This is a genomic window from Yersinia alsatica (genome assembly GCF_025133195.1).
Lineage (GTDB): Bacteria > Pseudomonadota > Gammaproteobacteria > Enterobacterales > Enterobacteriaceae > Yersinia > Yersinia alsatica.
The window spans coordinates 3978113-4035783 of sequence record NZ_CP104006.1 but is presented as its reverse complement, the minus strand read 5'-3'; the positions used below and the strand labels follow the sequence as shown (position 1 = coordinate 4035783).

The following is a 57671-nucleotide window of genomic DNA, read 5'->3' as shown; positions in this document are numbered from 1 at the left end:
ACTGGATCTGGCTGCGGGCATGTTAGCGCATGCTCAGCAGCAACAGGCCGCTGATGATTATCTGCTGGGTGATATTGAATCTATCCCGCTGGCGGATCACTCCGTTGATATCTGTTTTAGTAATTTAGCAGTGCAGTGGTGTGCTGATTTACCGCTGGCGCTGGCTGAGTTGCATCGGATTACGCGCCCGGGGGGCGTGGTTTTGTTTTCTACTCTGGCAAGCGGATCTCTGGATGAGTTGGGGCAGGCGTGGCAGCAGATTGATGGTAAGCGGCATGTGAACGATTTTCTTTCATTTCAGCATATTAGCGCTGCTTGCCAAGGGTATCGACACACTCTGACACCGCAGTTACATCAGCAGCAGTTTCCTGATGTCATTGCACTTATGCGCTCATTACAGGGGATTGGTGCCACGCATTTGCATCAGGGGCGTGCGGCAGGGTTAAGTGGTCGCCAACGTCTGATGGCGCTGCAACGAGCTTATAGCACGCAATCTGGCTACTATCCGCTGAGTTACCATTTGGTTTATGGGGTTATTTATCGTGACTAAACGTTGGTTTATCACCGGCACAGATACTGATGTCGGTAAAACTGTTGCCAGTTGTGCATTACTGCAAGCCGCAGCTCTGATGGGCTACCGCACTGCAGGGTATAAGCCGGTGGCATCAGGTAGCCAGATAACGGCTGATGGTTTACGCAACAGTGATGCTCTGGCATTACTGGCCAATAGCAGCGAAGTGTTGAGCTATTCGCAGGTCAATCCGCTGACATTGTTAGAGGCTACCTCGCCACATATTGCCAGCCTAAGTGAAGGGTGCGAGATTCATTTGCCTACCTTATCGCAAGGTTTGCGGCAACTTGAGCAAGTAGCGGATTGGGTGTTGGTTGAAGGGGCCGGGGGCTGGTTTACACCGCTTTCGCCACAAGCGACTTTTGCCGATTGGGTACAGCAGGAGCAATTACCGGTCATTATGGTTGTTGGGGTAAAGTTGGGGTGCATCAATCATGCATTACTGACGGCTTTGGCTATCCAGCAGGCCGGGTTGAATTTGGCCGGGTGGGTGGCAAATGAGGTTATCCCGGCAGGAGCGCGGCAACCTGAATATATGGCAACATTGATACAGATGATAAACGCGCCATTACTGGGGGTAATCCCTCATCTGGCTGACCTTGCGACATCTCCTGCAACAGAGCGCCGTGACCTCGGGAATTATTTGGATTTGAGTTTATTGGTGAACACAAAGAAAAGTCCGGCGCATTAAAGACAATATGAATTAAGGGCTAATTGAGATGATTAGCCCAGTTAATGCCGGAACTGACCCTCCAGTGCAAAGAGCGCGTTGAGCCATATCAACTGGCCAAATGCTCAATAATCATATTCTCATCCAATTGATCTAATGTCCCTTGCGCCACATTCCTCCCTCCGGCCATTAAACAGAATCTGTCGGCAACGTGTTGAATAAAAGGTAAACGGTGCTCAACCAGCAATATTGTCATACCCAAGCTTCGGCTGAGTTGGTGCAAGATATTGCCGATATCTTCACTTAGCGGCGGCAATGTGCCGCTTCCCGGTTCATCAAGGATCAGCAACTCCGGCTCGGCAACCAGTGCTCTGGCGATAGCCAACTGCTGCTGCTGATTGCGGGTGAGTTCTCCGCCACGCTGGCTGCGTTTGTCATATAACAGGGGGAATAAGTCAAACACCCAACCCGGAATATGACGCGACTTATGCCGACCGGCTAACACGGCGATCAACATATTTTCCTCAACACTCAATTGAGAGAAAATTTGCTGACCTTGTGGCACATAGCCAATTCCCAGCGCATTGCGCCCCTCCACGGGCTGTTGAAGCAAGTTCTGTGGCGGCTCATGGTTAGGCTGCCAGGTCATGGTGCCACTCTTAATTGGTAGATGCCCCATGATGCAATTAATTAACGTGGTTTTGCCTACGCCGTTGCGGCCAATCAGGCAAGTACATTGGCCACGGGGAAGCTCCAGATTGATATCCCATAAGATATGATTCTGACCATAGTATTGATTTACAGCGGTTAAACTCAGCATCAGTGCTTCTCCTCAGTCGATCTCAGTAGTTCACAGGTATCCCGGTGTTCTGTAACGGCTAGTGAAGGATTAACCAGCAAATCTGCATACTTGATAGCGGCAGCACAGCATAAAACACCACGTCTCTAGCGGGCGGTTGTTAGTGTAAATTGAGGTAAAGTTGGCTAATAGCGGCACAAAATGGCTTCAACGGGCTATTTTTACCCTTTATCATCCCGCTTACGGGTGATTATCAGCCAATTGACGTTCTGCACTGCTTTAGCGCATTTCCCCTTTCATTACTCTGTTTCCCAGAGATATAAAGCAACTCTTGGGCCAAGTTGCCTTGGTGCCGGTCAAAATTCGCATGTTAACGGACTGTAAATGGTTTCAATGCAATAGTGAGTCATAAAATGGCAAGGGTGATGGCAGGAAACAGCGGTGAGCGGTACTTCGTTGCACTTAAGCAGTGCCATAACGAAAATAATGGTGCAGCAGAAATAGCGCCGTCAAAAGTGGTTGAGTGTGAGAACTTGGAGACTAACATTATAGAATTAGCAAATAGTATGCTTAGCACTTATTGAAATATGCGGTGAAATAAAAATGTAAAAAAAACACTAAAAAAGCCAGTTTGTTTCTATTTCATCGCTAAGCTTTGCTTTTCGCCAACACGCGGCCTCTATGGGGTTGCAGGAGTTATCCACCATTCCTGTGGATAACCTTGTGCATTAGCGATAGAAAACTGATGGCAAGCGAGAGCGGACGCGGCTTCGGCTCCAGTTGTCCGGATTCTCGACTTTTTGAAAATTTTATTTACTATCAATGAGTTAATTAAAATCAAGCACTCAAAAATTATAGCCTTGATGGATGGATGATCTTTAATCAATTAACCATCAATAATGTGTTTATGTTAATGCTTGGGGATAAAAACGCTTTTAGAGTGCAAATGTGAACGTCATGTCACTGTAACGATGCATGCAATGTTGCTGTTGAGCAAATTAAGACATTTTGGTGTTTGAAGCTGGTTTTATATCCAGTATCATAGCAGTGGCAAAAATCTATGGGGCTTTCATAATTAGCCTCCTGACAGTGTGCATTTCTCCGGCGGGTAGCAAATTCATGAGTAAACCATTCAAACTACATTCTGAGTTTAAACCAGCAGGCGATCAGCCTGAGGCCATCCGTAAACTGGAAGAAGGGCTAGAAAATGGTTTGGCCCACCAGACACTGTTGGGGGTTACGGGGTCGGGCAAAACCTTTACGGTGGCGAATGTGATTGCCGATTTGAACCGCCCAACGATGGTATTAGCGCCGAATAAAACATTGGCGGCCCAGCTTTATGGCGAGATGAAAGAGTTCTTTCCCGAGAATGCGGTGGAATATTTTGTCTCCTACTATGATTACTATCAGCCCGAAGCCTATGTCCCAAGTTCTGATACCTTCATCGAGAAGGACGCCTCTGTAAACGAGCATATCGAGCAAATGCGGCTATCTGCGACCAAAGCATTACTGGAGCGGCGGGATGTGGTGGTAGTGGCCTCGGTCTCGGCTATCTATGGCTTGGGTGACCCTGATTTATACCTGAAAATGATGCTGCACCTGACCAAGGGGATGATTATTGACCAACGCTCAATTTTACGCCGCTTATCAGAGCTGCAATACAGCCGTAATGATCAGGTATTTCAGCGCGGTACTTTCCGTGTGCGCGGTGAAGTTATCGATATCTTCCCCGCAGAGTCCGATGAGTGGGCGCTGCGGGTTGAATTGTTTGATGAAGAGGTCGAACGGCTCTCAATATTTGATCCGTTAACGGGCCAATTACAGCACGAAGTTCCACGTTTTACTGTCTATCCTAAAACTCACTACGTTACCCCGCGAGAGCGTATCTTGCAGGCAATGGAAGAGATCAAAGTTGAGCTGGCGGAGCGGCGCAAAGTGCTGCTTGCCAATAATAAATTGTTGGAAGAACAGCGTCTTACCCAGCGCACCCAGTTTGACCTTGAAATGATGAATGAGCTGGGCTATTGCTCCGGTATTGAAAACTATTCGCGCTATCTGTCTGGCCGTGGGCCGGGTGAAGCGCCACCAACATTATTCGACTATCTACCCGCCGACGGTTTGCTGATTGTTGATGAGTCCCACGTGACTATTCCGCAAATCGGCGGGATGTACAAAGGCGACCGCTCGCGTAAAGAAACCTTGGTGGAATATGGCTTCCGGCTGCCATCAGCGCTGGACAACCGCCCAATGCGCTTTGAAGAATTTGAAGCATTGGCACCTCAGACTATCTATGTCTCAGCGACTCCGGGTAAGTACGAGTTAGAGAAATCCGGTGGCGAGGTTGTTGATCAAGTGGTGCGCCCGACAGGCTTACTTGATCCACTGATTGAAGTGCGTCCTGTTGCAACACAGGTGGATGACTTGCTATCTGAAATTCGTATTCGCGCCGCGATCAACGAGCGAGTATTGGTCACCACGCTGACCAAACGTATGGCCGAAGATTTGACGGAGTATCTGGGGGAGCATGGTGCTCGTGTCCGTTATCTGCATTCCGATATTGATACTGTTGAGCGGGTAGAGATTATTCGTGACCTGCGCTTGGGTGAATTTGATGTGCTGGTGGGCATCAACTTGCTGCGAGAAGGGCTGGATATGCCAGAGGTTTCACTGGTCGCCATTTTGGATGCCGATAAAGAAGGTTTCCTGCGCTCTGAGCGTTCTCTCATTCAGACCATTGGCCGCGCGGCACGTAACCTCAATGGTAAAGCCATTCTCTACGGCGACAGAATCACCGCCTCGATGGAAAAAGCGATTGGCGAAACCGAGCGGCGTCGGGCGAAGCAGCAAGCTTACAATGAAGAGCGCGGTATCATTCCACAGGGGCTCAACAAGAAGATTGGCGATATTCTGCAATTGGGCCAGCCTTCTACTCGGGGTAAAGGGAAAGGGCGCGGCGGCAAAGTGGCCGACACCAATAACTACCAATCACTGCCACCTAAAGCGCTTGATCAGAAAATCCGCGAGCTTGAAGCGAAGATGTATACCCACGCACAGAACCTTGAGTTCGAACAAGCAGCAGAATTGCGTGATCAAGTCCACCAACTGCGCCAGCAATTTATTGCAATATCTTGATAGTCAGCGGCTCACTTGGTGGGCCGCAGAATGATGGGTATGAAAAATTGGGAATTTCTGCTTGTCGCATCGGCCGAACCTGATTAAGGTGTGCGGCTGATAAAATCGTCATCGAATAATGCGCGAGATAAATAATGAGCGACCACTTATCCAAAGATCCATTGCACGGTATTACATTGGAACAGTTACTGACCAAGCTGGTGGAGCACTATGGTTGGGAAGAACTGGCGTACCGCATCCAGATCAACTGTTTCATTAGTGATCCCAGCATTAAATCTAGCCTGAAGTTTTTACGCCGTACGCCATGGGCGCGGGCTAAAGTAGAAGCGCTTTACATCCACATGAATAACAACGCTGCTTTGCAAGAACAAGCTAAAAAGTAACTCTTTTAGCTCACCGATGCTGTGCTTGCACCACCTAATTGTTGCAGCGTCGTTTCCAAAGCTTGGCGCAGCAATTCGCGGTCATGACGGTAAGGAATATCCTTAGCTTCCAAGGGTTGTTGGACAATAATTCTGTCTGTGACACCGCTGATATCAATACGTGGGCTTACGATTGCTGCATCAATAATTTTTCGGCCAATCTTACTTTCCATGATTGCCAATTTTTCGTGTAACGACAGTTCGGCTGCCGCCACACTGAGCTCTCGCCCCAGATTACCAATATAAATCATGCTGGCAGAGCTGCGCCGCAAAGCTTGGGTTAAATCATCCAGTAGTAACAGAGGCATCAGACTGGTTAAAAAGCTGCCCGGCCCAATTAAAATCACATCGGCCTGACTGATAGCTTCAACCGCTTCCTTGGTTGCATGAACATGAGGTGACAGCAGCATTTCTTGTGGCATTTGCGCCAGTTGGTCAATATTCACTTCACCGTAAACCGGGTGCCCTTCATGATCGATTGCCAGTAAGTCCACCGGCTGCTCTGACATCGGGATCAACCAGGCATCCACTTTCAGCAAGCTGCGCACCAGATTGATTGCTTCAATAGGTCGAATGCTAAGATGGTCCAGTGCTTTGAGCATTAAATTGCCCAGATTATGACCGGCTAATTCGCCATTACCGGTAAAACGGTATTCAAACATGGCAGAGGCTACGCTGGGTTCTGTTATCAATTGATTCAAGCAGTTGCGAGTATCTCCCCAGGCAATTCCACCCTCTGAGCGGCGTATACGGCCAGTCGAACCGCCATTATCGGTGGTGGTAACAATACCGGTCAGACGTGAACCTAAAGGAGAAAGAGCAGACATTACCCTTCCCAGACCATGGCCCCCGCCTAATGCAACCACTCGATCGAGATCCGCTAATGTGCGATTTCGCATATTTTTCCTGCCTAAATAGTATCGCCTGGCTCTAATAGCGTAGCTAATGGTGAAATTGCTGCATAAGTTAACGGATTTGTTGTTAAAACGCGATAAAAGCCATTATTTTCGTGATTTTAAACAAAGTATTAGGCGCGGATTGAAATAAGCTCAATAACAGTATGTTTTGTTATATAAGTCGTTGTATATAAAAATATATAGCGAAAAACAGCGATTGGCTATCCAGTCGTTTTAGCGTTAGAATCTGTTAGGAAAAGTGAGGTTTTTAGCGATTAAGTGTCGCAATGAGTTTTACTTTTTTAACCATGGTTCAGTAAGCTGTTGGAAAGACAGTTACTGAACATAAACTCCTAGCCTTAGTGTCTACGTTGTTTAACACAATATGATGCTCTGGCCGTGGCTTTAAGCCACCAGGGTGCGAGGTAGAAATGCCTGCATCTCCCGTATTTGGAAAGGTGTTATGGTACAACTGACTGACGCATTTGCGCGCAAATTCTATTATTTGCGCCTATCAATTACCGATGTGTGCAATTTTCGTTGCACCTATTGCCTGCCCGATGGCTATCGCCCGGACGGATTAAAAAGTTTTCTGAGCCTTGACGAGATAAGTCGCGTTAGCCGCGCTTTTGCGTTGTTGGGTACAGAGAAGATCCGTCTGACCGGTGGTGAACCCTCTATGCGGCGCGACTTCACCGATATTATTGCCACTATCCGGCAAAATCCTGCGATTCGCACTTTGGCAGTGACTACTAATGGCTACCGTTTAGCGCGTGATGCGGCCCAATGGCGTGAGGCGGGATTGACGGCAATTAATGTCAGTGTTGATAGCCTTGACCCTCGGCAGTTTCATGCCATCACCGGGCAAGATAAATTTCATCAGGTTATGCAAGGTATCGATGCTGCTTTTGATGCCGGTTTTGAGAAAGTCAAAATCAATGCTGTGCTGATGCGGGATGTCAATGATCGCAATCTGAGCGCCTTCCTTAACTGGATAAAATCCAGACCAATCCAACTGCGATTTATCGAACTGATGGAAACCGGCGAGGGTGGTAATCTATTTCGTAAACACCATGTTTCCGGAGACATCATTCGCCAGCAATTACTCCAGCAAGGTTGGCAACAGCAAGAGCGCGCACGTAGCGATGGCCCGGCTCAAGTATTCCATCATCCAGACTATCTGGGGGAAGTGGGGCTGATCATGCCTTATGAGAAAGACTTCTGTGCCAGTTGTAACCGTCTGCGTGTTTCAGCATTGGGAAATCTGCATTTATGCCTATTTGGCGAGCAAGGCATTACATTGCGCGACCTGTTAAGCAGTGATGACCAGCAATATGAGCTGATGGCGCGAATTCAGAGCGCATTGCAAACCAAGAAACAAACCCATTTCTTGCATCAGGGTAATAGCGGCATTACGCAGAACTTATCATTTATTGGTGGCTGATAGCTTACATCAGTAAGTGATTCGGGTGCATGAGGGCAGCTAACACCCCTGCAACGTCAAGAACGAAGGGAATAGGAATTTTATGACCCAACTAACGCACATCAATGCCGCTGGCGAAGCCCATATGGTGGATGTTTCAGCCAAAGCTGAAACCGTACGCGAAGCGCGTGCGGAAGCTTTTGTTGAAATGCACGCCGCAACATTGGCGATGATTATTGACGGTAGCCATCATAAAGGTGATGTCTTTGCCACTGCCCGAATTGCCGGGATTCAGGCGGCCAAACGAACTTGGGAATTAATCCCATTATGTCATCCACTACTGCTGACCAAAGTGGAAGTACAACTGGAAGCCCAGCCGGAGCATAACCGAGTTCGTATTGAATCCTGCTGCCGCCTAACCGGTAAAACTGGGGTAGAGATGGAAGCCCTGACGGCGGCGTCTGTCGCGGCGCTGACAATTTATGATATGTGCAAAGCGGTACAGAAAGACATGATAATTGGCCCGGTTCGCCTGTTGGCAAAAAGTGGCGGGAAATCCGGTGATTTTAAGGTGAATTCATGATTGAGATTCTATTTTTTGCTCAGGTTCGTGAGCTGGTAGGAACTGACCGTCTACAATTGGCTGCGGAATTTGCCACAGTTGATGCCCTGCGACAGTCCCTGTGTCAACGGGGGGAGCGCTGGCAGTTGGCGCTAGAAGAGGGCAAATTGCTCACCGCGGTGAATCAATCGCTAGTTAGTGCTCAGCACCCACTGGTTGCGGGCGACGAAGTGGCTTTCTTCCCGCCAGTCACTGGGGGCTGATGATGGAGAATACCCGTATTCGTGTTGGGCCAGAGGCATTCAATGTTGGTAATGAATATAACTGGTTGTCGCAATGTGATGAGGATGGTGCGGTAGTGACCTTCACCGGCAAGGTTCGTAACCATAATCTTGGCGCGAATGTCAGTGCTCTGACACTGGAGCATTACCCGGGAATGACAGAAAAAGCACTGGGTGAAATTATTAGCGAAGCACGCAGCCGTTGGCCATTACAGCGCGTTTCTGTTATCCATCGGGTGGGGCCGCTATTCCCCGGAGATGAGATTGTCTTTGTCGGTGTGACCAGTGCACATCGCAGCATGGCGTTTGAATCAGTAGAATTTATTATGGACTATCTGAAAACGCGGGCACCATTCTGGAAGCGGGAAGCCACTGCTGAGGGTGAGCGCTGGGTCGAATCACGGGACAGCGACCATGCTGCTGCCAAGCGCTGGTAAACTGTACGTAAACCCGTGTAAAGATTGCTCCTAAATGCCTATTTTTACTCCCTTGTTTACTGTATTTCTGTGGTACCCTTAAAGAGTCGGTGGGCTGTCAGTTGATAGCCTGTTTCATTATTTTATGCATAAGGTAACTACCATGGATCGCTATCCACGCTCTAATGGTTCAATTGTCGAACGTGCCAACTCTGGCATTCAGGCATATATGGCGCAGGTATACGGCTGGATGACCTGTGGTCTGTTATTAACGGCGGTTGTCGCCTGGTACGCAGCGAATACTCCTGCGGTCCTTAACTTTATCTTCTCCAGCCAGATCACCTTTTTCGGGCTGATTATTGTTCAGTTAGGTCTGGTATTTGTTATTTCCGGGATGGTTAATCGCCTCAGCGGTACGATGGCAACCAGCTTGTTTATGCTGTATTCAGCATTAACCGGGCTGACTATCTCTAGTATTTTCATCATGTATACCAGCTCTTCTATCGCCAGCACATTCCTGATTGCGGCTGGTATGTTCGGTGCCATGAGTTTCTACGGCTATACCACCAAACGTGATTTAAGTGGCATGGGCAGCATGCTGTTTATGGGCCTGATTGGTATCGTGTTGGCTTCCATTGTTAACATCTGGCTGAAGAGTACCGCGTTGATGTGGGCTGTGACCTATATTGGTGTGTTAGTGTTTGTCGGTTTGACTGCTTACGATACCCAGAAGCTGAAAAATATGGGCGCGCAGTTAGATGCCAATGATAAAGATGGGTTCCGTAAATACTCCATCGTGGGCGCATTGACCCTGTATCTTGATTTCATCAACTTGTTCCTGATGCTGCTGCGGATTTTCGGCAACCGCCGTTAATCACCTTGATAAAAAGGGTTACGACAAGGCAAATTTGCCCACCGTACGCTGCTTAAATTCAGTTATGTAGTTTGAAATAATAAAGGACACCAACTTGGTGTCCTTTTTGTTTTTTGAAATTGGAGGCTGGTTTTGGCTGGAATAGAGTTAGTGATCAGGTTCGGCTGATATTGATATAGCTGACTACCTAATATCTAAACCGAATAGGAGGGCTGACCCTCCTACACTCGACTAAACCGGCGATAAACCTTAGGCTATTTTCCGCCTGAACATCCCATACGCAACACTTCCCGTGGTGACAGTAATAACCAGCAGCGGCCATAAGCTGTGCCAGATAATATCGAAGCTGGCATCCTTGAGGTAAATCTGTTTGGTGATGTCAGTAAAATGGCGGATAGGATTGATCCACGTGATATTTTGCAGCCAGATTGGCATGTTCTCCACTGGCGAGACATAACCCGAAAGTAGAATAGCCGGCATCATAAAGACAAACACGCCGATAAATGCTTGCTGCTGAGTTGAACATAGCGATGAAATCAACAATCCAAAACCGACTAAAGAGAGGCCATAGAGCAGCATGGTGCCATAAAATAGCGCCAGCGAGCCTGCAAAGGGGATTTGATAGAAAAATATACCGATAAACAACACGATAGTCGCCTGGAAGGTGGCGACAATCAGTGCTGGCACCGCCTTGCCGATAAATATTTGCCAGGTCGTTAACGGAGAAACGAGTAACTGTTCCAGCGTACCTTGTTCCCGCTCACGCGCCACTGATAGTGACGTCACGATCAACACACCAATTGTCGTAATCATTGCAATTAATGATGGCACCACAAACCATTTGTAGTCCAAATTTGGGTTATACCAATTGCGGATAACTAACTCACTGTTATTGGGCTTGATTTGGCCGCTGGTCAGTTCCAATTGGTAATCTTGTACAATCTGTTGAATATAATTTGCGGCTATCTGGGCACTGTTAGAATTACGCCCATCCAGCACAAGCTGCAATTGGGTGGTTTTGCCGTTGGCCAAATCAGCACTGAACTGCTCAGGGAAGCGGATCAACAGCAGCGCTTTCTGGTTATCAATAACGGGCCGGATCTCTTGCGGACTGTGCAGCAACAGTACATGAGAAAATGCTTCGGCTTTGGCAAAACGTTGGGTGAGTTCTACCGAGGCCTTGCCGCTGTCTTCGCTGTAAATGGCGATGGTGGCATTGGTCACTTCCAACGTGGCGGCGAATGGGAATAAGATCACCTGCATTATCACTGGCATGATTAATATCGCACGGGTCTGCGGTTCGCGTAATAGCGACTGCAACTCTTTAATAATCAATGTATAAAGGCGATGAAACATATTTTACTCTCTTCCTTTAATCTAGCCTGCGATGTGTTTTCCACGCAGTCAGACCAATAAATACTGCGGCAGATGCGATTAGGAACAGCAAGTTAATCACCAGAACGGTACCGATATTCCCTGCCAGGAACAGGCTTTGCAGACTGCTGACAAAATAACGGGCAGGAATGATATAAGTCACGGCGCGCACAATGGCGGGCATGCTATCAATTTCAAAAATAAAGCCCGAGAGCATGACTGCCGGTAGGAATGCCGCATTCAGCGCTATCATGGCGGCATTGAACTGGTTACGCGTGATCGTGGAAATCAGCAGCCCCATCCCCAGAGTGCTGGCTAAGAACAAGCTGGTGATAACAAATAATATCCACAATGACCCTCGATAAGGTACGCCGAGGATAAACACCGACACCACCATACAGAGCGTCATGGCAACCATACCAAGGACGTAATAGGGGATTAGCTTTGATAATAGCAATTCACTGCGTGTGACCTGAGTTGATAGCAGCGCTTCCATGGTGCCGCGTTCCCATTCACGGGCAATCACCAGTGATGTCAGGATAGCCCCAATCACCGTCATAATAATGGTTATGGCCCCAGGAATGATAAAGTGGCGGCTGATGGCGGCAGGGTTAAACCAATAACGGACCTGAATTTCAATCAGTGGATCATTGGTTTGCCCCAAGTTTTGCGCCTGTTGCTGTTGCCAGATTTGCCATACTCCTTGCGCATAACCCTGTACAAAGTTAGCGGTATTAGGCTCACTGCCGTCAGTAATCACCTGAATCGGTGCTTTGCTCTCTGGTCGTGCGAGTTGCTCGGCAAAATCATTGGGGATCACAATTAATCCGCGAATTTTACCGGCTTGCATTGCCTGAATCAGAGCTTGGCGATTATCACTGATTTGCGGGGAGATATAAGGCGAGCTGGCAAATGCATTAGCCAAGTCTTGCGCTGGCTTGCTCTGTTGTTCCATTAAAATGCCGACATGCAGTTTGCTGGAATCCAGATTGATACCATAGCCAAAAATAAATAGTAATAACAATGGGATAACAAAAGCGATCAACCCACTGCTGGGGTCGCGCAAAATCTGCCGAGTCTCTTTGCGGCATAAGGCGCGCAGGCGACGCCAGGAAAAGCCGGTGTCCTGATAAGCCCCGCCCTCACTTTCCGGCAGTTTATTGACCGGCAATTTATCTGTAGCTAATAGCGACGGCTCGGTCATGGCTGTTGCTCCTTATCACTCTGCTGGTCGTAGCGCTGGACCAACCCGATAAATGCTTCTTCCATTGATGGGTTAAGATTTTCATCAGTGGCGACTTGCTGCTTTAGCTCATCTGGCGTACCGGCCGCAATAATCTTACCTCGGTAAACCAGCCCGATACGGTCACAGTATTCGGCCTCATCCATAAAGTGGGTGGTGACCATAACGGTTACACCTTTATCTACCATCCCATTGATATGTAACCAGAACTCACGTCGGGTGAGGGGGTCAACACCCGAGGTGGGTTCATCAAGAAACAGGATGTCTGGCTCATGCATTAAAGCGCAGGCCAGCGCCAGTCGCTGTTTAAAACCCAGCGGTAGAGAGTCCGGAGTTTGTTTGAGAATGGGGCTGAAATTAAAGGCCGACGTCATATCGGCTATTTTGTCGCGCTGGGTTTTACCTTGCAGGCCATAAACACCGGAGAAAAATTTCAGATTCTGCTCAACGGTCAGGTTGCCATACAGCGAGAATTTCTGCGCCATATAACCCAAATGTTGCCGTGCTTTACCTGAGCTGGTCTTTAGATCCATATCCAGCACCAATGCTTTGCCAGAGCTAGGGACCAGCAAGCCGCACATCATTTTAAATGTGGTTGATTTACCCGCGCCATTCGGTCCGAGTAAGCCAAATATTTCACCGCGTTTTACCTGAAAATTGACATGATCAGTGGCAGCAAAATCACCAAATTTCTTGGTTAATTCTTGCGCTTCAATTACTGTCTCATCGTGGCTGCCTTCAACTTTAGGCATTATTTTTGCCAGGGCCGATTCACTGGCTGGGCCACCGCCCAACAGGTCAATAAAGGCATCCTCGAAGCGCGGTTCTGCCTCCATCACATCGGTGTTCGGTTGATTTAACAGGGAGGGAATTTGACGGTGATCCACATCTGGCTTGAGGATCAGCCGCACATATTTCCCTTGAATCACCCCATCACTCACCTCAGGTAGGGTCAGAGCATGCTGCAACAGTTTGCGGTTGGTTCCTGTTTGGGCTGCAACCAAAATCGTCCGGCCACTCATACGCTGTGTCAGGCTTTGCGGCGCACCGCTATACAGCAATTTACCTTCGTTGAGCAGCAATACTTCACGGCACTGCTCTGCTTCATCAAGATAGGATGTGCTCCACAAGATAAGCATGCCGTCACTGGCCAACTCATGCACCATGCGCCATAACTCACGGCGTGAGATGGGGTCAACCCCCACACCCGGCTCATCCAACAGTAACACTTTTGGCTGGCCAACCAAGGTACAGGCCAATCCCAGCTTCTGTTTCATCCCACCAGAGAGCTTGCCCGCCAGCCGTTCGGTAAAGCGGGTCAAATCCGTAAATGTCAGCAGCCGTTCAAAGGTTTGGCGGCGCTCTTCACCCGTCACACCACGTAGGTCAGCATACAGCGTCAGATTCTCTATTACCGTCAAATCTTCATATAAACCAAATTTTTGCGGCATGTATCCAAGAATTGAATGTAACTGACGATCATTTTCCAGTGGGTCCAGACCGACGACGGTCATCTTGCCTTGGCTGGGTTTTAGCAAGCCTGCCAACATGCGTAATAATGTGGTTTTACCGGCACCATCCGGCCCGACCAACCCTGTGACCGCACCACTGCGGATTTCGGTTGTCAGGCTAGCAACGGCAGGACTCTCCAGTCCGGGGAAGGATTTTTCGACTCCTTCCAAAGTAATAAGATGCTGGATTCCATTCATAACTCATGCCGCCTTAAGGTTGTACAAAACGGACGGTAACAGGCATACCTTGCCGCAGTGATTCATCAGCATCGGTGATGATAATGCGCAAGCGATAAACCAGGTCAGTACGTAAGTCCGGAGTTTCCACACTTTTCGGGGTAAATTCAGCCGTCGGCGACACGAAACCTATTTTGCCGTGATAAGGCTTGTTTGGGCGGCCATCAGTAAAGACCTCAACTTCCGTGCCTGGAATGGCCTGGTTGAGATGAGGTTCACTCACATAAGCCCGCACCCAGACTGGGTCAGTCAGCGAAAGGGTAAAGACGGTATTGCTGGCAGACAAAATTGTGCCCGGTTCAACGGCGCGAGTGAGCACGGTACCTGAGGATGGCGAGAGCAGGGTGGTGTCTTGTAGATTCAGTTGGGCTTGCGCCAGCTCGGCTTCGCTCTGAGCCAGATTAGCCTCGGCCTGAGCAATTTCCTGCGGGCGATTACCACTTAAATATTGTGCAAGTTTATCTTTTGATGCCTGTAGATTTGCCTGCGCCTGATTACGTGCGGTTCGGGCATTCTCTAACTCGTTGGCAGAGGTCGCTTTACTCGCCCATAACCCTTGCTGGCGTTTAAGGAAGCTATCCGCATAACTGAATGCGGCTTCACGCTGAGAAACTTCGGATTTGACTTGAGCAATCTCTTCTTCCCGATACCCGGCTTTCAGTAAAGCCAGCTGCGCTTGCGCACTTTGCACATTAGCCTGCGCTTGTTTGAGGGCGTTGAGATAAGGGCCATCATCCAGTTTACCCAGTTCTTGTCCCGGCTGAATTTTATCCCCTTCATCAACAGATAGAGATGCCAGGCGGCCAGCCACTCGGAAGCCCAGATTTACGGTACGGATGTCGACATTGCCATATAACGTCAATGAGGCATCATGTTGTTGACGATAATAACTCCATCCGTAACCTATCGCCGCCAATAACGCGACAATAACGACGGCCACTATAATCTTCTTGCGATTCATAATGCTCCCTATCTGTTACTGATATTGATTACATCACCCTAATGTTTTGGCCCGCAGTCCGTAGAGAAGCAGGTCAATATGTTCGATAAGCACTTGATTAATCATTTCACTTTCAGCTTCACCAATATCTAGCCATCCTGCTTGTCGGCGGATTGTCTCGCGACCCATACGAAAAGCCAGAACTTCGCCGATTAATGCATGGGTATGAATAATGGTTTTAGTGGCGCGAGCATCAGCACCAATAAATGCAGCCAGCAACTGATTCAGCTTTTGGTGCAGTGGTGCAATAATCTGGGTATGTATCAGAAGGTATGCATCACTGGGAGATAGCTGTTCACGAGCCATTATTTTGCTGATATTCAGCGTTTCTGGTTGTGTCATTAAATGGCTGAATTCCAGTAATCCGCGGCGGATATAGTGTAGCTGTTGCTCTGGACTTTGCTCCTGAGATGGGAGTTGAAGAAACTGATCAATTTCCTGTGCCAGCGGCGCGAAGGCCTGCTTAATAAAGTTGGCAATTTGTTGCGCGACTGCCAGATATAAACCTTCTTTGGAATTGAAATAGTAGGTAATTGCGGCAATATTCTGGTCTGCCCGCTGGGCAATTTCCCGGGTGGTCGCTCCTTTCAGACCCTGCTCGCCGAACAGTTCGGTTGCGGCCTGAATCAACTGCTGACGGGCTTGTTCACCACGGGGCGTGGTTGGTATTGATGGTGTTGAAGAGTGAGACATAGGCTCCATACCCAATGAAGATCATTTTCGCTAATATTAATAGATAGCTAAATAATAAATCAATCATATGATTAACTTTAGGCCACCCCTACGACTAAGTAAAGTTATGGTGGGTAGAAGCCCTTTTTTTGTGATCAGAAGCAGGGTAATTGCCAGTAATAAATCAATTTTCCTGATGTTTACGCTAATAAAAATCTTAAGAAACGCGTAAATATCCCTTTTCTTGCTAAACATCTGTTATAATCAGCCGCAATGGTGCACTGCAGTTTGTGCCAATCCTCGTGGTAATGCCTCAATTCATACCTCGTCTGATAATCTTCCCTTGAAACTGCACCTGGCGATATCGTCGGGATTGGGAAGATCTGGAGCTTTTCGTAATATGTCATTTGATTCTCTCGGCTTAAACGCCGACATCCTGCGTGCTGTTGAAGAGCAGGGCTACCTTGTGCCGACGCCAATTCAGCGTCAGGCAATCCCTGTGGTACTGGAAGGCCGTGATTTAATGGCCAGTGCGCAAACCGGTACCGGTAAAACCGCTGGTTTCACCTTGCCGCTGTTGCAACTGCTGAGCCAGAACCAACAACCCATTAAAGGCCGTCGTCCGGTACGTGCGTTGATTTTGACGCCAACCCGCGAACTGGCTGCGCAGATTGACGAAAACGTACAGAGTTACAGCAAATACCTGAAGCTGCGTTCGCTGGTGGTATTTGGTGGCGTTAGCATTAACCCACAGATGATGAAATTGCGTGGTGGTGTTGATATCTTGGTCGCAACACCTGGCCGTCTGCTGGATCTGGAACACCAGAATGCAGTTGATCTGTCCAAGATTGAGATTTTGGTATTGGACGAAGCCGACCGCATGCTGGATATGGGCTTTATTCACGATATCCGTCGTGTATTGGCAAAACTGCCTGCTAAACGCCAGAATCTGCTGTTCTCCGCGACTTTCTCTGATGAAATTAAAGGCTTGGCCAGCAAATTGCTGCACAACCCTGCTTCAGTTGAAGTGGCTCGTCGTAACACCGCTTCTGAGCAAATTGCACAAAGTGTTCATTTTGTGGATAAAAACCGCAAACGTGAATTATTGTCTCAGATGATTGGCGAAGGTAATTGGCAGCAAGTATTGGTGTTCAACCGCACCAAGCACGGCGCTAACCATTTAGCTGAGCAGCTGAATAAAGACGGCATTACTGCCGCAGCTATTCATGGTAATAAGAGCCAAGGGGCGCGTACTCGTGCACTGGCTGATTTTAAAGACGGCAAAATCCGTGTATTGGTAGCAACTGATATCGCCGCCCGTGGTTTGGACATCGACCAGTTGCCTCATGTGGTTAACTATGAGTTGCCAAACGTACCGGAAGATTACGTGCACCGTATTGGTCGTACTGGCCGCGCGGAACGTACCGGTGAGGCGATTTCATTGGTTTGTGTTGATGAACACAAATTGCTGCGTGATATCGAGCGTTTGCTCAAACGTGAAATTCCACGTATCGCACTGGATGGCTATGAGCCGGACCCAAGCATTAAAGCGGATCCGATTCAAAATGGCCGTCAGGGCCGTGGCGCGCAACGTCCAGGAATGGGCCGTGGCAGCAACGCCGGTCGTCCGCAAAATGGTGGTGGCGCAGCAGGTCGCGGTGATAGCCGTAACAGCCGCCCACGCAGCCAGGCTGATGGTCAACGTCGCCCGGCAGGCCCATCTTCACGTGGTCGTAGCCGTAATCCCGGCGAATAAGTCATAAAGTATTCGCTGATGAAACCGCTTCTTTGGAAGCGGTTTTTTTTCATCTGAATCCCCAGATTACAGGGTTATCCCTTGTTTTAAACCTCGCTTCACCCGTATCATTGCCGGTCTTTTTTAGCATTATATTGTATGGAATTTATCGTCACTTGGCGGGATGTTATGGCGCGGACAAGAGGTCAGGGTAATTAGCATGCGGGTAATACTAGCACCGATGGAAGGTGTATTAGACTCACTGGTGCGTGAACTTCTCAGTGAAGTTAATGATTATGATCTTTGCATCACCGAATTTCTACGGGTGGTCGATCAGCTATTGCCAGCAAAATCCTTCTATCGGCTATGCCCGGAGCTTCACCAACAGAGCCGGACGTCATCTGGTACTCTGGTGCGTATCCAGTTGTTAGGCCAGTATCCACAATGGCTGGCAGAAAATGCGGCTCGTGCTGTTGAGCTTGGATCTTACGGTGTAGATTTAAACTGCGGCTGTCCGTCAAAGCTGGTTAACGGCAGTGGGGGGGGCGCAACCTTGCTCAAAGATCCTGAATTGATTTATCAAGGTGCTAAAGCCATGCGCGAAGCGGTACCGGCTCATCTGCCCGTCACAGTAAAAATTCGTTTAGGTTGGGATTCTGGTGATCGGCAATTTGAAATTGCCGATGCGGTGCAGCAAGCCGGTGCCACTGAGCTGGCGGTACATGGCCGCACTAAAGAAGAGGGTTATCAGGCCGAACGCATCAATTGGCAGGCTATCGGCGAGATCCGCCAGCGCCTGACGATACCAGTGATCGCCAATGGTGAGATTTGGGATTATCGCAGTGCGCAGGAGTGCATGAAAGTGACTGGCTGCGATGCAGTCATGCTTGGGCGGGGGGCACTCAATGTGCCGAATCTAAGTCGAGTCGTGAAGTATAACGAACCACGGATGCCGTGGCCGGAAGTGGTCAAACTGCTACAAAAATATGTGCAGTTAGAGAAACAGGGCGATACTGGTTTATATCATGTTGCCCGCATCAAGCAGTGGCTAGGTTATTTACGTAAAGAATATGCCGAAGCAACTGACTTATTTAGTGAAATCCGTGCATTAAAAACCTCGAAAGATATCGCGGTGGCTATTTTACGAGCGTGAATTAGCTATGTTTTATAGAGAACCATAAAAATCCCAACCCTAAATATACCTTAAACAAGAATGGTTATTCTTTTGATTTGAATTAAGTATCGCGTTTATAGTGTGCTCGCATTTTAAATGCAGTATCTCGTTAGGCGAGGCTCCTATACAAACACAGGTTACTGATCTGACGACGTCCAGAGACGCCCAAGGTTAGGACAGGTTATATCGGATTAAGGTATAACCCAAAGTAACTTCTGAGAAATCAGATACGTTGTATAGTGCTAAAACTTAGACACGGAGATAGCCATAGAGCACTCTCTAATCTGGTTACGCCCCTATGTGAGGACTGTTTAGTTAAATAATAACAGTAATAGGGTCATTTATGAGTTCACATTTCGACTTAGCATTGCAAAAGCAGCATCCATTCAATCCAGGTGAAGATAAAGAATCTACCTTAGGCGCTTATATGAGCGATGCCTATATTACGGTATCGGCTGATATGTCAGTCGCTGAAGCTAAAGCCTATTTCTTGCAAAATATCTCCGATAATGAAATACCAACACAATTATTGGTGACGAATAATAATCGGCATTTACTCGGGTTACTCTCGGTTAAGAATTTACTAACGGAAGAGCAACAAGATATAAAACTTTTTCAGATTATTAACCAGAGTTATTTCTCTGTATCGCCAGATCAAGATCGTCACGAGGCAGTAAGCTTATTGGCAAAATGTGGTTTAGATATCGTTCCAGTATTAAGTCACGGTAAATTAATGGGAGTATTACGGGCGCAAGATATTGCTGAATTGATTGAAGATGAAAACACGGAAGATGCTCAGCGGCAGGGGGCAAGTATGCCGCTCGACGAGCCTTATTTACAAACCAGCCCAGTGACATTATGGCGCAAGCGAGTTGTTTGGTTATTACTGCTGTTTGTCGCGGAAGCTTATACCGGCACAGTATTAAAAGCGTTTGAGGAGCAACTGGAAGCGGCAATAGCCTTGGCATTCTTTATCCCACTATTAATTGGTACTGGCGGTAACAGTGGTACGCAAATTACCTCGACCCTGGTGCGGGCTATGGCACTCGGGGAAGTCAGTTTACGTAATGTTGGTGCAGTATTGCGCAAAGAAGTTTCCACTTCTCTGATGGTGGCAACGACCATTGGTTTGGCGGCCTGGATCCGTGCCTGGTTCTTGGGAGTAGGGATGGAAGTGACTATCGTGGTGAGCTTGACGGTGGTCGCCATCACGGTGTGGAGCGCCATTGTCTCTTCCATTATTCCGATGGTATTAAAGCGGTTATCTATAGACCCTGCGGTGGTTTCAGCACCTTTCATTGCCACTTTTATTGATGGTACCGGTCTGATTATTTACTTTGAAATAGCGCAGTTGGTGATGACTGATTTAGCATAATGTCGATAATAATAAGGCGCTTTAAGCGCCTTTTTTAATAGCTATCTAACCGATTATTTTCTCTTGCGGCCAATAAATTTGGCGATACCCAATAGGAAGATTGCTCCTACCAGAATCAATAATGCATCGACCCAGAAGGTCAGTGAGGCTAGATTTTCATCATGAATATCAGCTAAACCGGCGGCGATTAAAAATACTCCGAAGAGAATACCAAAAATTGTTGTTCCCATATAAACACCTGTAAATTAGTTTTATCTAAAAAATTTATGTTGGCAATTATAGGATAATATTTAATCGGTGGCTTTTCTTTCTTTGATAAATGTTTACCGCTGAGCAGCAATTAGGCAGCTTTAATCTTTGTAACAATCATTTTAAGAATGAATGGTGCGTAGTGTATTACTGTAATTTATAATGCGCCGGATCGACCCCATTGGCTCCCGACAACCTATTTAAGCTGACGAACATGAATGTAAAAATTCGATTTGCACTATTAAGTTTCTTGCTTTTGTCTACCAGTATCAGTGTCGTTCCTTTAGCCTCGGCCAGTGGTACATCCGGTGAAGTTAAAGGGAAAGCTCCGCTAGAGTTGGCGTCGGGTAGTGCGATGGTGATTGATTTACAAACAAATAAAGTCATTTATTCTAACAATGCGGATGAAGTGGTGCCGATCGCATCAATCACCAAATTGATGACCGCAATGGTGGTATTGGATGCTAAATTGCCTCTTGATGAGATTATTTCAGTCGATATTCATCAAACTAAAGAGATGAAAGGGGTCTTTTCCCGAGTGCGGGTAAACAGTGAAATCAGCCGCAAAGACATGCTGCTGCTGGCTCTTATGTCATCGGAAAACCGTGCTGCGGCGAGCTTGGCTCATCACTATCCCGGTGGCTATAACGCATTTATTAAAGCAATGAATGCGAAAGCCAAATCATTGGGAATGACTAAAACTCGCTATGTGGAGCCAACGGGTTTGTCGATTGATAATGTCTCGACGGCCCGTGATCTGACCAAATTATTGGTCGCCACCAAACAATATCCCTTGATTGGGCAGCTGAGTACCACTACAGAGAAAATGGCTACTTTCCGTGAGCCTAACTACACTCTGCCATTCCGTAATACTAACCATTTGGTTTATAACGACAAATGGAACATCCAATTAACGAAAACCGGCTTTACCAATCAAGCCGGGCACTGTCTGGCAATGCGTACCGTCATTGGTAATCGCCCGGTAGCATTGGTCGTTTTGGATGCATTTGGTAAATATACCCATTTTGCCGATGCAAACCGCCTGCGTAGCTGGATAGAAACTGGCAAGGCGGCGCCAATCCCTGGTGCAGCGAAAAGTTATCGTCAGCAAAAGGATTCTCAGGGGCGTTTGGCTCAGCTCTCAGAATAAATTGACCCTTTGCTTTTGAAGTTGCAGGGGGCTAGCTGCGTTCTATTCCTCGGCCGATCCTTGGGCCTCGCCTCTTCGAGGCCGCTGCCTGCAACTCCAGGTTCTTTGGATCTATAGGTAACTAAGTGGCAGAATTTACAGATAATCTGTAAGTTCTGCTTATTAGTGCTGGATTGGCAGTTTTTTATTTTGCTAAAAAATCAATTTAAACACGCCAGTAATGGTCAGTAGCCCGACAATAAAAATGATCGCAATAATCCACAGTATTATTTTCATATTATCTCCTAGATCCCATATCAGACATCGATATTTGTCAGTGGTACCAACCTTGGTTGGTGTCAGACTATGACTATAGTTTGTCTGACTGGATTCAGGGGACTTGCCGCCGGAATTCGGATAATGCCTAGATGAGTGCAGTATGAGTAATTCTCTGCCCACCATGGTTATTTTTGCTGCCAATTTTTCAGTTTTGAGGTTTTGCCAATTCCGGGATTAAAGCTGTTGGTTGGGTCTATCTGCCGATAGAACGTTTTCAATGCAGGTTTTGCGATATAGAGATGCCCGACATTATGCTCAGCTGGATATTCCGCTCCTTTATCACTCAGCAGTGCCAGCATCTTTTGTTTTAGTGCGTGCGTATCGACACCTTTCTTCACGATATAATCTTGATGGAAGACGTGGCATAGGAAATGACCATAGTAGAGTTTGGCCACCATGCATTGGTCTATTTCTGGAGGTAAGGTCTCAAACCACTGATCTTCATTGCGCCGTAGAGCAATATCTAACGCCAATATATCTTCTACTTTATCAGCATGAACGGCGTGATAGCGTACTGCCGCACCAGCGGCGGCAAAGCGGTGTAAAAATGCTTTTTTACCTTCGTCAGCCGTACAAGTAATAAAGTTACCTTCCGCAGTAGCAAAAAAATCTTTCAGAAATTGCTGTGCTTCAGGAATGCCTCCACCTGACATTTTTAGCATCAAATGATGCTCATATTTACTGCGGTAAGCCTTAAGACGTTTCGGTAAATGATTGGGCAGCACCTGGCTGAAGCCTTGCATTATCCGATCCGTTAAATGGTCGATAAGAAAAGGGACTTTACTAAGACGAGCATCAATCTTGCCTTTTAAAGTAAAGAAGCGAGGCATGTTATTGGTGCCCATACTGTTGATCATCACAAAGGTATCTTTGCCATACACTTCGGCGATATCAAAAATATCGCGATGCATATATTCACCCGCCACAGGCAAATGTTTGAAGTCACGCAAAATAGCCCGGCGTAATTGGGTTAATACCTGAGTTTGATTGGTTCCGATATAAAAGACTTGCTGCTGTTTCTCACTGGGAAAAGTATCCAGCCGAACTGCAAAGACGGCTAATTTACCGGCACATCCTGAGGCTTCAAATAAGCGTCTTGGGTCGGCATTAAAACGGGAGGGAGTAGAGGCATCAATATCCCTCACGCGTGTAGCATATTCATGGTCAGAAGCTTGCTGCATACCTTGGTCAATATCACTGGCACGATATTTACCGCGCTCCAGGCGTTGTAAAATCTCTTCTGGAGTATTGCCGAGATTGATTCCCAAATGATTGATGAGTTGCAACTCTCCTTGAGCGTCAATTTGCGCGAATAATGCCATCTCGGTATATGCTGGCCCTCTTTGAACCAATGATCCCCCCGAGTTATTACAAATACCGCCAACAACGGAAGCACCAATACACGAAGAGCCAATCACTGAGTGTGGCTCGCGGTCATAAGGTTTTAAACGTTTTTCCAGTTGGTTCAGAGTACTGCCGGGGAAACCAATCACTTGCTTGCCATCATTCAGTAATTGGATTTGATTTAGCCGCAAAGTATTCAAGATGACAATGGGTCGGTCATAATCATCCCCACTAGGGGTAGAGCCCTCCGTCAGCCCGGTATTCGCCGCTTGCATGATAACAATAGTGTCGGCGGCCACGCAGGCTTGTAGTAATTGCCATTGCTGTAATAACGTCGAGGGGAAGACTACCGCAAGGGCAGAACCTGCTCCTGAGCGGAAACCGGTGCGGTAACGTTCAGTTTGCCGTTCACCGGTTAGCAAGTAACGAGCGCCCACGATATGACGCAACTGGGTCAGTAAGGTTTGTGTTTTTTCATCACTGTATTGATTCATTCGTGCAGCTCCCTTTCATTGCATTGACTTTTATAGCGCTGGTTACAGCTAAGTTCAGGGCTCTATGACACAGCTATTATGGTGCAATGATGTAACCATGAGGGGCGGCTGGCTTTCTTGATAAATCCTTTGTTTTGTGAAAAACCTCACACTATTGCCATCTAAATCGCATTTGGCTTTCGTAATCATGTGGTTTAAACATTACTAACACTAATGATTAAACAAAAAGACACTCAGATCACGGGATAGATATCTTCTTCAATGGATAGATAATAATTTTGCTCATTGCATTATGAGGTATAGGATCAAGGGTAATAATTGCGCTGATTAATAAGGCATTTCATGAGTGAACATTTTGTTGGCAAATATGAGGTGGAGCTGAAGTTCCATGTATCGAACATCGCCCAATTGCATGCGCAGTTAGCCCTTCATCAAGCAACAGCCTTTACTATCAATAATCATGAAAAAGATATCTATCTGGAAGCTAATTGTGGTGATCTAGCTGCGAAACAGATCAGTATGGTTTTGCGGGAAATGCACCCCTCTGGTATTCGTTTATGGATAGTCAAAGGGCCGGGAACAGAACGATGTGAAGCCAGTAAAATTGAAGATATTGGCAAAGTACAAAGTATGTTAGCAACATTAGGATATCTGCCCGCATTTATACTGGAAAAACAGCGCAGTATTTATTTTGTCGGGAAGTTTCACGTGACGATTGATAGCTTGGTGGGGCTCGGGGATTTTGCTGAAATAGCCATCATGACTGATGATGCCACTATCCTTGATAACCTAAAGACCGAATGTTGGGATTTAGCTAATAAACTCGGATTATTGCCAGCACAACAAGAAAGCCGCTCATACCGTCAGCTACTCGGTTTTTAGCGTTGATGATGCTGTATTGGCCGTGATATATCCCACGGCCATGCAGATTTACTTCTTCATCAAAGATTTCAAATTGGCAAATGGGTTATGAGTGGCAACCCCTTGATCATTCTGCGCATCATCACCTGCAATCACCGTCGAGCCATAGAGGTCCGCTTCGGTATATTTGGAGTGTTCGTGATCATGGCAAAAAAGACATAACATCTCCCAATTGCTGCCATCTTCGGGATTATTGCTGTGATCGTGGTCAATATGGTGAACAGTTAACTCTCGAAGATTAGAATATACAAATTCGCGTGAACATTTACCGCAAACCCACGGAAAAATCTTCAGAGCTTTCTCTCTATAACCACTTTCCAGACGGGCGTAATTCTTCGGGATATATGCCATAGGTGAACCTTCAATTCTGCCATAAATAATGGTCTTATTTTAGCGTGAAAGTAGGCGCTAGACTATCAACTGTTTGTTATTAATATTCAGATAATACACTATCATTTAAAGCAATCTTCGTAGGAACATATTGAATCAATTATAGAAATACCTAGTTCAGTTATTCATGGTGATGCTAAGAATTTTTGAGACTTTTGCTGATGATTTAAAGGGATAAGTCGTTTTACACTGTCGTTATGTTTTAGCATCAGCATGTTTTACATTATTCATCAGACAGTTATTAGCATGAGATTATACGTAACCCGCTAATAGACTTATTTTACGGCAGGCAATACAGCGTGTTTAGCCTGAAACCCTTTGCCGAAACAGTTGAGGCGATATGAAAGAATCTGAGGTACTGGCCGAAGTCAGTAATGAAAACCAAACATTAGTCGCCGTGGTGCAACAAGACCAGCGGGTGGTGTACTTCTATATTTATCCACAAGAGGCATTCGAAGAACGTTTTCCGGTGCGTGCGTGCTGGGTGAGAAACCTGGTTGCGGCCCCCTTGTCGGCGGATAATGCTGCCCTTGAACAAGGATTGGCTCCGCGATTAGCCGCAGAGTTTTGCCGGAATGTAGCCGGTGAAGCCGAGCTTGATGCACAATTTATTACCATAGTCTGGTCAGAAAGTGATGATGGCGCTGCATTATGGTATCAAGGGCAACTGCTGGCGATTATTCCTGGCTGGAGTCTGTATATTGATCATTCGGTTTGCTATTCGGCCAGTTGTATTAAAGATAACCCGCTGACTTTACCTTTGGGCTCAGCCTCTACCAATGTCCAATATGCTCAGGCACAGAATACACGTCAATTTTGGCGTGCTTGGCAACAAGAGGACGGTAACCCTTGGCCTGCACTACAAGCTGAATATATTCAATGCTATGAACAACACTTTGGTCCATCGGTGAAATATTATGCCATCGACCAAGGAACGTGGCCGCCAATGGCTATATCGCAGCATGAAAAGGACGGAATATATTATTTTCTGACACTGGGTGTCAGTATCCGTCCGCAACCTTGGGTTGAAATACTGTTCAATGATGATGCGGCCAAATACCGCCGTTTTGAAATGGCTATCGCCATTGACGGCCAATATGTCAATGAGGACAACGCTATCCATATGGCGAGTGCGCTGGCTGGTTTTGCCCATGTTCCCTGGAGCAAAATAACCTGGCTAGGGGAAGGTCATACGTTAGAGTCGTCCGTGGCTCCTCAGGGCTATGAAGGCTATATTTTGTCATCAGAGCTTTATGCTGATGCAGACAGTCTTATATTGCCTCACCAACAGGATGACCCGGTCAATATATATTGGGCTAGCCCGGTTTTTGCCAGTGAAAGAGAGGCTGCGCATGCGGTGCCAAATGGTGGGTATGATTTGCTGAAAAAACTACAGAAGAATGGGGTAAACCATATTTTCACACCACGCGAGTCTATTATTTAATTTTGTGCTGAACATTGCTGGTCTGATTTGCAGATTTTGTTATTCGGGTCTTAACTTAATAATGATAGAGGTTTTGAGCCAGTAAACTTGAAACCACAATGTTCGCTTGAGATGCTGTAATTTGCCGTATAGTCAAATCAGCTGTCAGTGAAAATTAATTTTATGGAGGTTTTATGGGCATACTATCTTGGATTATTTTTGGCCTGATTGCCGGTATTTTGGCTAAATGGATTATGCCTGGAGAGGATGGCGGTGGTTTTATTATGACTGTAATCCTTGGGGTAGTAGGTGCTCTGGTTGGGGGCTATATTAGTACCTTCTTTGGTATGGGCAGAGTTGATGGGTTTAACATCGGTAGCTTTGTCGTGGCCGTCATTGGTTCGTTGGTCGTGCTGTTTGTCTATCGAAAATTAAGAAGTTAGACTCAATTGATATGCTTATGACCATGATTTTAATTGTCATCAGTAAAGCCAATAAGCATTAATCAAGAAAACGTCTTCTCGTCAAAATACTGTCCTCATAAAATATCAGAAAGGTGGCTATTTTTTGTCACCTTTCTCTCATAAAAGCATCATCAATATGCAATAGAAGTATTCGTTAATAGCTCATGACTACAGGCAATCTGAGAGACATGACATGGGCCAGGCATTGCGTAAATTCACTGTGGCTGATTATCCAGCTGCGGTGCAAGAACCACGTAAAAAGGTACTTGCCGTTAAAGGGTTAGTTAAAGCATACAAATCACAACACCGAGTTCTGGATGATATCAACTTTGAACTTCATGCCGGTGAATTTGTAGCAATAATTGGTCGTTCTGGTGCCGGGAAATCCACATTGTTGCATGTTTTAAATGGCACCATTCCCAGTAGTGCCGGTGAAATCATTAATTACCATGACAATGGTGATACACAGAATATCGCTGAATTGACGACAAAGCAGATGAGAAAGTGGCGAGCAAAATGTGGCATGATTTTTCAGGATTTCTGCTTAGTTCCACGGCTTGATGTTATTACCAATGTCTTACTAGGCCGCCTCAGTTATACCTCGACACTAAAATCATTTTTTAAAATATTTGCTGAGCAGGATAGAGCTAGAGCCATTGAGTTATTACAATGGCTCAATATGCTGCCTCACGCCTTGCAGCGTGCTGAGAATCTCTCTGGTGGACAAATGCAGCGTGTTGCTATTTGTCGTGCCATGATGCAAAACCCTAAAATATTATTAGCTGATGAACCGGTCGCTTCTTTGGACCCCAAAAATACCACCCGAATAATGAATACATTACAGAAAATAAGCGAGAATGATATTGCTGTGGTCGTTAACTTACATTCTGTGGAATTAGTTAGAGATTATTGCACGAGAGTAATAGGTATTGCTCATGGAAGAATTGTTTTTGATGGTCATCCATCTATGCTCAATGACGCTATTATTCAAGATATTTATAGTGATGAATCAACTGATACTTTGCATTAATTCCCATTTATCCCTTTACCAGAATAGGTTAATTTAATGAAAAAAGTACTTTGTCTTACCTCATTAGTGGCAAGTATGATGGTATTTAATGCCACAGCAGCGGATGCACCAAAAGAAATTAATCTGGGTATTCTTGGCGGGCAAAATGCGACACAACAAATTGGCGATAATATGTGTGTCAAAGAATTCTTGGATAAAGAATTAAACGTAAAAACAAACCTGCATAATGCCTCTGACTACTCCGGTGTTATTCAAGGGTTATTAGGTGGGAAGATTGACTTAGTATTAAGTATGTCGCCTTCTTCTTTTGCTTCTGTCTATATTAAAGACCCTAAAGCTGTCGATATCGTAGGTATTGCGATTGACGATACAGATAAATCACGCGGTTATCACTCAGTTGTAGTGGTAAAGGCCGATAGCCCTTATCAGAAAATTGAAGACTTGAAAGGCAAAGCATTTGGTTTTGCTGATCCGGACTCAACCTCAGGATTCTTGATTCCTAACCAAAGTTTTAAACAGAAATTTGGTGGAACACCAGACAATAAATATAACAATTTCTTCTCCAGCGTGACGTTCTCTGGCGGCCATGAACAAGATATTCTTGGTGTTATTAATGGCCAATTTGATGGCGCAGTGACTTGGGCCTCCATGATTGGCGATTATAATACAGGCTATACCAGCGGTGCATTCACGCGCATGATTCGTATGGATCACCCGGATTTAATGAAACAAATTCGTATTATCTGGCAGTCACCGCTGATTCCGAATGGCCCTATTTTGGTCCGTAGTGCATTGCCTGCTGAATTTAAAGCGCAGTTAGTGGCCGCAGTTAAAAAACTGGATAAAGAAGATCACGGTTGTTTCATTAAAGCGATGGGTGGCAAACAGCATATCGGTGAAACATCACTGAGTGAGTATCAGAATATTATTGATATGAAGCGTGAATTAACCAAAGGCGACCGCTAAGTCGGTTCTGCGGATAAAATATACCCTGCATATTCGAAGTTGCAGGGTATAGCTCTGGCTTATTTGAGCGATTGCTTTGAGGTGGTAGCTAATTTTGAATACAGACTTTAACCATTACTATCAGCGGATTCGCACTAAGCAAAAACGTGAAACGTTGATTTGGTCATTGACGCTGGCAATTATCTATCTTGGCGCTGGCAGTATTGCTGAGTTTAATTTACATACTGTTTTTGTTTCTATTCCGAGTTTTTTTGATTATCTAGCCGAAACTATACCTGTGCTCCATTGGCATAATTTGTTTGCAGATGGTCATACGGAAGGTTCTTTTGCTTATTGGGGTTACCGCTTACCTATTCAGTTACCGCTGATTTGGGAAACTCTGCAATTAGCATTAGCCTCGACAATCTTGTCAGTTATCGTTGCCATTATTCTTGCCTTTTTGGCTGCAAATAATACCCAAAGCCCTCCTTGGTTGCGATTATCGATCCGCACATTTGTTGCGTTTTTACGTACCATGCCGGAATTAGCCTGGGCGGTGATGTTTGTCATGGCGTTTGGTATTGGGGCTATTCCCGGTTTTTTAGCTTTGGCATTACATACTATTGGCAGTTTAACCAAGTTATTTTATGAATCACTGGAAACCGCATCGGATAAACCTGTGCGCGGTTTGGCGGCTTGTGGGGCTGGAAAATTACAACGTATGCGTTTTGCGTTGTGGCCACAGGTAAAACCCATATTTCTCTCTTATAGCTTTATGCGCCTGGAAATTAACTTCCGCCAATCAACTATTTTAGGATTGGTAGGGGCCGGCGGAATTGGGCAAGAGTTAATGACCTCAATAAAACTCGATCGCTATGATCAAGTCAGCATGACATTGCTGCTGATTATTATTGTGGTTTCATTGTTGGATTACACATCCGGTAAATTACGTAAGCGAGTCGTGGAAGGAACTTCATAATGTTGACTCATCATCTGACTGCAGATCAGTTATCAATGCTAAAACAGCAAAATCCACAAATTTTCTTACAGCAAAAACGTTATATCAGATGGGTCACAATGATAGCTGTTGGTATTTTTTTATATTACCTATTTTTCTTCAAAACCTTTGGGATTCCTTGGCAAACATTTGCAAATGGTAGTCAACAAATTAGCCGTTATTTTTTACGTATGTTTGTTTGGCATGATTTTATGAATTGGCCATTTAAGTATTATTTCGGTCAGATATTTATTACCTTAGCAATTGTTTTTGCTGGCACACTCACTGCTACATTGATTGCTTTACCCTTGTCATTTCTGGCAGCACGAAACGTGATGTCAACGCCGGGTTTACGTATTATTTCATTTGTCGTGCGCCGTTTTCTGGATATTTTCCGTGGTATAGATATGGCTATCTGGGGGCTGATTTTTGTTCGAGCCGTGGGGATGGGGCCACTTGCCGGGGTGCTGGCGATTATCATGCAAGATATGGGGTTACTGGGTAAACTCTATGCCGAAGGGCATGAGGCAGTAGACAAGTCACCCAATCGTGGCCTGACTGCCATGGGAGCCAATGCCTTGCAGAAGCAACGTTTTGGGATATTTACTCAATCTTTTCCAACCTTTTTGGCTCTAAGCCTTTATCAAATTGAATCTAATACTCGCTCTGCTGCGGTATTGGGTTTTGTCGGAGCTGGAGGGATTGGTTTAGTGTATGCCGAAAATATGCGGCTATGGAACTGGGATGTAGTAATGTTTATCACATTAATAATGGTAGTTATTGTGATGGTCATGGATAAAATCTCCGCAACATTACGGCGGAAGTATATTCTTGGTGAAGAAATTGCGCTTTATCATCCAGCTAATAATACTAATCACAAAGCTTAATATATAGATTGGTTTTTATATTATAAATAGCATCCAATAAATAATATTAACTATTATTTTATTTTTTGGATTTTATTTTTGGTATGTCAGCTGTTTTTATCACTAACCAGATTTACATTGAGAAGATCGGCGTTGATCTATACAATACTGCCCGCTAGACGTTAAAGAAGCGTTTTGTTTTTCTTGCGATATTCGCACACGTCTAATCTACATAATAGGAATAGGGCAGTAATATGATCAACAACGATGTGCTCCGTAGTGTTCGCTATATGCTTAACGTTAACGATACCAAGATAACAGAAATCATTAAGCTGGCTGATTTTGAAGTGAACAATGCGGATGTCGTTAATTTCCTTAAGAAAGAAGACGAAGCTGGTTATCAGGATTGCCCTGATCTGGTGATGGCACATTTCCTTAATGGCCTGATTTTCTTTCGCCGCGGCAAAGATGACAAGTTCCCGGCACCCGCGGTAGAACCTGTCATTACTAACAATATCGTGCTCAAAAAACTGCGTGTCGCATTTGAGTTGAAAGATACCGATATGCATGATGTTTTTAATGCTGTTGAGTTCCCTGTGTCCAAACCTGAGCTAAATGCTTTGTTCCGTAAAGAAGGGAGTAAAAACTTCCGCCCTTGTGGTGATCAGGTGCTGCGTTATTTCCTGAAAGGTCTGACATTGCGGATACGTGGTCCTAAAAAATAGAATTAAATATACCGGTCATCTCTCAAATTACAGTTGTGTTGGCTGTCCGTTGAAATCTTTTGGGGATGGCTCGGCATAGCTGGGCAATATAAAAACAGGAATGGCCATTAGCTATTCCTGTTTTTTGTTAATTAGCCGCATACTCTTTGTTAACTTCTGAATTAACCCATTCCAGCTTTTTCATCGTAGTATTTTATTTCCCCCACTGTTGCACTATCTATGCTCGTATATTGCGCATTAATGGTGCAGACAATTAGGCTATATATCAGGCTATTTAACCAAGATATCTATAATCTTCAATTAAATTATTGAGATATAAAACTGGCACGGCGATTGCGCAGAGTAAATCCAATCTTGTGTGTTTTACTCAACGACCAGAGGTTAATGCTATGCAACATCGTAACTTGGTTAAGGTTTTTGCACTTTCGGCTTCGGTTATCAGTATGGGGGTGGCATTTGGTACATTGGCTGCAGATACCATTAAAGTGGGTATTTTGCACTCGTTGTCCGGCACTATGGCTATTTCTGAAACCCCATTGAAAGATATGGCTTTGATGAGCATTGACGATATCAATGCTCATGGTGGCGTATTGGGTAAAAAACTGGAGCCGGTTATTGTTGATCCGGCATCTAACTGGCCGTTATTTGCCGAAAAAGCGCGGCAATTATTAACACAAGATAAAGTTGCTGTTGTATTTGGAGCCTGGACTTCAGTTTCACGCAAATCAGTATTGCCGGTATTTGAAGAATTAAATGGCTTACTGTTCTACCCGGTGCAATATGAAGGTGAAGAAATGTCACCGAATGTCTTCTATACCGGGGCGGCACCAAATCAACAAGCTATCCCGGCGGTAGAATATTTATTAAGTGAAGATGGTGGTGCAGCCAAACGCTTTATTTTGTTGGGCACTGACTACGTCTATCCACGTACAACTAATAAAATTCTGCGGGCCTTCCTGCATACCAAGGGTATTCAAGATAAAGATATTGAGGAAATTTATACCCCATTTGGTTATAGCGATTACCAAACTATCGTTGGCAATATTAAGAAATTCTCTGCGGATGGGAAGACAGCGGTTATTTCTACCATCAATGGTGATTCGAATGTTCCTTTCTATAAAGAATTAGCCAACCAAGGTATTAAAGCGACCGATGTGCCAGTTATTGCTTTCTCTGTCGGTGAAGAGGAGTTACGTGGTATCGATACCAAGCCATTGGTTGGGAACCTTGCCGCCTGGAACTATTTCCAATCAGTCGATAACCCGACGAATAAGAAATTTGTTGAACAATGGAAAGCTTATGCCAAAGCACATAATTTGCCGAATGCTGATACCGCAGTAACCAATGACCCAATGGAGGCGACTTGGGTCGGCATGCATATGTGGGCTCAAGCAGTAGAGAAAGCCAAATCAACCGATGTGGATAAAGTTCGCGCGGCTATGGCTGGTCAGACATATCCGGCACCATCTGGCTTTACGTTAACCATGGATAACACCAATCACCACTTACACAAACCGGTGATGATTGGCGAGATTGAAGCTAATGGGCAGTTTAATGTGGTGTGGCAAACCGACGCCCCGATCCGGGCGCAGCCGTGGAGCCCATTCATCGCAGGAAATGACAAAAAGCCAGATCACCCGGTTAAAAGCACTCAGTAATGGTAATCCTCCGAAGTTAGGTCTAGTTGGCTTCGGAGCCTTTTCGCCAAATATCCGTGATGAGTGAGCCTATGAAATCATTAATTCCTGTTTGGGGTAGCACAACTCATTATCTGCTCCGGCTAATAATAGGTTTGTTAATGGGCATATCGGCTCAGGCAACCGCAGGGCCAGCCCATGATTTTGTTGCAGCCAACCGCTCACAACAAGCCATTATGTTGCAGCAATGGGCAACAGAGCCAGATGTTAGCCGGCTGCCATTATTGCAAGCACTAAAACAAGAAACGTTGGTTATTGATAGTGCGGGGCAGGCTTTCGTCCAAAACAATCAAGTTTTCACACCTCTGGAAGGACAACTACAACCCACTGATACACCGAAAAAAATCTGGCTCAATAATCGGTTACGTATTCTCATTGCTAATGCATTGGCGGCCCAGCGGCTAGTCAGTAAGGATGAAGCGGTGCGTTTGCAAGCGGCGCTGGAATTACAGCAGCAGGCGCAAAGCGATCAATTGCCGTTACTGAATCAGCGCCTGAAATTGGAGACTGACAATAAAGTTAAAGAGGCATTAAGTATCGCGCTGGCTAATTTACAACTCACTGACAGCAATCCTCTGGTGCGGTTGAATGCGGTGCAATTACTGGGGCAATCGGGTTCACCCCAAACTCAGTCACGATTGCAAAGCCTAACAGATATTCATGTAGAGCCTGATGAGCATGTGCGTGCTGCAGCCGCCAGTAGCTTAAAGCAGGTACAAAACCGGCTGATGGTTGGGGATATTATTGGGCAGGTATTCAGTGGGCTATCACTAGGCTCCATTTTATTGTTGGCGGCATTGGGGCTAGCCATTACTTATGGTTTGTTGGGTGTTATTAACATGGCGCACGGTGAAATGTTGATGCTGGGTGCCTACTCCGCTTATTTGGTGCAATCCTTATTTCAACACTTTGCTCCACACTGGCTGGCTCTTTATCCCTTGATTGCTTTGCCTGTCGCTTTCTTTATTACTGCTGGAATTGGCATGATTTTAGAGCGAACAGTGATTCGCCATCTCTATGGCCGGCCACTAGAAACATTGCTGGCAACCTGGGGTATCAGCCTAATGCTGATTCAGAGTGTGCGAATGATTTTTGGTGCCCAAAATTTGGAAGTTGCTAACCCCGCATGGTTGTCTGGCGGAGTACAGATTTTACCGAATCTGGTCTTACCGTGGAATCGTATTGCGGTTATTGCTTTCGTCGTTATTGTTTTGCTACTCACTTGGTTGTTGCTGAATAAAACTCGTCTCGGATTACAGGTACGCGCCGTGACACAGAACCGTGCAATGGCGGCGTGTTGCGGGGTGGCGACAGGAAGGGTCGATATGCTGGCATTTGGGTTGGGTTCTGGCATTGCCGGTTTAGGGGGCGTTGCTCTATCGCAACTGGGAAATGTCGGCCCGGAATTAGGGCAGGGATATATCATCGACTCTTTCCTGGTAGTGGTTTTGGGGGGCGTTGGGCAACTTGCGGGCAGTGTTGTTGCCGCACTGGGATTAGGGATGTTGAATAAAATTCTGGAACCGCAGATTGGCGCAGTGCTAGGCAAGATATTGATTTTAGTGCTGATCATTTTGTTTATTCAAAAACGCCCGCAGGGTCTGTTTGCCCTTAAGGGCAGGGTGAGTGACTAATGAATCAACCTTTGACGATAACCTTGACGCAGAAAGCCCCTGTTCTCAGCCTGTTACTGGGTATCTTGGTGGTTATTTTTCTGATTATTTTGCCTTTTTTAGCATTACTACCAGCCGATAATCCGTTGGCAATCTCGACATATACCTTAACTCTTATGGGCAAGATTCTGTGTTATGCGGTAGTCGCAATTGCGTTAGATCTGGTGTGGGGATACGCCGGGTTGCTGTCACTGGGGCATGGTTTATTTTTCGCGCTCGGTGGTTATGCCATGGGGATGTACTTGATGCGTCAGGCGGCTGGTGATGGGTTACCTGCTTTCATGTCTTTCTTGTCATGGAGCGAGTTGCCATGGTTTTGGAGTGGCAGTCAATATTTCGTCTGGGCGTTATGCCTGATTGTATTGGTACCCGGTTTACTGGCTTTTATTTTTGGCTACTTTGCCTTTCGCTCGAAAATAAAAGGTGTCTATTTTTCTATCATGACACAGGCACTAACCTATGCGGGAATGTTGCTGTTTTTTCGCAACGAAACCGGTTTTGGTGGCAACAATGGCTTCACCGGTTTTACTACCTTGCTGGGTTTCCCTGTATCGGCAACATCTACTCGTATTGCCTTATTTCTTGCCACTCTAGCACTGTTAATTGCCAGTTTAGTGCTGGGATTTGCGTTGGCACGCACCAAGTTTGGCCGAGTATTGACTGCCGTGCGCGATGCTGAAAACCGACTGACATTCTGTGGTTATGACCCTAAAGGTTTTAAGTTATTTGTCTGGACACTCTCTGCCGTACTTTGCGCTTTAGCCGGTGCGTTATATGTACCGCAGGTTGGCATTATCAATCCCAGTGAAATGTCGCCAACTAACTCTATTGAGGCTGCAATTTGGGTTGCACTGGGTGGGCGTGGCACTCTGATTGGCCCAGTATTGGGGGCGGGAATCGTCAATGGTGCAAAAAGTTGGTTCACCATGGCAATGCCGGAATATTGGCAATTCTTCCTCGGCTTAATATTTATTCTGGTTACCTTGTTCTTGCCTAAAGGTGTGATTGGGTTATTGCGGCGGGGGAAAGATAAATGAGCCGATTTCAAATTACTGAACAACTGACTTATCCCGAATTCATTGATCAAGAGCCGGGTGTTATCCAGCACGCAGCGGACAAATATCGTCAACAGCGAGATCCCGTACTGACACTGGAAGATATCAATGTCAGTTTTGATGGTTTTCATGCCCTGCGCAATCTTTCATTGCAAATTGGGGGGGGGGAATTGCGTTGTGTTATTGGCCCGAACGGTGCGGGTAAAACGACGTTAATGGATGTTATCACCGGTAAAACTCGTCCACAGAGCGGCAAAATGCTGTACGACCAGCACCATGATCTCTCGACGATGAATACGATTGAAATTGCTCAAGCTGGCATTGGTCGGAAATTTCAAAAACCTACAGTATTTGAAGCATTAAGTGTTTTTGAAAATCTTGAGCTGGCACAGAAAAGTACCAAAACCGTTTGGGCAAGTTTGCGTGCCAAATTGAACAGTGAACAGCGGGATCAAATTGATGAAACACTGGCTATGTTGCGCTTAAGTGATATGCGGCAGCGTCCAGCGGGTTTGCTATCTCATGGTCAAAAACAGTTTCTTGAAATCGGTATGTTATTAGTACAAGACCCACACCTACTGTTATTGGATGAACCCGCCGCAGGTATGACCGATGCTGAAACTGCTTATACCGCGGAGCTGTTTAATCAATTGGCTGGCAAACATTCATTGATGGTAGTCGAGCACGATATGGGATTTGTCGAGACGATTGCCGACCATGTGACCGTGTTGCATCAAGGGCAGGTGCTGGCCGAGGGTTCATTGGCAGAAGTGCAGGCTAATGAGCAAGTTATCGAGGTTTATTTAGGCCGTTGAGTCATTCTAACCCTCCTCATTTTGGGGGGCAAAACTGTGGTGAAATATAGCTTGATGTAGACTGACTCAATCAACGAGATGGCTCTAGCGACTAATAATTATCTGGATAATTTGAGGGCAATATATGCTTCAAGTAAATGAACTCGACCAATATTATGGTGGCAGTCATATCTTGCGCGGCTTGTCATTTGAGGCTGCGGTCGGTGAGGTGACCTGCTTATTGGGCCGTAATGGTGTTGGTAAAACGACGCTGCTCAAGTGCTTGATGGGGTTGGTGCCAGTTAAAAATGGCAGTATTACTTGGGAAGGTAAAAATATTAGCAATCAGTCGCCGCATCAGCGGGTGAAAGGCGGTATTGCCTATGTGCCGCAAGGGCGGGAAATATTTCCTCGTTTAACAGTAGAAGAGAATATCCTGTTAGGTCTTTCGCGTTTTCCCGGTTCACAAAGTAAAGCCGTACCCGAGCATATCTATCAACTCTTCCCCGTGTTGCAGGAGATGAAGCACCGCCGTGGTGGGGATTTATCTGGCGGACAACAGCAACAACTGGCGATTGGCCGCGCTCTGGCTTGCCAACCGCGTTTGTTAATTCTTGATGAACCCACCGAGGGAATTCAACCCTCAGTAATTAAGGAGATTGGATTAGTTATCAAAAAACTGGCCGCGCAAGGGGATATGGCAATCTTGCTGGTAGAGCAATTTTATGATTTTGCGGCGGAACTGGCAGATAACTATTTAGTGATGTCGCGCGGAAAAATTATCCAGCGAGGACAGGGCGCCGATATGGAGCTTGACGGCGTCCGTGGCCTGGTCGCTATTTAAACTATAACCAATTGAAGATACAAGTTATTTTATGGTAGTTGAGTGCTATCAATGGGCAGCGAATCTGATGCGCCCCATTCAGCCCAAGAGCCATCATACAATGATACCGACGATGCATCTGCTGCTGTCAGCCCCAGAGCAACCACTGCGGCGGTAACTCCAGAACCACAACTGGTAATGATGGGTTTGGTTAAGTCGACACCATGGGCTGCAAAAATGCTTGCCAATGCTTGTGGTGATTTCAGATTGCCATTTTCGACCATGCTTCCCCATGGAATATTGATACTGCCAGGGATACGTCCCAAACGCAGGCCAGGGCGAGGCTCTGGCTCTTGTGCCTTAAATCGTCCCGCAGGGCGCGCATCTACAATCTGTATTTCTTTATTTCCTAGAGCGGCTAAAACCTGATTAACATTTTTGACCGCAGCGGCATTGAATGTTGCATTGAATGTTTGTGAGACCGGACTCATTGGCCCGCTCTCTAATGCAAACCCTGCTTGCTGCCACCCACTGATGCCATTCGCCAAGATGAGTACTTTTTTTGCACCAAAAGTACGAAACGTCCACCAAACCCGTGGTGCAGAAAACAGGTTGCCATCATCATAAATGACCAAAGTATGTTGCTCACTTACCCCCAATTGACCAACCATTTCACTGAATGCTTGAGGAGATGGCAACATATGAGGTAAGTCGGTGCTGTGGTCTGCTATTGCGTCAATATCAAAGTAAACTGCCCCAGGAATATGCCCCTGTTCAAATTCAGCTCGAATATTTCTTTTGGGTATCAATCCCGGTGGTGACATTCTGGCATCCAGAATAATGATTTTGTCATCATGAATATTTTCGGCCAGCCACTGTGGTGTTACCAAGAAAGGTGAGTTCATAGCAAATTACCTGTCGAAATTATAAAGGAGCGTCTCAGTGAGCGCTTCATCGTGGTACTCACTATATAACGAAATTACAGTATTGAAACCTTGAGTTATCAGCGATGCGCAAGGTTTCGCAAATTTTGAAATTTATTATTCATTACGTTACATAAAGAAAATAAATAATCTATCAGATGAATTTTGATTCTTAGATATGTGAACTGAATGCCGAGATTTATGCTTTGTTTATGCAAATTTTCATAGGTCTAACAATAATTTTCGTAGCATCTCGCAAAAAGAGTTTTTCATTCCACTATTGCCTTGATGATGAAATTTTAATTTCGTATAACCGTTGACAAGCACAGTCCATTGCCGGGACTTCATCATAAATTGGTAAGGGGAATAGAATGCAAAAAGTTCGAGTTGGCCTCATCGGCACCGGTTATATCGGTCGTTGTCATGCCATTGCTTACGCACAGGTTGCGACTGTTTTTCCTTTAAAGGGGTCGCCAGTATTAGAAATGCTGGCTGAAGTAACACCTGAATTGGCTCAACAGCGTGCTACAGAATTTGGTTTTGCTCGCTCTACTGCTAATTGGCGCGAGCTGGTTGCTGACCCAAATATTGATGTAGTGGATATCTGTGCGCCAAATTTCTTACATAAAGAAATGGCATTAGCGGCTATTAGCCATGGTAAACATGTTTATTCAGAGAAACCGCTAGCTCTTAATGCCGCCGATGCCAAAGAGATGGTTGAAGCAGCAAGAGCAAAAGGCGTAAAAACTCTGGTAGGGTTCAATTATATGAAAAACCCGACCAGCCAATTGGCGCGCGAGATTATTGCAAATGGCGAGATTGGTGATGTTGTACATTTTTACGGTACACATAATGAAGATTATCTTGCTGATCCACAGACACCGTTAGATTGGCACTGTACTAAAGCACAGGCAGGACTTGGGGCATTAGGGGATTTGGCCGCACACATTGTCAATATGGCTCATTATCTAGTTGGCGATATTCTCAACGTATGTGGTGATATGCAGACTGTTATAAAGCAGCGCCCAGACCCACAAAATCCCTCACTGTTGCGAGCGGTAGAAAATGAAGATCAGGCCAGTGCACTGGTACGGTTCGCTAATGGTGCGATGGGAACAATAGAAACATCACGTATTGCCTGCGGCCGCAAAATGGGGCTGACATATGTGGTCACAGGAACGAAAGGCACAATCAGTTATTCTCAGGAACGCATGGCGGAATTACAGCTCTATCGCCATGATGACCCTCAGTCCAGGCAAGGGTTTAAAACATTGCTTACCGGGCCGCAACACCCAGATTATGCCGCTTTCTGTGTCAGTGCAGGGCATGGCATTGGATTTAACGATCAAAAAACCGTTGAGATCCGCGATTTGATTAACGGCATTGCAACTGGAGATCGCATGTGGCCGGACTTCGAAGAGGGCTGGAAAGTTTCTAAAGTATTAGATGCTATTGCGGTCTCAGCCCATGAGCTGCGCTGGGTGAAGGTTTAAATAGACAGTTTTTAGATATACAAAGCGCTTTAAGTTAGTTAGCAGTAGATATTATTAAGCTGATACTGGCCCGAATTATGCCAAGTATGAGTCTTAATATGCCTACTGCTGATACCAAAATTAACCACCGCGTGGCGGGGGCTTCCTATTATGTTAATGAACAGCAGCGGGCGCGGGTAAAACAGCTATCTCGTTCTTGGATGTGGCGTCTGGAACTGCCGACCTGGGCACTGATTGGGGTTATTTACACTGGCTGGTTTGCTTGCGTTATTTATTGGCAACAATTGGGTGCAGTATTGGGTAGCGTGTTACTAATCTTGTTGAGCACGTGGTATATGTCGCTACAACATGAGTTGATTCACGGTCACCCAACTCGGTGGCGGTGGGTAAATCAGTTATTGGGAACTTTGCCGCTAGCGATATGGTATCCCTATGGCCTCTATCGTGACTCTCATATCCAACATCATAGGGATCAGGACTTAACGCATCCGGAAAAAGATCCTGAGTGCTATTACTACACTGCGAAGCAGTGGCGGCATTTTCCCTCACTGTTCAAAAAAATCGTGCGAATCAGCAATACTTTTATTGGCCGATTAGTTGTGGGGCCAGCACTGGATATCATTGATACTATCCGCAGTGCAAGCCGCGCCTTTATTACGGGTGATCGTCCAGCCATCATCATGTGGTTAGCCCATTTTGGACTCCTCAGCTTATTGCTGCATTGGATGGCAGGTTATGGCATCTCTGCAATTTTCACTATTTTAGTGATTGGTTATCCGGCACTTAGCCTGACTAAAGTAAGATCCTTTTTTGAACATCGTGCAGCAGAAAATAGTGCGGCACGTTCAACATTGAATGAAGCGGCATGGCCTTGGCGTCTACTATTTCTAAACCTCAATTACCATCTGGTCCATCATGATTTACCTACTTTGCCTTGGTATGGTTTGCGCCAGATTTATCTGGAAAATCGCGTTCAATATCAGCATCGAAGCGAGCAATTTGTAGTAAACGGCTATACTCAATGGTTTGAGACATATGCTTTTACTGCCTTGGAAATAGAAATTCATCCTTTTTACGATAGTGAAAACAAAACTTCGATAAGCGAACAGCCACACGAGGGGCTTGGTCGCGCTGATAGGCAGCCTGACGCTTCTCAAATAGCCCGTTAAGGTAATAAAACGCAGCACTCATTCTGACGACAAAACCCATAAGTTATTTTCATTTGCCTACAATTTACTGTTGTTATATACAGCTATCTGTGTAATCTTAACCGTAAATTTTGTTGAAAATAGATTTTTTAAATACTTAGCTATCATATAGTTATATGTAAAATTGAGTATTTCGTTAAGCTGGTGTGTTGTGAATAATATATTTAATATCAATTGGTTATTTGGTTTGTTTTGGACTAAATCTAATATGGTTACTGATTTGTTAATGACTGAGAATTGCACATCTTGCTGAGATTCATGTTTTACAGACATTAGCGATTTAACTTTTTCTAACCCTTGGGCACATAGAGGTAAAACATGGCAAAGACCTTAATCCGTAGCCGAGCTTTTGTGCTGGCAGCAATAATGCTGGCTGCAACTGGTGGTGTATCTCAAGCTGCTGATACCGTCCGTGTTGGCTCAAAAATTGATACTGAAGGCTCATTACTCGGCAACATTATTGTGCAGGTTCTTGATGCTAATGGGATTAAAACAACCAATAAATCACAGTTAGGGACGACCAAAGTGGTTCGTGGCGCTATCACTGCCGGGGAGATTGATATTTACCCTGAATATACCGGTAATGGTGCTTTTTTCTTCTCTGATGAAAAAGATCCTGCTTGGAAGAATGCCAAAGCAGGCTATGAAAAAGTAAAAGCATTGGATTATGAAAAGAATAAACTAGTGTGGCTTTCACCTGCTCCGGCAAATAATACCTGGACTATCGCGGTTCGTCAGGATTTAGCCAAAGCGAATAATTTGAAGACATTGGATGACTTAGGTAAGTGGATTAATGCCGGTGGTAAATTCAAATTAGCTGCCTCGGCGGAGTTTATTGAACGCCCTGATGCTTTACCTGCTTTCCAACAAGCATACGGTTTTAAATTGAATCAAGACCAGCTGTTATCGTTGGCCGGGGGGGATACCGCTGTAACAATTAAAGCTGCTGCAGAACAAACCTCCGGTGTTAATGCCGCCATGGCTTATGGTACTGATGGCCCGGTAGCTGCTTTGGGATTACAGACACTGGACGATACCAAAGGCGTGCAGCCTATTTATGCACCAACGCCAATCATCCGCGAGGCCACGCTTAAAGCACACCCAAACATACCTGCTTTACTTGATCCGGTATTTGCCACACTTGATGGCCCAACATTACAAAAACTGAATGCCCGCATCGCAGTCGAGGGGCAGGATGCGAAAAAAGTTGCAGCCAATTATCTGAAAGAAAAAGGGTTCGTTAAAGGATAACGATGAGTATTCGAGTGGCGCTATAACGTTTTGCTTTATAGCGCCATCAAATAAACAGGTAATCGGTTATGGCAACAAAGATTATCTGTCATGGAGATGGATTTTTATGGCTGTAAAAAACCGGGTCCTGCTCGCACTGGTTATATTGCTGGTTTTATCGGGTATAGGGCTTTCTTTTGTTAGTCATGCGCCTAATCGGTTGATCTCAGGTCAGGGGATCTCCTTGTTATCGCTAATAACAGGGCCGGTTTGGTGGGTGTTATTCCCTATATTGATACTATTGGTCATTGCTTTTTGTAAGCAAAGTGCGGTGCTGTATTGGGCCACGGTATTAATGGCTGAAGTATTGTTATTCGCTCTACTGTTACTGGCAGGCACCACAGCCACACAACTTGCTGGGGGCGAAGAGAGTCTTGCTCGCACATCGCTTGGTGGCGGATTCTGGCTGATGAGTGGGATGTGCATATTGATTGCTGTCGATAGCTTGTCTCGTGCCGTTGTAAACCCGGTTTGGCGCAGTTTGGCTAATGTTTTACTGGTTCTACCGGTTGTAGCATTGCTGGTGACTGGGCAACTCGATCAATTATCGTTGATGAAAGAGTATGTGAATCGGCAAGATGTATTTGACGATGCATTATGGCAACACTTACAGATTCTACTCACAACTCTAATCCCTGCCGTCATTCTGGGCGTTCCCCTCGGTTTATTCTGTTTTCGTTCTCAACGCTTTCAAGGCGCTATTTTCTCAACATTGAATATTATTCAAACCATTCCCTCAATTGCCTTATTTGGGTTGCTAATTGCGCCTCTGGCGGGCTTAGCCGCGGCCATTCCATGGCTGGCTGAGCATGGTGTCAGTGGTATCGGGTTGGCTCCGGCGATTGTCGCCTTGGTGTTATATGCCCTATTACCGCTAGTGCGCAATGTCGTTGCCGGGTTAGAAGCGGTTCCTGACAGTGTTGTGGAGTCGGCTCGAGGTATGGGGATGACCCGCAGCCAGTTGTTTTTTCAGGTGCAAATACCCATTGCTATGCCACTGATTTTATCCGGTATCCGCATTATTGCGGTGCAAACAGTGGGGCTGGCTGTTGTTGCTGCATTGATTGGTGCTGGCGGGTTAGGGGCGATAGTGTTTCAAGGTTTGCTTAGCAGTGCTTTGGATTTAGTGCTGCTGGGTGTCATACCCGTGATTGTGATGGCGGTAGTGGTTGATTCGCTGTTTAAATTCATCGTTATTTTTATGGATGCTTCACACCGATGATTCATTTCCATCAGGTAAGTAAATATTTTGCCGGTAAACGGGCTGTAGATAACCTCACGCTACAAATTGCGAAAGGGGAGTTTACTGTGCTGATTGGTACTTCTGGCTCAGGAAAGTCGACCACACTAAAAATGATTAATCGGCTTATTGAGCATGACGAAGGGAAGATCCATTTTGCTGGTGAAGAAATCCGTAATTATAAACCAGAAGATCTGCGGCGGCGGATGGGGTATGCCATTCAATCTATAGGTCTATTCCCTCACTGGACAGTTGAGCGCAATATTGCCACGGTGCCACAGTTGCTGAAATGGCCTCCTGAGCGCATTCGCCAGCGAGTTATTGAGCTACTAGAGCTACTTCACCTGGATCCAGAACAATTCCTGCATCGTTATCCTCATCAACTTTCTGGCGGGCAGCAACAGCGGGTTGGTGTTGCCCGCGCTTTAGCCGCAGATCCCGAAGTATTATTGATGGATGAGCCATTTGGAGCATTAGATCCGGTGACGCGCTCGGCATTGCAATTCGAAATTACGCGCATTCACCAACTGTCTGGCCGAACTATTGTTCTGGTTACTCATGATATTGATGAGGCTTTAAGTCTGGCAGATCGTATAGTTTTGATGGATGAGGGAAGAGTTATCCAGCAAGGGACACCTCTTGAAATGTTAACCCAGCCAGCAAATGACTTTGTCCGTGACTTCTTTGGCCGCAGTGATCTAGGCATTAAATTATTATCACTGGGCTGGGCGGAGCAACGAGTCAGACGCGGCGAGACTCTGGTAGGGCAGCCGATATTGGCTACAACTAGTCTACGTGAGGCTCTTTCTCTGTTTGTCTCTCGCCAGACAGATAAATTGCCTGTTGCTGATGAGCATGGGCGATTATTAGGAGTGCTCTATTTTGCCGATCTTATCGTGGATGCAGATAAGGGGGGAGTGTGAAACCGACTGCTACCAAAGCCAGAGATCTTAATAATACCTATGCAGAGCGAGTAAAGTCAGGCCTATTATCTTGCTTAAAAGATCCCCTCTCTTGGGCATTGCTATTATTGGCTGGTTTGGTGTTTGGCATGACTTCGCTGCAAGGTCTTTTTACTGCATTGTTTCCAGATCTCGACCGGCCTATTTATGTGCAAGATACCTTTTGGTCACTGGTTGTCGCCCATGTTTTATTGGTGCTGATCTCCAGTGTTATCGCCATCTTTATTGGTGTAAGTGCGGGTATCGCGGTGACTCGCCCAGCAGGAAAAGAGTTTCGCTCAGTTGTGGAAACGGTTGTTGCGATGGGGCAGACTTTTCCGCCTGTTGCAGTACTCGCGATTGCAGTACCGGTCATGGGGTTTAGTGAAAAACCGGCCATTATTGCTTTAGTCCTCTATGGATTATTGCCTATTTTACAAGGGTCTATCACCGGTATTGAGTCAGTTTCCCGAGATATCCGTGAGGTCGCCCAAGGAGTAGGTATGAGCGCCAGGCAGATTTTGTGGCGGGTTGAATTGCCATTGGCAGCCCCGGTGATTGTTGCGGGTATTCGAACATCAGTCATCATTAATATCGGTACCGCGGCTATCGCTTCAACGGTGGGAACAAAAACCTTAGGCTCTCCAATTATCATCGGGCTCAGCGGTTTCAATACGGCTTATGTTATTCAAGGTGCAGTTGTTGTCGCCTTATTGGCCATTATCACGGATATGATTTTTACCCGCTGGAATAGGCGACTATTGCGTTGGCGAGAATTACAGTCTCTTCCGGTAGTTAAGAATAATTAAGTAAAAACAATTGAGTTGGGAACAACTAATGCTTCGGGTTTATGGCGTTATTTATAGTGGGTACTTATGCTAATTTCACTGCCGATGTATGGTATCCAGCCGCAAGATGTACAACCCTTTTGGCAGCTATTATCTCGACAACTGCGCTACTATGGCGTGGCTGGAGTCAGTGAGCAGCTAGCTTGGCCCTCGGATTTACTGCAACACTGGCAAGATCCTAATGTACTACTGAGCCAAACTTGTGGTTTTCCTCTGGTGACGTTATTACAGCACCAAGTACAATTGGTTGGAGCATTCAGCTATCAATCACCTTATTGTTCAGGAGAGTATTATCGCAGCTTAGTGGTCGTGCGTGAGGATGAAGCAGGCCTGCAACTGGCAGACTTTCGCGGCAAGATAGTTGCTTATAACAGTACCGACTCACAATCTGGCTATAATGCATTACGTGCCTTAATTGCCCCACTGGCGGTCAATGGGCGTTTCTTTTCTCATGGAATTGCCTCTGGTGGGCATTATCGTTCAATCGACATGATTAAGCAGCATCATGCTGACATCGCTGCAATAGATTGCGTTAGCTTCGCATTGTTACAACGAGCTAACCCCACAGCGGTTGCTGGGTTAAAAATTATAGCGCAGACAGAGGCCGCACCTGGATTGCCACTCATCACCTCGTTATCGACTTCTAAGGAACAGCTCCTCCTCATACGTCAGGCTATCAGTGCCACCATCAATTCTCCGGCGGCTATTTCAGCTAAAGACCTGCTATTGATCAAAGGATTCAGTGTGTTGCCTTGGTCGGCCTATGACGTAATTAAACATATGCAACACAAGGCTTTTGCACTTGGCGTTATGACTCTTTAATACTAATTACCTCTATTTATTAATGATTAACTAATATATTAAAAATTGCTGAATTAGCTATATATTAATTCAAAACAATATTAATTAAATAAATAATAAAATCCCATCAATTCATTATCGATAATGATTTATATTCGCACTTGCCTTTATTTATAATTTATATCAACTACCTTTATACGTGCAGCAAATATTTATCGTTGATTTTATCCTTTTATAGGGAATTGTAAGGATTAACTATGTCTACAGATGATCAAAAGGTCGGGCTTATTCCAGTAACCCTGATGGTTGCAGGGAATATAATGGGATCTGGCGTGTTTTTATTGCCGGCTAATTTAGCCTCAACAGGAGGAATCGCAATATGGGGATGGTTGGTGACAATTATTGGCGCTTTAGCGCTTTCAATGGTTTATGCCAAGATGTCATCACTGGATGATAGCCCCGGAGGTTCTTATGCTTACGCCAGACGAGCTTTTGGCCCATTTCTAGGTTATCAAACTAACGTTCTTTATTGGTTGGCATGTTGGATTGGAAATATCGCCATGGTAGTCATTGGCGTGGGGTATTTGAGTTATTTCTTCCCGATTTTAAAAGAACCCATGGTATTAACCATTACGTGTGTAGTCTTTTTATGGATATTTATCGGGCTGAATATTATCGGGCCGAAAATGATTACCCGAGTACAGGCAGTAGCAACGTCACTGGCACTCATACCCATTGTCGGAATCGCTTTATTTGGTTGGTTCTGGTTCAAAGGGGAGACTTATATGGCGGCTTGGAATGTCAGCGGCTTGGGTACATTGAGTGCGATTCAAAGTACCTTGAATGTAACGTTATGGTCATTTATCGGGGTAGAAACAGCCTCAGTCGCCGCCGGTGTAGTGAAAAATCCAAAACGTAATGTGCCTATTGCCACTGTGGGGGGCGTATTAATTGCTGCTGTCTGCTATGTCCTTTCCAGTACTGCCATCATGGGCATGATCCCTAATGCAGAATTGCGCGTGTCAGCGTCACCCTTTGGTGATGCGGCTCGACTGGCATTGGGCGATACTGCAGGCGCAATTGTATCACTCTGTGCTGCCGCGGGCTGTCTTGGATCGCTAGGTGGCTGGACATTGGTTGCTGGGCAAACGGCAAAAGCCGCGGCTGACGATGGGTTGTTTCCTCCTATCTTTGGGAAGGTTAACCAGGCGGGTACACCTGTCGCGGGTCTACTTATCCTGGGTGTTCTGATGACTGTTTTCCAAATAAGCAGTATTTCACCCAATGCAGCAAAAGAGTTTGGTTTAGTTTCTTCTGTTTCTGTCATTTTTACTTTGGTTCCTTATTTATATACCTGCGCCGCTTTACTGCTGGTGGGGCATGGTCATTTAGGAACACAAGTTAGAACTTATATTAGTATTACACTTATTGCTTTTATTTATTGTATTTGGGCTGTGGTGGGTTCAGGTGCCGAAGAGGTTATGTGGTCATTCGTGACTCTGATGGTTATTACCGCACTCTATACTTTCAATTATAACCGTACTCATAAAAGTCCGTTCCCACTCGATTCCCCAGTTAAAAACACGCAGTAATATCGAAATTTGTCTGATAACCGGGTGAGCTATTCATGCTTTGCTATGAGTCATATATAAAGGGAGAGATATAATGATTGATTTAAGTCGCCATAAGAAACGTAATGTTCTAATCGTAGACAGTAATATTCGCGATATTAATACGGCTAATGGTCGAGCGGTCAATGAGTTAATCATTGCACTGGATGATATAAATTTTAATGTTATTGCAGCTGCAACATTCGAAGATGGCAGCGCGACAGTCGCTTCAGACTCCTCTTTGTGTTGTATTTTTGTCGATTGGACTTCCGGTGGCAATGATGATGAATCCCACAGTCAGGCTTTTGCTTTGTTACAAGAAATTCGCCATCGTAATAAATCTATCCCAGTGTTATTGATGGCAGAGCATTCATGTATCAATAGCCTGAATCTAGAAACGATGAAACTGGTGAATGAATTTGTCTGGATGCATGAAGATACTGCCGAGTTTATAGCCGCCCGCGCAAATGCATTGATCAGCAAATATTATCAACAGCTATTACCTCCCTTCACCAAAGCCCTGTTTCAATATACTCAAGACAATCCCGAATATTCATGGGCTGCACCTGGGCATCAGGGCGGCGTCGCATTTAGTAAAACAGCAGTAGGTCGCGAATTTCTTGATTTCTTTGGTGAGAATCTTTTCCGGTCAGATACCGGTATTGAGAGAGGGTCTTTGGGATCGCTACTCGATCACAGTGGGCCAATAAAAGAGTCCGAGGCCTATGCAGCACAGGTTTTCGGGGCACATATCAGTTATTCGATGCTCAATGGTACTTCCGGTTCTAACCGCGCCATTATGACCGCCGTGGTAGGCGATAAACAGATCGCGCTATGTGATCGTAACTGCCATAAGTCGATTGAGCAGGGGCTGGTGTTATCGGGTGCATTGCCGGTTTTTTTTATTCCGACACGCAATCGCTATGGCATCATCGGCCCGATCCCCAAATCTCAATTCCAACCCGCGGTTATTGCTAAGAACATTGCGCAAAATCCACTTCTGGCATTAGTTCCTGATAGCAAACCTGTTTATGCCGTGGTCACCAATTGTACTTATGATGGTATGTGCTACAACGCCAGACAGGCACAGGATCTATTGGCAAAAAGTGTTGATCAGATTCATTTTGATGAAGCTTGGTATGCTTACGCCCGTTTTAATCCCTTGTACCAAGATAGATTTGCCATGCGTGGTTCTCCCGTAGACCATGATCCTGAAGGACCGACTGTTTTTGCCACGCAATCAACACATAAATTGTTAGCAGCACTGTCCCAAGCTTCATATATCCATGTAAGGAATGGTAAAAAACCTATCGAGCACTCACGTTTTAATGAGTCTTATATGCTGCAATCCACCACTTCGCCGCTGTATGCCATTATTGCCGCCAATGAGGTTGGTGCGGCAATGATGGATGGCTCGCAAGGGCTGGCGTTAACCCAAGAAGTCATTAATGAAGCTGTCGATTTTCGCTTAGCTTTAGCACGCGCACATGATGCCTTTGCCGAGCAAGGCGAGTGGTTCTTTAAGCCGTGGAACATCCCTGAAATTACAGATAAAGAGAGTGGCCAAAAAATTCCGTTTGCTCAGGCTTCAAGAGATCAATTAACCACAGATCCTGAATGTTGGGTTCTCAAACCCGGTGATCAGTGGCATGGATTTGATCAGCTAGATGATGACTGGTGCATGCTAGATCCGATTAAAGCGGGGATCATGGTGCCGGGGATGGGGGATGATGGTGTTCTGCTGAAAAATGGTATCCCCGCCGCGGTAGTGACTGAATTTCTGGGGCAACGGGGCATTGTTCCGTCACGAACCACAGACTTTATGGTGTTATGTCTGTTCTCCGTGGGAGTGACCAAGGGGAAGTGGGGCACATTAATCAATGTGTTACTGGAGTTTAAACAGCACTACGACAGCAACACGCCGATCTCTATTTGCTTACCTGAATTGGCAACAAATTACCCGCAACAATACGGACATATGGGCTTACGTGAGCTGTGTGACAAGATGTTTGCTTATATGAAAACCAGTGAAATGGATAAATTACAGGCCGAGGCATTTGGTCATTTACCCACTCCAGTTACCTTGCCCCGTCTGGCTTTTCAACATCATATGGCCGGGCGTTGTGAACTGTTGCCACTGGATAGCTTGGCAGGGCGTATTTCGGCGGTTGGGGTGATTCCCTATCCACCGGGTATTCCAATTGTGATGCCCGGTGAAAGTTTTGGTCGTGATGATGAACCTTGGCTACTTTACATTCGCAGCCTTGCGAGTTGGGGCCAGTATTTCCCTGGGTTTGAGAAGATTTTGGAAGGGGCAGAACAGAAGAATGGGCAGTATTATATCTGGGTACTGAAGCAATAGTTTTTGGCCAAATATAAGTAGTTATTTATGAAATCGATGAGTGCATAAGTTAGCCGTTAAGCTCGGTCTTATGCACTTTTTGCTTATCACTCTTGCCGCGTTGGATGCGTGCTTATGGTGATTCCTGACCGTTGTTGGACAAACCCGCAGGGCCAATATCAGACAATGGGCTAGATTCAGTGGTTTCAGTTTCATGTGGGGTGGTTGAACGAGTATAAATGTTCAGCCCAGCCAGAAAAACGCCGCCTAACGAACTCAGAGCCATTATCGCAATCAGGATAATGAGTGCCTTTCTCAGCATAATTATTTTCACTTTTTATCTAAACAGCGTGAATTATAGCCCGTTCACTAAATGAAACAACCATGTTGCATTCTTGCTATGTAGAGATTAACGGGTTTTAAACAGAAATTTCCCCAGAGTGACCAATACCACAGCAGAAACAATAACTGCCAATGCACACCACTCGGTGGTTGATAGGCTCTCACCGGCAAAGCCAATCCCCAGTAATACGGCAACAACCGGGTTTACATAGGCATAACTGGTGGCTACTGCAGGGCGGACATTTTTTAGCAAAAACATATAGGCGCTGATGGCAAGCATTGAACCGAAAACAATCAGATAAAGTAATGAGAGAATCCCGCCCATTGATGGCATCTGGTTCAGCTCTTCACCACTGATGGTGCTGGCAAGCAACAGAACCACCCCAGCGACCAGCATTTGTGCCGCACCGGACATTGCCCCACTGGGTAGCGCCAGACGTGAACTCCAGACTGAGCCAAATGCCCAACTGGCTGAAGCCAACAATATCAACATTGCCCCCACCGGGTTACCTAACAAGTTACTGCCAGTATTAAGTAATATGATACCGACTAACCCGAGAGCAATCCCCGACCATTCCAGTTTTGTGTTACGCATACCCCATAACATGCTGAAACACAAAGTGAACAGTGGGACAGTGGCTACCATCACTGCGGCAATTCCAGAAGGGACATGCTGGTGTTCCGCGATGGTGACCAGCCCATTACCGATAGCCAATAATAAGATACCGATAGCACTGGCACCCATCCATTGGCGCAAAGTTGGCAGGGCATGACCACGAATGGCAAGGTAGCTGAACAGCAATATCCCGGCAATCAAGTAGCGTAGTCCAGCCATCATCAAGGGGGGCCAGCTTTCGACCCCGATACGAATGACCAGATAAGTTGAACCCCAGACGAAGTATAAGGTGAACAATGAACCGACCAGCAACCACAGGTTACGACTATTTTGCTTCAGCATAGTTATTCAATAAGAAAGCAGCAGAAAACACGGATGCACCAGTAAACATGAGAATAGTGATCGTTAGCAAAGCTTTTTATCATTTTTTTTCGTTTTAATTTTTTGACTGAAATTTGCGCTAAAACAGAGGGTTATTCTTGTCTGCGACCATAGTTAGGTTAATAAACAGTGACAAAATCTGTACTTCTTGGGAAAGCTAAAAATACTTCAGGCATGATGCATAAAATGACCACGCAGACATGACTCGTTATCAGACAAGGTGGATAATTTATGGGGGTTTTACGCATGGATAGCCAGCCGGATATTCGCACAATGAATTTCGCACTCTCTTATTTTGTGCTGGCGATGTTACTGCTTCTCGGTGGTGGGGCAGTGGCTAATGCTGCACAGAGTGACTATGCCTTCTTATCCGCCAGTGCGTTACAGCATAATCAGCGAGTCATTATGCAGGAAAAACAGACGGAGCAAGGGCAGATCCCCACAGAAACCTGGCAAGCTTATCACCAGCTATTGCAGCAGGCAGATAAAGCGCTAAAACGGCCCGATTTCAGTGTGATGGATAAAAATAACGTACCCCCCAGTGGTTCTAAACATGATTATCTTAGTTTGAGCGCCTACTGGTGGCCAGACGGCCAAAAAAGCGATAGTTTACCTTGGATACGTAAAGATGGGCAGATTAATCCTGCCAGTAAAAATGCTGACAGCGATGGCGTGCGTTTGGCTGATTTCACGGCTCAGGTACAAACACTGACCTTAGCTTGGTATTTTTCCGGTCAACAGAAGTATGCCGATAAAGCCATCAGCCTGATCAGAACCTGGTTTATTGCCCCGCAAACCCGGATGAACCCGAATCTCAATTTTGCACAAGGTGTGCCGGGAATTGCCGCTGGACGAGGAACCGGGGTTTTGGATGGGCGCTATTTTGCTACTCGCATTGTCGATTCACTGATTATGTTACAGCAGAATAAGCACTGGACAGCGCAAGATGAAAAGCAGATGCGGCAGTGGATGACAGAATATCTGGCATGGTTGCGTCACAGTCCGGCAGGTAAAAAAGAGGCCGCAGCACTGAATAATCATGGTAACTGGTATGCGGTGCAAGTGGCTGGAATAGCTTGGTATCTACAACAACCGCAAGTGGTGGTTGAGATGGCGAAATTGCTGAAAACTAAGCTGGATACTCAATTAGCAGCAGATGGTTCGCAACCTTTAGAACTGGCGCGAACCCGCTCTTTCCATTACAGCTATTTCAGTTTGCAGGCGGCCACACTGATGGCCCAATTAGCCGATAAAGTCCACATTGACCTGTGGCGCTACCAAACCCCTCAAAACAGTAGTTTGATTAAAGCGCTTGATTTTATGGCTCCTTTTTCCGATGAGCAGAAAAAATGGCCCTATCACAGTCTTGATAACATCGGTGTTCGGCTGGTGCCGCTGATGGTACAGGTCGATAAAGCGCTAGGTGAAAATCGCTATCAACATTGGATTCAGCAAGCTGATTTTTCGCAAAAAGTGGGTAAGACAGCAGCCAAACGCAAAGGCGCAGTGGCAGAAGTGTTACGTGATATTGGGTTACTGTCTGTTCCTGTTAATAAATAACTATCATTATTTATAAAAAATAAAGCCGGGAGATAACTCCCGGCAAAATAAAAATGGCTAAGCCTAATAAAATTCACAAGTCACGATGAAGCATTCAAACAATGAGGATAATACCGATGTGTATCGCTTAGAACTGATAAACCAAGCCGACAGCAACAACGTTGTCTGTATTTAATTTCAGCTTGTTATCATCATTCAGTTGGTTGATTTTATAATCAACGTAGGTAGACATATTTTTATTGAAGTAATAGTAAGCGCCAATATCAACATACTTAACTAAATCTGCATCACCAATACCTTCGATATCTTTGCCTTTAGACTGAATATAAGCCAAAGACGGTTTCAAACCGAAATCGAACAGATATTGTGCGACTAACTCAACGTTCTGGGTTTTATTAGCAAAACCACTTACGCTGGTTGATACATTATTAATCACCGCAGTACCGGAAATAGGGGTCATATTACGGGTTTCAGCATAAGTTGCGCCCAAATAAACACCGTTATCATCATATTTCAGACCGGTAGTCCAGGCATCGGCTTTATCGCCTTTACCAAAGGCACCGTTTTTCTGAGCAGCAGTACGATTCGATGAGGAGTAAGCCGCACCCACACTCACGCCGGCACCAATCTCATAGCTGGAAGACAAACCGAAGCCATCGCCATTCTGCTTAGCGGCATCAGCACGGCCATTGGTGCTGTCAGTCTCGCTGCCATTTTTGCCTTGGTATTGCAGAGAGAACTTCAATCCATCAACTAAACCGAAGAAATCGGTGTTGCGGTAAGTCGCAACGCCAGTTGTACGGCCAGTTAAAAAGTTATCGGTTCTGGTGTAGCTGTCGTTACCGAATTCCGGCAACATATCTGTCCAAGCGGCGATATCATATAACACGCCGTAGTTACGACCATAATCGATTGAACCTAATTTCCCATAACGTAAACCCGCAAACGCTAAACGTGTTTTATTATCTTTCGTTTCTTGGCTTTCTGCATAGTTAGCCGCAATGTTATATTCCCACTGACCATAACCGGTCAATTGGTCAGTAATTTGGGTTACGCCTTTAAAACCAAAGCGGACGTAAGATTTATCGCCATCACTTTTATTATTATCAGAGAAGTAATGCAATGCTTTTACTTTTCCATATAAATCAAGTTTGTTACCGTCTTTATTATAGATTTCTGCTGCATGTGAGGTGGTGGCAACTAATAAAGCAGGTACCAGGATTGCCAGAATATTGCGTTTCATATTTTTGCCCTGTTTCTCTTATTAAAAAAGACGCGAGTAGTAGAATTTTTTGCTGTATTCAATATCTATCTGAATTCATCCAGCGCAGAATTTTTACCGCATCTGTGTGATACATTTATGACAAATCATAAATAACTGCGACATTGCGTAAATTTCATCTCACTGTCATTTGCGCAAGCAGGGGATTTCAGCTACCACATCTATGCTTTCGGGCTGACGTGAGCGTTGTGGTGTGGGAGAATAGGGCAACATTCAGTTTAGATAAGATATGCATGGCGTTGTCCCCAGCAGTAAAAGAACAAATTAGTCAGTGGTATAAGGCGCTTTCGCAGCAGATTCCGGATTTTATTCCTCGGGCACCACAGCGCCAGATGATCGCCGAAGTGGCGAAAACACTGGCGGGCGATGCTGGCCGTCATTTGGCTATTGAAGCTCCGACGGGTGTTGGCAAAACACTGTCTTATCTGATTCCCGGCATTGCCGTAGGTCGCGCAGAAAGCAAGCCGCTGGTGGTTAGCACGGCGAACGTGGCGCTACAGGATCAGATTTACAGTAAAGATTTGCCGCTGTTGAAGAAAATTATTCCTGACCTCAAATTCACCGGTGCCTTCGGGCGCGGGCGGTACGTTTGTCCGCGTAATCTGGCGGCAATGTGCACCGATGTGTCTGGCCAAGGGGATTTATCCCTATTTCTTGGTGATGAACTGGCCCCCGCGAATGGTGAGGAACAGGCAACTTGTCTGACACTTTCTAAGTCGTTGAATAACCATACTTGGGACGGGCTGCGTGACCATCATAAGTTATCACTCAGTGACAGCTTATGGGCCAAATTGAGCACGGATAAAGCCAACTGCCTTGGGCGTAATTGCCACTATTTTCGTGAATGTCCGTTTTTTATTGCTCGCAAAGAGATAGAAAGTGCCGATGTGGTGGTCGCCAACCATGCATTAGTGATGGCGGCATTGGAAACCGAGTCGGTACTGCCCAATCCGAAAGAGTTGCTGTTAGTGCTGGATGAAGGCCACCATTTGCCGGATGTCGCGCGCGATGCATTGGAAATTGAAGGTGAAATTACCGCCGTTTTTGCCAACATGCAGTTAGACATGATTGTGCGGCTGGTGGACCAATGCATGGTGCAATACCGGCCTAAAAATCCGCCGGGCTTATCAAATCCTGAGCGCTTGAAAGACCATTGTGAGCAATTGCGCGAGCTAATGCTGAGTGTCGAGCAGCAGGTTAGTCAACTGCTCCCCGCAGATGGCAGCCCAGCGGTGTACCGTTTTGAAATGGGTGAATTGCCGGGGAGTTTGACGGAAGATTGCGCTAAATTATTCAAACTGACCGATGCTTTGCGCGGCTTAGCCGAGTTTGTGCTCAATGATTTGAGTGAGCAAACCGGTAAGCACGATATTGTGCGGCTGCATCGGGCCATTTTGCAGATGAGCCGGTCGTTGGGCTATCTGGAGGCCATGAGTAAACTCTGGCGGTTGGCGGCAATGGCAAAAGCCTCAAATGCACCAATTTCCAAGTGGGTGACCCGGGACTATCGCGACAACCAAACGCATCTCTATTTTCACTGCGTGGGGATTCGGGTCAGTGATCAGCTCGATAAAATGTTATGGCGCAAAGTCCCCCATGTGATTGTGACCTCAGCAACCTTGCGCTCACTCAATAGTTTTGCGCGTTTACAGGAGCTTAGTGGCTTAAGTGAGAAAGCCGGTGACCGGTTTGAAACATTGTCATCGCCATTTAATCATATTGAGCAAGGGAAGCTTATTATTCCCAAAATGCGCCACGAGCCGACCATGGCGCATGAAGCTGAACATTTGGCTGAGATGGCACAATTCTTCCGCGCGCAACACGCCAGCGGGCGACATAAAGGCATGTTGATTCTGTTTAGCAGCCATCGGGCGATGCAAACATTTCTCAGCCATGTCACGGATCTGCGGTTGATGCTACTGGTCCAAGGGGATCAACCGCGCTATCGGCTGGTCGAAGAGCACCGTAAGCGGGTGAACAGTGGTACCGCCAGCGTCTTGATTGGTTTGCAATCCTTTGCCGAAGGGTTAGATCTGAAAGGTGAATTGTTGACTCAGGTTCATATTCACAAGATTTCATTCCCGCCTATCGATAGCCCGGTGATCCTGACGGAAGGTGAATGGTTAAAGTCTCTGAATCGTTACCCGTTTGAAGTGCAAAGCTTGCCAAGCGCTTCGTTCAACTTAATTCAGCAGGTTGGGCGCTTGATTCGCAGTAATGCCTGTCATGGTGAAATTGTTATTTATGACCGGCGTTTATTGACCAAGGGTTATGGTTCGCGCCTGCTAGCTGCGCTACCGGTTTTCCCTATTGAACAGCCGGATATGCCAGAGGGCGTGATAGCTCCGGCTAAAATCGTCAAGACACCGGCTAAAACCGGAGTGAAAAAAGGGCGGCGCAAGCGGGCGGTTTAATAACGGCTGTTAACGAATAATCCAGTTAAAAAAGTATTCGATCTGAAATCTTTCTCTATAGGCATAAATCCAGTGACTAAGATTATATAAGCCGCTGGTGAGCTGAACCTAACAAGTCAAGCCAGACAGTACCTCCGGTGTAAATTGCTGGTTATTGGTTATTGGTTAGCGGTAACGCTGACTGTTATCGACATGTTTAGCGGGTAGGGTGAAGCAGAATGAAACAGCTAATGGCAGAGTTTATTGGCACTTTCTGGCTGGTGTTAGGCGGGTGTGGCAGTGCGGTATTGGCTGCAATGTTCCCGGTGGCGGGTATTGGATTTCTCGGTGTGGCGTTGGCATTCGGGCTAACTGTCGTCACCATGGCTTATGCCTTGGGGCATATCTCGGGCGCGCATTTTAACCCGGCGGTATCGCTCGGTTTATGGGTCGGTGGTCGTTTCTCCGGCGCACAGTTAGTCCCCTATATTGTGGCGCAGGTACTCGGGGGATTAGCCGGGGCCGCCATTTTGTACTTAATCGCCAGTGGTAAAGCCGGTTTTGATGTCAGTGCCGGGTTTGCCAGCAATGGTTTTGGTGTGCGCTCACCGGGGGGGTATAGCTTACAAGCCGTATTAGTTGCGGAGGTGGTTTTAACCATGGGATTTGTCATGGTT

At 45.9% G+C, this 57671-nt stretch carries 53 protein-coding genes and 2 riboswitches (2 of these 55 running past the window's edge); of the genes, 38 read left to right on the top strand and 15 right to left on the bottom strand.

Annotated features, from left to right (window positions below; genetic code table 11):
- Both bioC and bioD read left to right on the top strand, forming a co-directional pair.
- Window positions 1-550 carry the 3' portion of a malonyl-ACP O-methyltransferase BioC gene (gene bioC / locus N0H69_RS18045; protein WP_172665445.1) on the top strand. It extends 233 nt beyond the left edge of the window, so only the last 550 of its 783 coding nucleotides appear in the window; its start codon lies off the left edge, out of view; the stop codon is at window positions 548-550.
- The gene (bioD, locus tag N0H69_RS18040) at window positions 543-1262 is read left to right on the top strand and encodes a dethiobiotin synthase (protein ID WP_050151613.1); all 720 of its coding nucleotides are present in this window, start codon (window positions 543-545) and stop codon (window positions 1260-1262) included. The genes bioC and bioD overlap by 8 nt, the downstream gene beginning before the upstream one ends.
- An 88-nt stretch (window positions 1263-1350) precedes the next feature.
- Here bioD and N0H69_RS18035 read toward each other — a convergent pair whose 3' ends face one another.
- On the bottom strand, window positions 1351-2061 hold the full coding sequence (locus tag N0H69_RS18035) for a branched-chain amino acid ABC transporter ATP-binding protein (RefSeq protein ID WP_050107703.1): 711 nt from the start codon (window positions 2059-2061) through the stop codon (window positions 1351-1353).
- Window positions 2062-3159: 1098 nt separating this feature from the next.
- On the opposite strand from N0H69_RS18035, the gene uvrB reads away from it, so the two are divergent.
- Both uvrB and N0H69_RS18025 read left to right on the top strand, forming a co-directional pair.
- Window positions 3160-5172, top strand: a complete 2013-nt coding sequence (uvrB, locus tag N0H69_RS18030; RefSeq protein WP_050107941.1) for an excinuclease ABC subunit UvrB — start codon at window positions 3160-3162, stop codon at window positions 5170-5172.
- Window positions 5173-5306: 134 nt separating this feature from the next.
- Entirely contained in the window at window positions 5307-5555 is a 249-nt protein-coding gene (locus tag N0H69_RS18025) for a VF530 family protein (protein ID WP_004708996.1), read from the top strand.
- Between the two features lie 5 nt (window positions 5556-5560).
- On the opposite strand, the gene yvcK is transcribed toward N0H69_RS18025, so the two are convergent.
- Window positions 5561-6493 (bottom strand): uridine diphosphate-N-acetylglucosamine-binding protein YvcK, encoded by a 933-nt coding sequence (gene yvcK / locus N0H69_RS18020; protein WP_050107701.1) that lies wholly within the window; start codon window positions 6491-6493, stop codon window positions 5561-5563.
- 335 nt (window positions 6494-6828) lie between these two features.
- Window positions 6829-6967, top strand: a riboswitch (molybdenum cofactor riboswitch).
- Here yvcK and moaA point away from each other — a divergent pair.
- The 5 genes from moaA (at window position 6954) to N0H69_RS17995 (ending at window position 10046) form a co-directional block, all read left to right on the top strand.
- Window positions 6954-7934 (top strand): GTP 3',8-cyclase MoaA, encoded by a 981-nt coding sequence (gene moaA, locus N0H69_RS18015; protein ID WP_050107700.1) that lies wholly within the window; start codon window positions 6954-6956, stop codon window positions 7932-7934. It overlaps the preceding riboswitch by 14 nt.
- 82 nt (window positions 7935-8016) lie before the next feature.
- Window positions 8017-8496 (top strand): cyclic pyranopterin monophosphate synthase MoaC, encoded by a 480-nt coding sequence (moaC, locus tag N0H69_RS18010; protein WP_050107698.1) that lies wholly within the window; start codon window positions 8017-8019, stop codon window positions 8494-8496.
- Window positions 8493-8738 carry a molybdopterin synthase sulfur carrier subunit gene (gene moaD, locus N0H69_RS18005; protein WP_050107696.1) on the top strand — a complete coding sequence of 82 codons (246 nt, stop codon included), beginning with the start codon at window positions 8493-8495 and terminating at the stop codon, window positions 8736-8738. Before moaC ends, moaD begins: the two co-directional genes overlap by 4 nt.
- Window positions 8739-8740: 2 nt before the next feature.
- A complete protein-coding gene (gene moaE / locus N0H69_RS18000) occupies window positions 8741-9193 on the top strand; it encodes a molybdopterin synthase catalytic subunit MoaE (RefSeq protein WP_050107694.1) in 453 nt (150 codons plus the stop codon).
- Between the two features lie 142 nt (window positions 9194-9335).
- Window positions 9336-10046 (top strand): Bax inhibitor-1/YccA family protein, encoded by a 711-nt coding sequence (locus tag N0H69_RS17995; RefSeq protein WP_004709005.1) that lies wholly within the window; start codon window positions 9336-9338, stop codon window positions 10044-10046.
- Between the two features lie 249 nt (window positions 10047-10295).
- On the opposite strand, the gene N0H69_RS17990 is transcribed toward N0H69_RS17995, so the two are convergent.
- The 5 genes from N0H69_RS17990 to N0H69_RS17970 are packed head-to-tail and all read right to left on the bottom strand — an operon-like array spanning window position 10296 to window position 16113.
- A complete protein-coding gene (locus tag N0H69_RS17990) occupies window positions 10296-11402 on the bottom strand; it encodes an ABC transporter permease (protein ID WP_050107691.1) in 1107 nt (368 codons plus the stop codon).
- Between the two features lie 16 nt (window positions 11403-11418).
- Window positions 11419-12624 carry an ABC transporter permease gene (locus N0H69_RS17985; protein WP_050151614.1) on the bottom strand — a complete coding sequence of 402 codons (1206 nt, stop codon included), beginning with the start codon at window positions 12622-12624 and terminating at the stop codon, window positions 11419-11421.
- A complete protein-coding gene (locus tag N0H69_RS17980) occupies window positions 12621-14372 on the bottom strand; it encodes an ATP-binding cassette domain-containing protein (RefSeq protein WP_050107688.1) in 1752 nt (583 codons plus the stop codon). Before N0H69_RS17980 ends, N0H69_RS17985 begins: the two co-directional genes overlap by 4 nt.
- Before the next feature lie 13 nt (window positions 14373-14385).
- Complete coding sequence (gene hlyD, locus N0H69_RS17975) at window positions 14386-15372, bottom strand: secretion protein HlyD (protein WP_050122385.1); 987 nt, start codon at window positions 15370-15372, stop codon at window positions 14386-14388.
- Window positions 15373-15405: 33 nt separating this feature from the next.
- A complete protein-coding gene (locus N0H69_RS17970) occupies window positions 15406-16113 on the bottom strand; it encodes a transcriptional regulator (RefSeq protein WP_375541923.1) in 708 nt (235 codons plus the stop codon).
- A 370-nt stretch (window positions 16114-16483) separates the two neighbouring features.
- Here N0H69_RS17970 and rhlE point away from each other — a divergent pair, with 370 nt between their 5' ends.
- From rhlE to N0H69_RS17955, 3 genes are all read left to right on the top strand, one after another.
- Window positions 16484-17839, top strand: coding sequence for an ATP-dependent RNA helicase RhlE (gene rhlE, locus N0H69_RS17965; protein ID WP_050107684.1), 1356 nt, complete (start codon window positions 16484-16486; stop codon window positions 17837-17839).
- A 199-nt stretch (window positions 17840-18038) separates the two neighbouring features.
- A complete protein-coding gene (gene dusC, locus N0H69_RS17960; RefSeq protein WP_050107683.1) occupies window positions 18039-18971 on the top strand; it encodes a tRNA dihydrouridine(16) synthase DusC in 933 nt (310 codons plus the stop codon).
- 119 nt (window positions 18972-19090) lie between these two features.
- Window positions 19091-19260: riboswitch (M-box (ykoK) riboswitch) on the top strand.
- A 75-nt stretch (window positions 19261-19335) separates the two neighbouring features.
- Window positions 19336-20367, top strand: a complete 1032-nt coding sequence (locus tag N0H69_RS17955; RefSeq protein WP_050107682.1) for a magnesium transporter — start codon at window positions 19336-19338, stop codon at window positions 20365-20367.
- A gap of 53 nt (window positions 20368-20420) precedes the next feature.
- Here the strand turns inward: N0H69_RS17955 and N0H69_RS17950 are convergent, their stop codons facing one another.
- A complete protein-coding gene (locus N0H69_RS17950) occupies window positions 20421-20597 on the bottom strand; it encodes a hypothetical protein (protein WP_072077580.1) in 177 nt (58 codons plus the stop codon).
- Between the two features lie 233 nt (window positions 20598-20830).
- Here N0H69_RS17950 and pbpG point away from each other — a divergent pair, with 233 nt between their 5' ends.
- Window positions 20831-21766, top strand: a complete 936-nt coding sequence (pbpG, locus tag N0H69_RS17945; RefSeq protein WP_050151616.1) for a D-alanyl-D-alanine endopeptidase — start codon at window positions 20831-20833, stop codon at window positions 21764-21766.
- 192 nt (window positions 21767-21958) lie between these two features.
- Here pbpG and N0H69_RS22330 read toward each other — a convergent pair whose 3' ends face one another.
- Window positions 21959-22042 carry a small membrane protein YohP gene (locus N0H69_RS22330; RefSeq protein WP_017346848.1) on the bottom strand — a complete coding sequence of 28 codons (84 nt, stop codon included), beginning with the start codon at window positions 22040-22042 and terminating at the stop codon, window positions 21959-21961.
- 167 nt (window positions 22043-22209) lie between these two features.
- On the bottom strand, window positions 22210-23922 hold the full coding sequence (dld, locus tag N0H69_RS17940; RefSeq protein ID WP_050151617.1) for a D-lactate dehydrogenase: 1713 nt from the start codon (window positions 23920-23922) through the stop codon (window positions 22210-22212).
- A 342-nt stretch (window positions 23923-24264) separates the two neighbouring features.
- Between dld and N0H69_RS17935 the strand changes: the two genes are divergently transcribed.
- Window positions 24265-24804: a class IV adenylate cyclase gene (locus N0H69_RS17935; protein WP_050151618.1), complete on the top strand. Its 540-nt coding sequence runs from the start codon at window positions 24265-24267 to the stop codon at window positions 24802-24804.
- Between the two features lie 48 nt (window positions 24805-24852).
- Here N0H69_RS17935 and yajD read toward each other — a convergent pair whose 3' ends face one another.
- Window positions 24853-25194 (bottom strand): HNH nuclease YajD, encoded by a 342-nt coding sequence (gene yajD / locus N0H69_RS17930; RefSeq protein WP_005158894.1) that lies wholly within the window; start codon window positions 25192-25194, stop codon window positions 24853-24855.
- Between the two features lie 379 nt (window positions 25195-25573).
- Here yajD and N0H69_RS17925 point away from each other — a divergent pair, with 379 nt between their 5' ends.
- The 12 genes from N0H69_RS17925 to urtE all read left to right on the top strand — a co-directional run bounded on the left by N0H69_RS17925 (window position 25574) and on the right by urtE (window position 37746).
- Window positions 25574-26677, top strand: coding sequence for a suppressor of fused domain protein (locus N0H69_RS17925; RefSeq protein ID WP_050135968.1), 1104 nt, complete (start codon window positions 25574-25576; stop codon window positions 26675-26677).
- A gap of 173 nt (window positions 26678-26850) precedes the next feature.
- Entirely contained in the window at window positions 26851-27099 is a 249-nt protein-coding gene (locus tag N0H69_RS17920; protein ID WP_050107670.1) for a GlsB/YeaQ/YmgE family stress response membrane protein, read from the top strand.
- Window positions 27100-27313: 214 nt separating this feature from the next.
- Complete coding sequence (phnC, locus tag N0H69_RS17915; protein ID WP_050122377.1) at window positions 27314-28150, top strand: phosphonate ABC transporter ATP-binding protein; 837 nt, start codon at window positions 27314-27316, stop codon at window positions 28148-28150.
- Between the two features lie 36 nt (window positions 28151-28186).
- Window positions 28187-29116, top strand: a complete 930-nt coding sequence (phnD, locus tag N0H69_RS17910) for a phosphonate ABC transporter substrate-binding protein (protein WP_050107666.1) — start codon at window positions 28187-28189, stop codon at window positions 29114-29116.
- Between the two features lie 94 nt (window positions 29117-29210).
- Window positions 29211-30074, top strand: a complete 864-nt coding sequence (gene phnE / locus N0H69_RS17905; protein ID WP_050107664.1) for a phosphonate ABC transporter, permease protein PhnE — start codon at window positions 29211-29213, stop codon at window positions 30072-30074.
- Complete coding sequence (phnE, locus tag N0H69_RS17900; protein ID WP_050151619.1) at window positions 30074-30979, top strand: phosphonate ABC transporter, permease protein PhnE; 906 nt, start codon at window positions 30074-30076, stop codon at window positions 30977-30979. Before phnE (N0H69_RS17905) ends, phnE (N0H69_RS17900) begins: the two co-directional genes overlap by 1 nt.
- A 233-nt stretch (window positions 30980-31212) precedes the next feature.
- Window positions 31213-31683: a YehS family protein gene (locus N0H69_RS17895; RefSeq protein WP_025377712.1), complete on the top strand. Its 471-nt coding sequence runs from the start codon at window positions 31213-31215 to the stop codon at window positions 31681-31683.
- 389 nt (window positions 31684-32072) lie between these two features.
- A complete protein-coding gene (gene urtA, locus N0H69_RS17890; RefSeq protein ID WP_050107660.1) occupies window positions 32073-33341 on the top strand; it encodes an urea ABC transporter substrate-binding protein in 1269 nt (422 codons plus the stop codon).
- Window positions 33342-33412: 71 nt separating this feature from the next.
- Complete coding sequence (gene urtB, locus N0H69_RS17885; protein ID WP_050122372.1) at window positions 33413-35014, top strand: urea ABC transporter permease subunit UrtB; 1602 nt, start codon at window positions 33413-33415, stop codon at window positions 35012-35014.
- Window positions 35014-36090: an urea ABC transporter permease subunit UrtC gene (urtC, locus tag N0H69_RS17880; RefSeq protein ID WP_050151620.1), complete on the top strand. Its 1077-nt coding sequence runs from the start codon at window positions 35014-35016 to the stop codon at window positions 36088-36090. The genes urtB and urtC overlap by 1 nt, the downstream gene beginning before the upstream one ends.
- Entirely contained in the window at window positions 36087-36923 is an 837-nt protein-coding gene (gene urtD / locus N0H69_RS17875; protein ID WP_050107654.1) for an urea ABC transporter ATP-binding protein UrtD, read from the top strand. Before urtC ends, urtD begins: the two co-directional genes overlap by 4 nt.
- Window positions 36924-37047: 124 nt before the next feature.
- Entirely contained in the window at window positions 37048-37746 is a 699-nt protein-coding gene (gene urtE / locus N0H69_RS17870; RefSeq protein WP_050145055.1) for an urea ABC transporter ATP-binding subunit UrtE, read from the top strand.
- Between the two features lie 29 nt (window positions 37747-37775).
- Here the strand turns inward: urtE and sseA are convergent, their stop codons facing one another.
- Complete coding sequence (gene sseA / locus N0H69_RS17865; protein WP_050151621.1) at window positions 37776-38630, bottom strand: 3-mercaptopyruvate sulfurtransferase; 855 nt, start codon at window positions 38628-38630, stop codon at window positions 37776-37778.
- Window positions 38631-39019: 389 nt separating this feature from the next.
- On the opposite strand from sseA, the gene N0H69_RS17860 reads away from it, so the two are divergent.
- The 9 genes from N0H69_RS17860 to N0H69_RS17820 all read left to right on the top strand — a co-directional run bounded on the left by N0H69_RS17860 (window position 39020) and on the right by N0H69_RS17820 (window position 50441).
- Window positions 39020-40141 (top strand): Gfo/Idh/MocA family protein, encoded by a 1122-nt coding sequence (locus N0H69_RS17860; protein WP_050151622.1) that lies wholly within the window; start codon window positions 39020-39022, stop codon window positions 40139-40141.
- Window positions 40142-40239: 98 nt separating this feature from the next.
- A complete protein-coding gene (locus N0H69_RS17855) occupies window positions 40240-41310 on the top strand; it encodes a fatty acid desaturase (RefSeq protein WP_050145060.1) in 1071 nt (356 codons plus the stop codon).
- A gap of 357 nt (window positions 41311-41667) precedes the next feature.
- A complete protein-coding gene (osmF, locus tag N0H69_RS17850) occupies window positions 41668-42600 on the top strand; it encodes a glycine betaine ABC transporter substrate-binding protein OsmF (RefSeq protein WP_050151623.1) in 933 nt (310 codons plus the stop codon).
- A 106-nt stretch (window positions 42601-42706) separates the two neighbouring features.
- The gene (locus tag N0H69_RS17845) at window positions 42707-43861 is read left to right on the top strand and encodes an ABC transporter permease (RefSeq protein WP_050122362.1); all 1155 of its coding nucleotides are present in this window, start codon (window positions 42707-42709) and stop codon (window positions 43859-43861) included.
- Window positions 43858-44802, top strand: coding sequence for an ABC transporter ATP-binding protein (locus tag N0H69_RS17840; protein WP_050107638.1), 945 nt, complete (start codon window positions 43858-43860; stop codon window positions 44800-44802). Before N0H69_RS17845 ends, N0H69_RS17840 begins: the two co-directional genes overlap by 4 nt.
- A gap of 128 nt (window positions 44803-44930) precedes the next feature.
- On the top strand, window positions 44931-45629 hold the full coding sequence (locus tag N0H69_RS17835) for an ABC transporter permease (protein WP_172665446.1): 699 nt from the start codon (window positions 44931-44933) through the stop codon (window positions 45627-45629).
- Between the two features lie 84 nt (window positions 45630-45713).
- Window positions 45714-46490, top strand: a complete 777-nt coding sequence (locus tag N0H69_RS17830; RefSeq protein ID WP_050136071.1) for a phosphate/phosphite/phosphonate ABC transporter substrate-binding protein — start codon at window positions 45714-45716, stop codon at window positions 46488-46490.
- A gap of 236 nt (window positions 46491-46726) precedes the next feature.
- Window positions 46727-48061, top strand: coding sequence for an arginine/agmatine antiporter (gene adiC / locus N0H69_RS17825; protein WP_050151624.1), 1335 nt, complete (start codon window positions 46727-46729; stop codon window positions 48059-48061).
- 73 nt (window positions 48062-48134) lie between these two features.
- Window positions 48135-50441 carry an Orn/Lys/Arg family decarboxylase gene (locus N0H69_RS17820; RefSeq protein ID WP_050151625.1) on the top strand — a complete coding sequence of 769 codons (2307 nt, stop codon included), beginning with the start codon at window positions 48135-48137 and terminating at the stop codon, window positions 50439-50441.
- A gap of 112 nt (window positions 50442-50553) precedes the next feature.
- Here the strand turns inward: N0H69_RS17820 and N0H69_RS17815 are convergent, their stop codons facing one another.
- The gene (locus N0H69_RS17815) at window positions 50554-50742 is read right to left on the bottom strand and encodes a YohO family small membrane protein (protein ID WP_032815427.1); all 189 of its coding nucleotides are present in this window, start codon (window positions 50740-50742) and stop codon (window positions 50554-50556) included.
- 87 nt (window positions 50743-50829) lie between these two features.
- Window positions 50830-51720, bottom strand: coding sequence for a drug/metabolite exporter YedA (gene yedA, locus N0H69_RS17810; RefSeq protein WP_050107631.1), 891 nt, complete (start codon window positions 51718-51720; stop codon window positions 50830-50832).
- Window positions 51721-51990: 270 nt separating this feature from the next.
- Here yedA and N0H69_RS17805 point away from each other — a divergent pair, with 270 nt between their 5' ends.
- On the top strand, window positions 51991-53319 hold the full coding sequence (locus tag N0H69_RS17805) for an alginate lyase family protein (protein ID WP_050151626.1): 1329 nt from the start codon (window positions 51991-51993) through the stop codon (window positions 53317-53319).
- 127 nt (window positions 53320-53446) lie between these two features.
- Here the strand turns inward: N0H69_RS17805 and ompF2 are convergent, their stop codons facing one another.
- Window positions 53447-54562, bottom strand: a complete 1116-nt coding sequence (gene ompF2, locus N0H69_RS17800) for a porin OmpF2 (protein ID WP_050107628.1) — start codon at window positions 54560-54562, stop codon at window positions 53447-53449.
- A gap of 272 nt (window positions 54563-54834) precedes the next feature.
- Between ompF2 and dinG the strand changes: the two genes are divergently transcribed.
- Both dinG and aqpZ read left to right on the top strand, forming a co-directional pair.
- Window positions 54835-57015 carry an ATP-dependent DNA helicase DinG gene (dinG, locus tag N0H69_RS17795; protein ID WP_050122353.1) on the top strand — a complete coding sequence of 727 codons (2181 nt, stop codon included), beginning with the start codon at window positions 54835-54837 and terminating at the stop codon, window positions 57013-57015.
- A gap of 218 nt (window positions 57016-57233) precedes the next feature.
- A protein-coding gene (aqpZ, locus tag N0H69_RS17790; RefSeq protein ID WP_050107624.1) for an aquaporin Z crosses the window boundary here: on the top strand, window positions 57234-57671 show its 5' portion. 267 nt of this gene lie beyond the right edge of the window; only the first 438 of its 705 coding nucleotides appear in the window; the start codon lies at window positions 57234-57236; its stop codon lies beyond the right edge, outside the window.

What these genes read in the sequence shown, in the direction of transcription:
- osmF (WP_050151623.1), top strand. Translation starts at nt 41,668, where the DNA reads ATGGCAAAGACCTTAATCCGTAGCCGAGCTTTTGTGCTGGCAGCAATA.
- N0H69_RS18025 (WP_004708996.1), top strand. Translation starts at nt 5,307, where the DNA reads ATGAGCGACCACTTATCCAAAGATCCATTGCACGGTATTACATTGGAA.
- phnE (WP_050151619.1), top strand. Translation starts at nt 30,074, where the DNA reads ATGTTGACTCATCATCTGACTGCAGATCAGTTATCAATGCTAAAACAG.
- moaE (WP_050107694.1), top strand. Translation starts at nt 8,741, where the DNA reads ATGGAGAATACCCGTATTCGTGTTGGGCCAGAGGCATTCAATGTTGGT.
- N0H69_RS17985 (WP_050151614.1), bottom strand. Translation starts at nt 12,624, where the DNA reads ATGACCGAGCCGTCGCTATTAGCTACAGATAAATTGCCGGTCAATAAA.
- N0H69_RS17895 (WP_025377712.1), top strand. Translation starts at nt 31,213, where the DNA reads ATGATCAACAACGATGTGCTCCGTAGTGTTCGCTATATGCTTAACGTT.
- N0H69_RS17970 (WP_375541923.1), bottom strand. Translation starts at nt 16,113, where the DNA reads ATGGAGCCTATGTCTCACTCTTCAACACCATCAATACCAACCACGCCC.
- N0H69_RS17920 (WP_050107670.1), top strand. Translation starts at nt 26,851, where the DNA reads ATGGGCATACTATCTTGGATTATTTTTGGCCTGATTGCCGGTATTTTG.
- uvrB (WP_050107941.1), top strand. Translation starts at nt 3,160, where the DNA reads ATGAGTAAACCATTCAAACTACATTCTGAGTTTAAACCAGCAGGCGAT.
- N0H69_RS17935 (WP_050151618.1), top strand. Translation starts at nt 24,265, where the DNA reads ATGAGTGAACATTTTGTTGGCAAATATGAGGTGGAGCTGAAGTTCCAT.
- N0H69_RS17835 (WP_172665446.1), top strand. Translation starts at nt 44,931, where the DNA reads ATGACTTCGCTGCAAGGTCTTTTTACTGCATTGTTTCCAGATCTCGAC.
- moaD (WP_050107696.1), top strand. Translation starts at nt 8,493, where the DNA reads ATGATTGAGATTCTATTTTTTGCTCAGGTTCGTGAGCTGGTAGGAACT.
- urtA (WP_050107660.1), top strand. Translation starts at nt 32,073, where the DNA reads ATGCAACATCGTAACTTGGTTAAGGTTTTTGCACTTTCGGCTTCGGTT.
- N0H69_RS17860 (WP_050151622.1), top strand. Translation starts at nt 39,020, where the DNA reads ATGCAAAAAGTTCGAGTTGGCCTCATCGGCACCGGTTATATCGGTCGT.
- dinG (WP_050122353.1), top strand. Translation starts at nt 54,835, where the DNA reads ATGGCGTTGTCCCCAGCAGTAAAAGAACAAATTAGTCAGTGGTATAAG.
- N0H69_RS17830 (WP_050136071.1), top strand. Translation starts at nt 45,714, where the DNA reads ATGTATGGTATCCAGCCGCAAGATGTACAACCCTTTTGGCAGCTATTA.
- N0H69_RS17820 (WP_050151625.1), top strand. Translation starts at nt 48,135, where the DNA reads ATGATTGATTTAAGTCGCCATAAGAAACGTAATGTTCTAATCGTAGAC.
- N0H69_RS17950 (WP_072077580.1), bottom strand. Translation starts at nt 20,597, where the DNA reads ATGGGAACAACAATTTTTGGTATTCTCTTCGGAGTATTTTTAATCGCC.
- urtD (WP_050107654.1), top strand. Translation starts at nt 36,087, where the DNA reads ATGAGCCGATTTCAAATTACTGAACAACTGACTTATCCCGAATTCATT.
- ompF2 (WP_050107628.1), bottom strand. Translation starts at nt 54,562, where the DNA reads ATGAAACGCAATATTCTGGCAATCCTGGTACCTGCTTTATTAGTTGCC.
- N0H69_RS22330 (WP_017346848.1), bottom strand. Translation starts at nt 22,042, where the DNA reads ATGAAAATAATACTGTGGATTATTGCGATCATTTTTATTGTCGGGCTA.
- urtB (WP_050122372.1), top strand. Translation starts at nt 33,413, where the DNA reads ATGAAATCATTAATTCCTGTTTGGGGTAGCACAACTCATTATCTGCTC.
- sseA (WP_050151621.1), bottom strand. Translation starts at nt 38,630, where the DNA reads ATGAACTCACCTTTCTTGGTAACACCACAGTGGCTGGCCGAAAATATT.
- yedA (WP_050107631.1), bottom strand. Translation starts at nt 51,720, where the DNA reads ATGCTGAAGCAAAATAGTCGTAACCTGTGGTTGCTGGTCGGTTCATTG.
- pbpG (WP_050151616.1), top strand. Translation starts at nt 20,831, where the DNA reads ATGAATGTAAAAATTCGATTTGCACTATTAAGTTTCTTGCTTTTGTCT.
- N0H69_RS17805 (WP_050151626.1), top strand. Translation starts at nt 51,991, where the DNA reads ATGGGGGTTTTACGCATGGATAGCCAGCCGGATATTCGCACAATGAAT.
- adiC (WP_050151624.1), top strand. Translation starts at nt 46,727, where the DNA reads ATGTCTACAGATGATCAAAAGGTCGGGCTTATTCCAGTAACCCTGATG.
- moaA (WP_050107700.1), top strand. Translation starts at nt 6,954, where the DNA reads ATGGTACAACTGACTGACGCATTTGCGCGCAAATTCTATTATTTGCGC.
- urtE (WP_050145055.1), top strand. Translation starts at nt 37,048, where the DNA reads ATGCTTCAAGTAAATGAACTCGACCAATATTATGGTGGCAGTCATATC.
- N0H69_RS17925 (WP_050135968.1), top strand. Translation starts at nt 25,574, where the DNA reads ATGAAAGAATCTGAGGTACTGGCCGAAGTCAGTAATGAAAACCAAACA.
- N0H69_RS17990 (WP_050107691.1), bottom strand. Translation starts at nt 11,402, where the DNA reads ATGTTTCATCGCCTTTATACATTGATTATTAAAGAGTTGCAGTCGCTA.
- yvcK (WP_050107701.1), bottom strand. Translation starts at nt 6,493, where the DNA reads ATGCGAAATCGCACATTAGCGGATCTCGATCGAGTGGTTGCATTAGGC.
- rhlE (WP_050107684.1), top strand. Translation starts at nt 16,484, where the DNA reads ATGTCATTTGATTCTCTCGGCTTAAACGCCGACATCCTGCGTGCTGTT.
- N0H69_RS17980 (WP_050107688.1), bottom strand. Translation starts at nt 14,372, where the DNA reads ATGAATGGAATCCAGCATCTTATTACTTTGGAAGGAGTCGAAAAATCC.
- N0H69_RS17840 (WP_050107638.1), top strand. Translation starts at nt 43,858, where the DNA reads ATGATTCATTTCCATCAGGTAAGTAAATATTTTGCCGGTAAACGGGCT.
- N0H69_RS17845 (WP_050122362.1), top strand. Translation starts at nt 42,707, where the DNA reads ATGGCTGTAAAAAACCGGGTCCTGCTCGCACTGGTTATATTGCTGGTT.
- N0H69_RS18035 (WP_050107703.1), bottom strand. Translation starts at nt 2,061, where the DNA reads ATGCTGAGTTTAACCGCTGTAAATCAATACTATGGTCAGAATCATATC.
- N0H69_RS17855 (WP_050145060.1), top strand. Translation starts at nt 40,240, where the DNA reads ATGCCTACTGCTGATACCAAAATTAACCACCGCGTGGCGGGGGCTTCC.
- dld (WP_050151617.1), bottom strand. Translation starts at nt 23,922, where the DNA reads ATGAATCAATACAGTGATGAAAAAACACAAACCTTACTGACCCAGTTG.
- phnD (WP_050107666.1), top strand. Translation starts at nt 28,187, where the DNA reads ATGAAAAAAGTACTTTGTCTTACCTCATTAGTGGCAAGTATGATGGTA.
- phnC (WP_050122377.1), top strand. Translation starts at nt 27,314, where the DNA reads ATGGGCCAGGCATTGCGTAAATTCACTGTGGCTGATTATCCAGCTGCG.
- N0H69_RS17995 (WP_004709005.1), top strand. Translation starts at nt 9,336, where the DNA reads ATGGATCGCTATCCACGCTCTAATGGTTCAATTGTCGAACGTGCCAAC.
- hlyD (WP_050122385.1), bottom strand. Translation starts at nt 15,372, where the DNA reads ATGAATCGCAAGAAGATTATAGTGGCCGTCGTTATTGTCGCGTTATTG.
- moaC (WP_050107698.1), top strand. Translation starts at nt 8,017, where the DNA reads ATGACCCAACTAACGCACATCAATGCCGCTGGCGAAGCCCATATGGTG.
- yajD (WP_005158894.1), bottom strand. Translation starts at nt 25,194, where the DNA reads ATGGCATATATCCCGAAGAATTACGCCCGTCTGGAAAGTGGTTATAGA.
- N0H69_RS17815 (WP_032815427.1), bottom strand. Translation starts at nt 50,742, where the DNA reads ATGCTGAGAAAGGCACTCATTATCCTGATTGCGATAATGGCTCTGAGT.
- N0H69_RS17955 (WP_050107682.1), top strand. Translation starts at nt 19,336, where the DNA reads ATGAGTTCACATTTCGACTTAGCATTGCAAAAGCAGCATCCATTCAAT.
- dusC (WP_050107683.1), top strand. Translation starts at nt 18,039, where the DNA reads ATGCGGGTAATACTAGCACCGATGGAAGGTGTATTAGACTCACTGGTG.
- urtC (WP_050151620.1), top strand. Translation starts at nt 35,014, where the DNA reads ATGAATCAACCTTTGACGATAACCTTGACGCAGAAAGCCCCTGTTCTC.